The organism is Micromonospora cabrerizensis (assembly GCF_022230955.1).
GTDB classification, from domain to species: Bacteria; Actinomycetota; Actinomycetes; order Mycobacteriales; family Micromonosporaceae; genus Micromonospora; species Micromonospora cabrerizensis.
This window is the reverse complement of the sequence record NZ_JAKKFI010000083.1, coordinates 1-57,671: the sequence shown is the minus strand read 5'-3', so window position 1 is coordinate 57,671 and position 57,671 is coordinate 1. Positions and strand designations below refer to the sequence as shown.

Below are 57,671 nucleotides of genomic sequence, written 5' to 3'. Positions count from 1 at the left end.
TCAGGACCTTCCGGATGGCGCGTTCCCGGGCATTGGTCGACGTCCCTGCGGTGTTGGGCATCACCACTACTGCCCGCCCGCCGGAGTCAAGCGATGCGAGGATGTGCTGTATCCATGCGAAGTTGTCGTTACCCTCCGGCGGCGGGCCGAAGGGCCAGTCCTCCGCACGACGCTGCTTGCTCAACAGCCCGGTGTTGAAGGGCGGGTTGGTGAGAATCAGATCCACTTTCTGCCGGGGCCAGGCCACGGTCGCCCAGGATCCGGGGGTGCCGTGTTGAAGGCGGCCTCGCAGGCCGCGCACGGCTAGGTTCATGCCGGCCAGCCGCAACGAGTCCTGGTCCGCGCTCTGCCCGTAGACCTCCACCTGAGCGTCGGCCTGGTATCGGTCGGCGAATGCGGTGAGCAGCTCACCGCCGCGGGCGTACGGGTCGAGGACGCGTCCCCCGGAGGTCCTGCCAGCCAGTAGCAGATCAGCCATTAGCCGGGCGACACAGTTGGGGGTAAAGGAGGTTTCAGGACCGAGCCGGGCCTGTGCCGCGTACCGGTCCATCAGCGCCCGGAAGGCGGCGGGCCCGAGCTGGCCGCTGGCCCGGATTACGGGACGAAGGTCGTCGGGCGAGCTTGGCTGCAGGCCGCCGAGCCCGAGCCGCACGCCAGGTAGCAGGCCACGTTCACGGAGCTGCCGATCAGCCATCACTCCGAGCTGCACGAGCAGCGTCCGGCCTTCGTTCGGTCCTCCTGACTGCCGCGACAGGTGGCGCAGGTGCTCCCATTCCTCGGGCGCACTGGCGCAAAGGAACGCCAGCGAAGCCAGCAGATGCAAGTACCCGGCCGAGGAGCCTGTGCCGGGAATGCGTCCCTCCAACGTGCTGAGAAGCCCCTCGACCAGTAGCCGCTCTTGCTCGTCCCGATTCAGAGTCTGCGTGACGGGCGGGTTCTCCCGGGTGGATTGGCCTTTCGCGGTACGGGTCCGGCGGACACGGTCGGCGTAGGTGATGCCGGCTCTCTCGCCCTCTCGCAGGGATCGGTCCGGAATCGTGCGCCTCTCCCACCAGCTCATGACCTCCGCGAGTCGGAAATACTCCGCATCGCCTGACCGGACGGGCTTCGGGAAGTCACCGTGTCTCCGCGCCCAGTTGGGGACGTTCTCCCGGCTGACCCCCGCCAGATCGGCGATCTCGGATCGGGTCACAAGCCGGTCATGGGAACCAGCCTCGTCAATCATCGACACCCCCGGTAGGACGTTGGTTACGACGCTCATCATGGCTACATGTCGATCGCCTGTCCAGCGCGCACACTAGTGCGCAGTACGCCACGAAGGCCCTGCGGGAGGTAGAGCCAACTGCATCGTCAGCGCCGAGAGGCTGATCTGAGCTGCCTTTTCAGGTCTAATAGGGAAGATTCAAACCCGCATCGAGCTAGTCGTGAAGGATCCTAGGTGTTAACCCCCTGAACGTGACCGTGATCGAGGCGCGGGCGAGCCAGATGCGCGCGTGGAGTGGACAGGGTGATGAATCAGGAAGTCGCCGGCTCCCGAACAGCGGCTCCGTGCGGCAGCTTGGGGCTTCGTTCAACCACGGTGCTTGTCGGCGAAGCTGCCAAGCACCTCTTCGACGTGGTCAGTGGCCTGATCACCAAGCTCATCGACGTCCTGATCGTCATCAACCTGGCCTCGGCGGTCGGCACGGCGACGAGCGAGACGGGAATCGGGCCAGTCGTCGGCTACGGCGTGGCGGCCTACTACGCCTGGCAGGCGTACGACCTTTACAACGAGATTTCGACCTTCTACGGCAATGCCGAGGCCACCTTCAAGGGCATCGCCGGCACCATTGGCATGATTCAGGCCGGCGCTGCCATCGCCGCTCTTCCCAACCTCGAGACCTATCAGCACCCCGGACAGCAGGGATAGGCCATGACCGACGAGATCCACCGCCAGCCGCTGGCCCGTGCGGTCCTGACGACACTCGCCAGGAGCCGTGCCGGCAACGACCCGCTGGGTTCCCTGGCCCGCACCGTCCTCAGCGGCGAGGCTGACCTGCGTACGGCGGCGACGTTCTCCTGGCACGGCCAGGCGCTGGACGACGCCTTCACGGCATCGCTCAACGACCGTGACGCCCTCACGCGGGACGAGCGCATCGAATGGGAGCGTCAGGCGCAGCAGCTTCGTGAGGCGGGCGCAGAGCTCACCGTCGAGGCGGAGACCCTCGACAGTCCCGCCAGCGAGGGCCGGGAGGAGCAGCGGTGAGCACCAGCATGCGATGGCGGCTGGCCGTCCCGTTGATCGGCCTGAGCCTGCTGTTCGGGGTCCCGACCATTTACGGCACCTGGGTGTTCTGGTCCGATTTCGGAAACACCTACCGGTCGCTCAGCGTCGTCATTTGCCTGGCTCTGCTGGCACAGCTGGCGCTGGCGGTATCGATCGGCGTACGACCGAGCCGGGACGTGCCCTGGCTACGGATCGGACTGATCGCGGTCATGTTTTTGGCGGCCTGTGGTGTTGCGGCAGTGCGAAGGTCGGTCTGACAGCGACCGCACCGAAGCGGTCGCTGCTGATGCCGATCAGACTCCTTGCCGGAGCCTGGCCTGTCGACTCAGCCGAGCGGCTCCGGGATGTCGGACCCGACGCGGTAGTTCACCTTCCCCTCAAACTCCTCGAATCCGAGTCGTCGGTAGAAGGCGCGTGCACCGTCGTTGTCTCGGTCGGTCATCCACTCCACTCGACTGCACCCCGGCGCGGCGGCCGCAATTGCCCGCATCTCCTGCATGAGCCGCGTGCCCGTGCCCAGCCGCCGGCCGTCCGGCCGCACGTACAGCTCCTTGATGAACAGTGAATGCGTCGATCCGGCAGCCGGCCACAAGAAGGAGTACGCCGCCAACCCCAGCACCTCGTCGCCGCTAAGCGCGAGCACGCAGTACGCCAGGGGTGGCGTCCCGAACAGCGCAGCTTCGACCTGTGTCAGTCGTTCGTCGAACGGTTGGATCGACGTGGCGCCGTAGTACCGCTCGATCTCCTCGATCATCGCGGCGACGGTCTTGGCGTCGCTGGGCTCGGCGTGGCGGACGACGAGGTGTTGCACTGTGCTTCTCCTTTAGGCCGGAAGCGTGGCTTGGACGTGCCGGATGAGGTGGGCGAGGTCCTGACAGTAGACCGACGGGTTGCGGTACCCGCGCTCAGCGCTCAGCCGATGCGGCAGATACCCACCGCCGCAGACGGACACCAGGGGGCAGCGCTGGCACTCTTCTGCCAGGGCCGCCACGCCGACCTGCCGTCGCTGGATCGCCGGGTGGTTCGCCACCTCGTCGATGGTGTGGTCGAAGACGTTGAGGCCGAGGCTTGCGGCGCCCGGGGCGGCGGCTTTGAGTGTGTCGATGTTCTCGATTGAGCCGTCGGACTCGACCACGACGATGTCGGCCGGTGCGAGTCCGAGCGATTCGACGGAACCTTTCGCACCGAGGCTGAGGGCGACGATGTCTTCGAGTATGCGCACCGAGTGCGTGTAGGAGTCGGCGCTGGTCCATGCGTCGTAGACGCGGCTCAGCCAGCGGCCGTACTCCGGCTCAGCGGGATGGGTGCGTCCCGGTGGGGCGTCGTGCGTGGCGTGCGGCAGGTTGAAGTCGATGACCGCCGGCCCGAGTGACGCGAGATAGTCGTGAACGTCAGCTGGGTCGTTGTGGAGGTCGACCACGGCCAGGACACCGGCAAACAGGTGGGGCCGATTGCGGAGCAGTTCGATACCGCGGACCGCCGCATCCGACGTCGACCGACCGCGGTGGCTGACCCGGTGGCGGTCATTCGCCGTGGGCCGGCCGTCGATGCTCACGCCGACCCGGACGTCGAACCGATCGAAGAGGTCCAGCCAGTCGTCGTTGAGCAGCATGCCGTTGGTCTGCAACTCGAAGCGGACGGACGGCACTCGGTCGCGAAGTATCTGCAGGATGGCGCCGAGGTGGCGCGGCCCGGCGAGCAGGGGCTCGCCACCATGCAGCACGACGTCTACGTGGTCGAGGTCGTGGGCGGTGGCGTGCTCGGCGATTCGCTGCGCGACGGCGTGGGCCACCTCGACGCTCATCCGTACGGGCAATTCCCGCCAGGCCTGGTCTGGCCCGTTGAAGACATAGCAGTAGTCGCAGTTGATGTTGCAGCGGTTGACCACCTTGAGGATGAAGGTTCGCAGTGGTGGCATGCCCGCGCTCCGAGCGTGCTCAGGATTGCGCGGGAAGCGACGCCGCGTGTGCGGCTCGAACGGCCTCGGGCTTGGCCTGCTCGGCCGCGATCCGGGCGTGGACCCTCTGGACCACCGTCGCCAGCACAGGCTGCACGTTCGACGTCGTCGACTGCTGCATGGTCGCCTCCTTCATGTCTGACGGTGACGATACCGGGACGCAGTGAAGTTACGTAGGTTGATTTCCGAGCCGTTCGTGGAGCATCTGGGCGGCGCTGCGGAGGTCGGCCGCTCGCTCAGGTCGCCCCAGAGCAAGTTCGCAGCGCGCGAGGCCGTCCAGCGCATGCGCCTCCTGCAGCGGCACGCCCAGGTCGCGGGCGAGGGACAGCGCGACCTCGTATCGGTCATTCGCCCGGTCGAGTTCCCCGGCGTCGAGGTGCAACGCGCCAACGTGGTTGTGCACTTCGAGTTGACCAGTACGGTCTCCGAGCTCGGCGTACCACCCGGCAGCGCTGTCCAGTGCACTCCTTGCACCGACGAGGTTGCCTTCGAGACGACGCAGGACGCCCATCTCGGCCGTGGCGGCGGCCAACCCACCCCGACTCTCCAATTCGACGTAGATGGTCACGGCCCGCTCCTGGGCCTCGAACGCCGCTGCCTGGTCCCCTCGGAGCCGGTGCAGCACCCCGAGGTGCCGGATGGCGTTGGCCTCGCCGAATCGGTCACCGAGTTCGGCGTACTTGGCCAGTGCCTGTTCGTGCGATTCGGTCGCACCGTCGAGGTCTCCCTTCAGGCGACGGGCGACGCCCAGCTCGTTGAGCGCGTACGCCTGATGCACCGGGTCGCCGATCCTGGTGTAGATCGCCAGCGCCTCGCGGGCGTGGTGCTCGGCCTCGGCGTAGTCGCCTGTCAGGGAGCGGACCAGTCCGAGGTCGCGGAGCGCGTTGGCTTCGCCAAAACGATCACCGAGCAGTCGGTAGATCTCCAGCGCTTCCGTCGAAGCTTCGGCGGAAGGCGCCAGGTCACCGGTCATGCGCCGCACCATCCCCAGGTCGGCGAGCGCGTTCGCCTGGCCGAGCAGGTCACCGGTCTCCCGGCAGATCTCCAACGCTTCCGTCTGGGCGCGGGCCGCCTCGTCGTACATTGCGGTCAGGTAGTGCACAATGCCGAGCTGGTTGAGCACCGACGCCTGCCCATGCAGATCGCTGAGAGCCCGGTAGATCGCGAGCGACTCGTCCAGGGTCTCCACCGCTGCCCGGTAGCGGGCCATGAGGCGGGACACCATGCCGAGGTTCGCCAACGCGTCGGCTTCTGCCTTCCGGTCCCCCGTGCGGCGTGCCGCCACGACCGCGGTGCGGTGCAGCTCGGCGGCCTGGTCCCACGGACCCGCCTGGCGCAGGTACGGCGCCATCGCGGCGGCGAGTCCCACGACCAGGGCGTGCTGCTCGCGGCGCACGCACTCCTCGACGCAGGCGAGTACGTTCGCGCGCTCGGCGTCAAGCCACGCCGAGGCCGTGGCCGGCGAATCGAAACGGGCTGTGGTGGTCGTGGATCCACGGCTGATGTGGGTATTCGCCGCGCTGATGGTCTCCAGGTAATGTCCCGCAAGGTTCTTGATCGACATCGTCCCGTCCTGCCCGTCTTCCCCGAGGCTGCGTCCATAGTCCCTGACCAGGTCATGGAACCGGTACCGTCCGTGCTCGGTTTCATCCAGCAGGTGATCCCCATAGAGCGCCTCAAGCTCGGACCGCGCCACCTCCCGGGAGACCGAAGCCAGCGCCGCCGCGGCCTCTTCATCGACGTCGAGCCCGGGGAACCGGCTGAGTCGACGGAAAAACCGCTGACGTTCACCCGGCAGATCCTGGTACGACAGGTCGAACGCGGCTGCGACGGCGCGCTCGCCCGCCTGCATCTCCACCAGGCGGTGCTGCGTCGACAACAAGCGATCCTTGAGATCCTCGACGCTCCAGGAGGGGTGGTGCCGCAGCCTCGCCGCAAGCAGGGCAACCGCCAACGGCAGGTAACCGCAGACAGCGACGAGCTCACCAACCGATTCCTTGCGGAGCCGACTACGACCGGCCAGACGCATGAACAACGCGGCGGCGTCCGTCGCCGACAACGCGCTCATCTGCAGACTCGCCGCGTCCGGTGCGGCTAGCCGACGACGGCTGGTGACCAACACGAGGCTGCCGGCCGCGCCCGGCAGTAGCTGCTCCACCTGCGCGTACGTGGCGGCATTGTCGAGGATGAGCAGCATCCGCCGATCAGCCACCCGAGTGCGCCACAATGCGGCGCGGGCCTCGGTCATCGCCCACTGATCGTCGCTGTTCGGGATCTTCTGCGGGGCGACGCCGTCCGCGAGCAGCAGCGACGCGAGTGCCTCGGCCGGTCCGACCGGCTCGCGTCCAGGCGTGTGCCCGTTGAGGTTTAGGAAAAGCTGACCGTCCGGGAACTTCGGTGCAAGCAGATGGCCGACGTGGATGGCGAAGGCGGTCTTGCCGACGCCAGCCATGCCGTCGATGGTTCGGACAGGCATGATCGACTGATCCTTTGACGCGTCCTTCAGGATCTGCTCGATCTCGTCCCGCCGGTTAGTGAAGCCGGCGACATCGCGCGGCAGGGTGCGCAAGACAGCAGCTGACCCCACCCAGGGCGTGGGCTCATCATCGGCCTTCCGCACGCCGACTTGGCCGGGGTCGGTCAGGACCGGCAGCAATGCGGCGAGGACCACGGCAACGACCGCAAGCAACAGGAACGACTGCCACGGGTACCGCTGCACCAGAGACAACCAGCCGGGCCACCGCTGCTGATTCGAGGCGGCGTTAGTCACCAGGCCGATCATCAGCGTCACTGCGGCAACGCCGGCAGCAACCAGTCCCGCAACGGTTACTCGGCGCAACTTCACGATCAGCACCGTAGGGCATATCGACAAGAAGCACTATGGAGAATCCTTCGCCGCGACGGCATTTGTCGCCTCAAACGAACTATCCGAGTCATGCGCGGGGGCGTCCCGAGGTGTCTGTCCCTGGTCGCGCCTGATGACGCGGACCGGGGTGGGTGTTGGCAGCGGCGGCCAGGGTGGTGGTTCGGTGGAGTGCAGCGCGACGATGACCTCGTGGGGGCGGCCGCCGCACCACCCGAGGCCCTCCAGGGTGGGTGCCTCCACGAGGACCACTCGCGGTGCGGTGAGCAGGTGGGTGCGCAACAGGACGCGGTGCGCCGACTCGTCGAGATCCAGCGGAAGACGCTGGTCGGCCTCGACCAGGTGCACCAGGCGGGGCAACTGCCGGCGGGCCCGCCATTCGTCGAAGGCGTCGTCCCAGGCGTACCAGGGTTGGTGTCTGTCGGGTAGCTCGGTGGCCTCCAGACTCCAGGTGGCCGCGGCCAGGATCGCTCGTCCGTACCGCACTCGGGGGAGGAAGGGCAGCTTCGCCCGGGCGGCGGCGCCCCAGTTAAAGGCGGTGACCTGCGCGCATTGGGCGCGTCCGAGCTCGATGAGGAACCGGGCCAGCGCGGGAGTGTGAGTGCGCAGGTTCAGTGCCTGCATGCCGACCGCCTCGATCCGGTGGCCGCGGTCGGGCACCGCGAGGTACATGCGTCGGCCGTCGCACCCCACCGCCAGATCGTCAACGGTGAGCACAGATCGACTCGGCCATCGGTGCTCGGCCAGGCTGATCACCGTTGCCAGCACCCGGACGGCACGCGCGACGTTCGCGGTCGCGGGGTCGAGCGGCGGAAATGACACCTGGGCCGGTGTGGTGGCCCGGTCGCTGGCGGGTAGATCGGCCAAGCTGGCGACGAACCTTCCCGCGTCGCTCGGCCGCAGCACACTGAGGAAGCGTCCGGTGAGTCCGCCGGCTGTCCGGGACACGGAGGTGACCTCGACAGTGAATCTGCCGCGCGTCAGGTCCTTCTCGTCGGCGGCCTGAACGCGCACGCACGCTTCGAGGTGCGGAGGTAGGCGTAGCCGCAGTGGTCCCAGGTCCAACTGCGCGATAAGCGCGTCATCGAGGACGACCTCGGTCGCGCCGTCCAGGGCCGCGCGTTGCGCCACGCTGAGCAACACCTCGTCCCGACGGGACATTGGCGAGCGAGGCTCAGGGGCGGGGCTGCCCAGGTAGCCGTCCGGCAGGCCAATGCCGCTGTCCGGGTCAACCACCTCCCGCACCGGCACAAGCGAGCCGATCCCGTAGCGCTCGCAGAATCGCTGGTAGTAGGTCAGCCACGCGGCGGTGCCGTACGGGTCAGCGCTCAGCCGGGTCAGCACCAGCGCGGCACGCTCCACCTCCCTGGCTACCTGGTCGGGGAGCGTCACCGAGGCGTCCAATCGGCGATCCACGGCGAGCGGCTCCTGCTCGGAGATCGCGAGACTTCGCATTTGCAAGGCCACCAGCCGCCGGGCCGCCGCGGCGTCGTCCGGCTGCGACCTGTTGTGGCGGTGCAGCCCAGCATGGATCTCTCGCGAAGCGCCGACGACGCCAGCGACGGACGTGCCGATTCCAGCGCCAGCCTCGTCGAGCTGGCGCAGCAGGTACCCGAGGGCGTCGGGCTCTGTGCTGGGAGCGTGCAGGCTCGTGATGAGGGCGTGGTGCGCGATCAGCTGGTTGAGCATCGCCATGACGGCCGCCGCCGATGCTTGCGGAAACGCTCCACTGAGCTGCGAGGAGAGGACCTCCACCCGGATCGGGCTGTGGGCTGCCTCGATGGCAGTCCGTACCGGCGCTGAATAGCGCAGGGATACCTCCGCCGATCCCACTTGGCCGTTGAGCCCAGGGCTCGGCCGGTGGGGGAAGATCAGCCGGTCGTCGCGGACCGTCAGCGTGTTGTTCGCGACCACGGGTAGTCGAGAGAGCAACTCCGGGCAGCGTTCGAGATGGGCGATCAAGTCGGTGAGCCAGCCGGCACCTGCCCGGGCGATAGCCTGATGGTTTGTGCCCCAGCGGGTAGGTGCTTTCGAGCCGAATACGGCCGGCGCCACGCCGGCGAGCAGTTCGAACGGCATGGGTCGACCCAGTAGGCGCTGCGCGTACCCGGCGACGGCGTGGACCGTCCGCCGTGTCTCGCGTACCGAAGCCGCCTCACCCGCGCAGAGCTTCCTGACCTTCGCCGTGAGCACCGGGCTCGAGAGGATGACAGCCTCGGCCACAGCGTCGATGGCCCAAGCATGCCGTAGCCAGCCGACCCAGGACGGCACGAGGTCGGGGCGAGATTCGGTCAGGTCTGGCCACGGGGGCAGGTCGACCGCCGGATGCGCGACGGTGCGGACAAGTGCGTTTGTCATTGACCGATAGGCGGGGGACTGAACGGATCGGCTCACATGATCACCTCGGCATGACAGGGGCGCCCGGCCGGCACCGACGGTTGTGGCGGTGCTGGCCGGCCTTGCTGAGCCCGTTGATCAGGCGACGTTGGTGGTGCATGAGGTGCAGGTACTGCCGCAGCCGTCGCCGGCCAGCTCGGCGTCCGTACTACTTGAACGGTCGCCGCTACCGGCGGAGATCGAGAGCGTCACCTCAGGCGCATGACCACCGTGTCGTCGGTGGCCGAGACGGTCGACGCCGGCACGAGCCGGAGGGCTGGGGCGGTCCGGGCGTACGAGGAAAGTCGATCCCGAGGAGGGGTTCCGCCAGCCAGGAGTGCAGGGCCGGGATACGTGGCGATGACTCGAGCCGCCCAGAAGTAGTACTCGCAGGGGAAAGGCTTGAGCTGGTGGAAGTAGACGTAACAGCCGAGACAGAAGCCGTCGTCGTCTCGATGGATGCCCAGGACAACCCTCGCGGTCGCACGGAATTCGCTGTCCGGCGAGGCCTGCACGGCATGGCTCCTGGCAACGCCGGACGTCTTCACGACGGCCTCTCCTTCTCGAAGTTGCCGAGCTCGCCATCGATCCAGACCAGCTCGGCGCCGTGGATGCGCTCGCAGTGGGCGGCTTTGCTGCAGAGCGCGACCGCCTGGCTGTCGAGGCTCAGCGAGATGGCGGAACCGTCGGGCAGTTCGATACCCCACGCGATGACCACTGGGCTGTCATCGCCGTCCGGGTAACGCACCAAGGCGAACCGACGGGGAACCGTGAAGTGCGCGCCGATCATGAACCGCTCCTGTCCGGGGTCGGTGCACGGCCGCGGGTGGGCTGCCGGCCCCTGGAAGTGGCTGTGTGGGGAGTGATCCGTGGTGGCGTGCCGGCGCACGATGGCACCGGCACGCCACCACGGCACCAGTGGTCCGGCGCGGGATCGCACGGGGGACGACGATCCCGAGCAGCACAGACCTCCGATGTACGCGGGCGGGAAAGCTGCCGACGTCTCGGGTCAACGCCTGCGTGCTCTCCTGCCGCGCGCTGGTCCGAGGTGAGCGGGCCGCCTGCACAGCACCCACCCCGAACCCGTCCACGCCAGCCTCGTGACGGCCGTCCTCACCGAACGGAGACTCGTCTGCTCCGGTCGCCCGCCTGTGAGCGGGAACCCGGAGCTGGCGATGGCGTCTGGCTGGCATGGCAACGACCTTGGCCGATGCCCACTGTCACCAGCTAGCCACCGGTGAGCGCCCCACGGTGGGCATCTCACCGTGAGATGGCCAGCTAGGGGACCTGCGGCAGGGCGGACATCTTGCCAGGGGACGACTACTCTGCGCAGTATCCGCAGCCGGAGGAGGTGGCATCCATGCAGCGGGTCGTCAGACCGCAGTGGTGGCACGAGGGCACCTATCGCGGCGTCGCCATGCGCGTACACCTCGCCCGCCACGACATCGGAGCCGTCTTCGGCTTTCTCAAGGAACGGGGCTTCAGCTGGTCCTCGGTCGCGGCCGCGACGGGCTTGGGCGCCAGCCGTGTCTCAGAAATCGCCGCAGGCCGGCGCATCGTCAACGACTACGCCGTACTGGAGCGCATCGCCGAAGGGCTGCTTATCCCGCGCCACTACATGGGGCTCGCCCTCGACGACCACGCTCATCACTACCGGCAGAGAACGTCGATCGAGCCGGTCGGTGTCGTTGCCCCAGTCGACCCTCGCGAGTTGCTCGGCGTCGTCGCGAGCATCGCGGTAGGCGCCATACCCGCCGACGTAGAGCGGTATTTGCCCAGCTCCCACGATGTGGCGGTCCCTGGTGCGGTCGGCCATGACGAGGTCGCCACCGTTCGAGCCGTGACCGCCTTTCACCGCCGGCTCGACGCTGCCGCCGGGGGAGGCCGGTGCCTGCAGTCCGCACGTGGCTACGTGGCATGGGCGACGCAGCTACTGCAGGTGAGGTGCACCGAGGGGGTGGCTGCCGCCCTGCACGACGCACTCGCCGAGCTGCACAACCTCGTCGGCTGGGTGGCGCACGATCTCGACGATCACGACATGGCGCGTCGGCATCTCACCCAAAGCCTCGTGCTGGCCCGACGGACTGACTCGCTGCCACTGCTGGCAAACACGCTGTACCGCCTCGGGCGGGTCAGCCTGCACCAGAAGCAGCCCGCAGAAGCATTGCAACTCTTCGGCCTTGGGCAGCTCGCGGCGCAGCAAGCCGCCTGTCATGCCAGCGTCGCCATGCTGCACGCCAACACCGCATGGGCCTACGCGCTCCTCGGCGCTGACCGCCAGGTCGTCGATAGTCTGGCCCGCGCCCGACGCGAACTTGATCAGACAGACCTGGACACCGCGCCGGCCTGGACTCACTTCGCGCTGACCGAGGCTGACGTCCATGGAATGTCCGCCGTCGTCTACTCCGCCCTGGCCCGTCACCCAGAGCACGTGCGGTACGTCGACCGCGCTGCCGAGCACTCCCACCAGGCAGTGCGGCTGCGCCGCCCGCAAGATCGTCGGTCGTTCATCTTCGACACGATCTCGGTCGCCACGGCGAGTACTCTGGCCGGTGATCTCGCAACCGCTGGCGAGTACGGGATGAAGGCGGTGGGCCTGGTGGCGGATGGGATGCGATCAGCTCGCGTGAACGATCGTCTGAACGCACTGTGGGAGCTTGCCGCGCCGCAGGCCGCGCGGGAACCGGCGCTTGCTGCTCTCGGCAGCCGGATCGCGGAGCTGCAGGCGGACTGATGACCACCGCACTCAGCGATACCGTCGCCGCTGAGCTTCATGGCCGCCTGAGCGATGTCTGTGCTCAGATCGGCGTCGACCCGCATGGTGCCAGGCTCGTCAAGTACACGATGAACGCAGTCTTCGTGGCGCCACCGATCGTGATCCGACTTGCTGCCGGTGCCCATGCTGCGACGCTCGCCCGCCGGGTGGTGTCGGTGGCGGCCTGCCTTGAGAAGGTTGGCATGCCCTCCGTGCGGCTGGCGCCCGGCGTGCTGTCTCGGCCGGTCTTCAGTGGGGAGTGGGTCGCCACGGTCTGGCAGTACGTCCCGACTGTCGATGACGAGCCGAAGCCGGTCGACCTCGCTGCACCGCTGCGTGCGCTCCACGGCCTTGACGGGCTCGACGTGGCGCTGCCGCGCTGGTCGCCGATAGAGAAGTTTCGCCAGCGTCTCAACGCTGCCGCGGCGCTACCACACGAGGAAGCCGCTGAGCTGGAGCAATGGTCGAGGACGGAACTGGCGATTCCGGCCGCCGACCTGCTGCGCGATGTTCACCGGCGATGTGACGAGGTAGAAGAGGATCTCGAAAAAGTCGCGTGGCGGCTGCCGCCGGGGGTCATCCACGGGGACGCGCACACGGGGAACGTACTTCTTCGACCAGCAGGTGATCTTGCGCCTACCAGCTCAGTCCCGTTGCTCTGTGATCTAGACGGCCTGTGCATCGGGCCGCGGGAGTGGGATCTTGTACCGACCGCCCATGGGGCCACTCGGTTCGGCCGCTCACCTGCCGCCTACCAGTGTTTCGTCGATGCCTACGGATTCGATATCACCGCCTGGACGGGCTGGTCGGTCTTGCGTCAGATTCGAGATCTGCAGCTGGTCACCAGCACCATCGACTCTCTCGCCGGGCGGCCGGATGTCGCCCGTGAGCTGGGGCACCGCCTGCGATCACTGCTTGCCAACGATGTGAGCGCTACGTGGACGCGCTATCGCTGACGACAAGAGCTACCTCAGCACACGGCCCCGAGAGGATGCCTGGCAGTCGTTCGCTTTCGAACGCTCCATGAATCTCTTCCGCGCTTCATCGGTCGAATGGTGATCGAGCACGGACCGTGTGGGGCTCGCACGGATGTGTGTAGATCAGGCAGACTAGGCCCTTCAGTGAGCACGCTGTACTGCGGCGGGAAGGGTGCATAGCGATACATGAGTGATGTTCCCGCCCAGATCGGTCGTTACTTGGTCAAGCGCAAGCTGGGTGCGGGCGGTATGGGGGAGGTGTTCCTCGCGTACTCGCCGGCCGGTTCGCCAGTAGCTGTGAAGCTCATCCGTAGTGACCGGCTGGATCCCAGCACCCGTGCTCGCTTTGAGCGGGAGGCCTCGATCGCGAGGACGGTAATCGGTACGAATCGGGTTGCACGGTTCCTGGAGGCAGATCCATACGCCGCACGGCCATGGTTGGCCATGGAGTACGTCCCCGGCTACACCCTGCTCCAGTACGTGGACGAGTACCGAGCACTTCCACTGCCACTGGTGGCGAGCTTGGGTGCGTTGGTGGCTGAAGGACTCGAGGCGGTGCATGACTCTGGTCTGCTGCACCGAGACTTGAAACCGCAGAACGTCATGCTCGGCGCCGACGGTCCAATGATCATCGACTTCGGCTTGGCTGCGCTGCAGGATGCGTCTTCATCCCACGACTCGCTGTCGCACAGCGGCATGATCATCGGTTCGGTGCGCTGCATGCCGCCTGAGCAGGCGGGCGGGAACCCAAGGGTCACGGCAGCGGCCGACGTGTATGCGTTAGGCACAGTGTTGCTCTACGCTGCCGCCGCCCACTACCCGTACGACGGCCGGACTTGGCAGGCGATCGTCACTCAGGTGACCGACCCCCGCGCCGAGCCGGACCTCAGCGACGCGCCGCCACCCCTCCTCCCGCTGCTGCGGTCGATGCTTGCTCACGAGCCAGAGATGCGTCCGTCGGTGATCGAGGTGGCCGAGGCGTGCGCGGCCCTAATGCGCGGTGTGAAGATCACGCCCGCCGACGCACGGTTGGCCCTGATCGCGCGGACGACCGCCGTGCATCCGTCGCTGCGTGGGGACCAGGTGCCGCCGATCTCGATCGAGGAGCGGCTCGCGGAGATGAGCCCCAAGGTCGGAGAGGAGCAGCCAGGTCCGCTTGATGTCCCGCCGATCGCCCCTCCTGAAGCCGAGACCGAGGCGGAATCCCCGGAATCTCTGCCCGAGGCCGCACCTCGACCTGCCCCCGATGCTCCAGAGGCGCGGAGTCCGGCCGGTCGTCCGCCGAGACGGCCTGGTCGGGGTCCCGCCTCCACCCGGGTCGCGCAGGAGCTACGGGCCGAGTACGCGACGCAGCCGACCCTGTAGAAAGGTCACCGAGATAGCGGCAGCCTGGGTGGCCGACTGGACTGGAAGAAGGATCGGAGCGAGGGTGAGCGTCGAGGCCGAGGCCGTAGTCAGCGTGGAGCGCGTGTCGGCTGGCTATCCGCCGGGTTCGCAGGTTCTGGTGCGCGACGAGCAGTGGCTGGTACGCAAGTGCACCTACACCAAGCGCGACAAGTGGATGATCGAGGTCACCGGCGTATCACCGTTTGTGCGCGGCGTCGAGGCCGTCTTCTATCAGCGACTCGACGACATCAGGGTGCTCGACCCGCGGAAGACCGAGCTGGTGGCCGACGACTCCGCCCACCATCGGCGGGCTCGCCTATTCCTGGAGGCCGTGTTCCGCAAGACCGCCCTGCCCCAGACCGAGCACGGGCTGGCGTTGGCGGAAGGCTTCCTGATGAACCGCCAGGTACACCAGCTCCGCCCAGCCGAGCTAGCGCTGTCGATGAAGAACCCTCAACCGCGCATCCTGATCGCCGACGTCGTCGGTCTGGGTAAAACCCTGGAGATCGGCATCCTGCTGGCTGAGCTGATACGGCGTGGCCGGGGCGAGCGGATCCTGGTAGTCACCCCGCAGCACGTACTCGAGCAGTTCCAGCGGGAAGTATGGACGAGGTTCGCCATCCCGCTGGTGCGCCTCGACTCGACCGGGATCCAACGGGTCCAGCGGGAAATTCCCGCTGGACGGAACCCCTTTGCGTACTTCAAGCGCGTGATCATCTCAGTGGACACGTTGAAGAGCGACGTCTACGCCCATCACCTGGAGCGGACGGACTGGGACGCGGTGGTCATCGACGAGTCCCACAACCTCGTCAATCGCGGCACCCAGAACAACCAGCTGGCCCGGTTGCTGGCGCGCCGAACCGACGCATTGGTGCTTGCCTCGGCCACCCCGCACAACGGCAGGGCCGAGTCGTTCGCTGAGCTGATCCGGATGCTTGACGAGGCGGCAATCGCCGATCCTCAGAAGTACGACGTCAGCGACCTCGAACACCTGTACATCCGGCGTACAAAGAACTCTCCGGAGGTTCGAGAAGGACTTGCAGGCGCCTGGGCTGATCGCGGCCCATCATTGCCGATCCACGCACCCGCTAGCGACGCAGAAGCGGCGGTCTTCGCCGAGCTGATCGCCCGGTGGATCCCCGGGAACGGCGGCTCGTCGGTCAGCACTTCGCGCCTCGTGCCGTACCAACTGCTGAAATCGTTCCTCTCTTCGCACCGGGCACTGCTGGCAACCATAAAGACTCGGCTGAATACCCTCGACGTTACGCTTCCTGAACAGTCGGCCGACTCGGCCCGACGCGCCGAGCTGGCCGCCCTGATCACGCTGCGCAAGCTTGCCGAGCGCATCAAAGACGAGGACTCAGCGAAGCTGGATGCTTTGGTGGCACAGCTAGAGGAGTTCGGCATCGGCCCCGGTTCGGACACCCGCGTCGTGATCTTCTCGGAGAGCGTCCCGACCCTGAACTGGCTGGCTGACACTGTGCCGACCGCACTCGGCTTCGCACCTAGTGGGAGTGCCGATGCCCGTAAGCCATGGCTTGCGTTCGGCGGAGTGGCGCAGGTAATGCATCGCGACGTCACGGCCGGCGAGGAGCAGCAGCGAATCGTGGAGCGGTTCGGATTGCGCGGCGATCCGGTACGGCTGCTCTTCACAGGTGATATCGCCTCGGAGGGCGTCAACCTCCACCAGCAGTGCCACCTGCTGATTCACTACGACCTGCCCTGGTCGCTGATCAGGATCGAGCAGCGCAACGGCCGAATCGACCGCTACGGTCAGCAGCACCAGCCGCAGTTCCGGGCGTTGCTGCTCACCTGCGATCTGCCCTGGTCCACCGATCCTGAGACGGGTCAGGACCGGACCTTGGACGATCGGCTGGTCGGCGAAAAGCTGTTGCAGCGGGAGGCCGAGGCGCACAAGATCGACGGGTCGGCCGAGGCAGCCACCGGTCTGTTCCGCCCGGAAGACGAAGAGAAGCGGTTGATCAAGGACCTGGTCGCCGGCCGTACCGTCGAGCAGTCAATCAAAACTTCCCGACAGAGCGGTGCGGCGTTCCTCGCTGGGCTCGTCGGCCAGGTGGGCGCAGTGCCGGAACGCCCGGAGGTGCCGCGTGCGAAGGTGCTCAGCCTCTTCTCCTCCACGGCCGACTACTTCGAGGAAGGTCTCCGGCAAGTCTGCCGGCCCAATCCTGAGGACCAACTGTCCCTGCGGCGCGACAACGACGGCACCATCGCGTTCGAGCCGTCGCCAGACCTGCTCTACCGGCTGCGGTCGTTGCCCAAGGCGTACCTGACCGAGCAGCAGATCCTGCCAACGCCGGACCGCCCCGGACGAATGCGGATCACCTTCTCCAAGCAACTTGCCGAGGCCCGGCTGACGGCGGCTCGGGAAAGCTCCGACTCGCAATGGCCTAGTGTGTCCTACGTCACTGAGGTGCACCCGGTGCTGGACTGGCTGACCGACAAGGTCCTTGTGGAGATCGGCCGGCATGAAGCGCCTGTCCTGGCCGCGGCCGTCTCGGAGCCAGTCTTCCTGGTCCAGGGCATCGCCTCGAATAGGCTGGGACGCCCGACGATCGTAGAATGGATGGCCGTCAGTGGGTTGCCGCATCAGCGAAGCACCAGGCGGCTGACCCCGGAGTTGCTCGGCGACTACGGTCTCGGGCCCCGGATGCCGGCTCGAGCCGTCCCACGTGACTTGCACGGCCTTAAGGAGCTGGTGCCGGCGGCCATCGATGAAGCCTGCCGCTATTTCGAGAGCCTTGAGGGCGACTACCGACGGCAGATCGAGAGCACGTTGCAGCCGTACCGGAAACGGGTTAACCGGTGGCAGCAGGAGGCATTGTTCGCGGGCCCTCGCCCGAACCGGCGAAGTGTCGACTCAACCGCCGAGCGGCTGATGCAGCTCGTCGCATCGCTCGAGTCGGTGGGCACGCCGATGTTCCGCCTGCTCGCCGTCCTGGAACCGCTGACCGACCGCACGGGGGATGCAGCCGCATGAGTGCCGACTACGACTCGTTTACCAACCGCGGCGAGTACCTCTCAGCACACTACGTCGCCGAGGAACTGAGCACCGATCTCAAGAAAGGCATCTTTACCACCTGGGCTGCCCGGGAGAGCGATGAGAATGATCCCCGCAAGAGCCCTCGCGAGCGGGTCAGGGCCCTACGCGCCATCTATCTGGGGGAGGAGGGTCGCCGGTATTTCGCCAGCGCCGCAAACTCCGATGGCGACGGTCCGGTCCGGCTGGCTACCTACGGCAATGCCGAGTGGCAGAAGCGGGTCACCGACTGGCACCAGGATGTGCTGCGTGCGCTCGGTTATGACGCCGCGCCGGCTGAGGTCACCGTGCACCGCTCGGGACGCGTGCACACTCTGACGGTCGCATTCCATGGCCATGGCGTCGTCGCCGTCGACTGCGGTTGGACGGCAGACAACGATGCCGCGCTTGACCACACAGGCGCGGGACGGCTGCTGCACCCTCTGCGAGTGTCCGGTAACGAGCGGTATGAGACCGGCGCGGCCCTCGCCTCCTGGCTGTTCCAGAGTGAGGTGGGCGGCGCCGACGGAACCCGTCCCCGGTTCATTCTGCTCCTGCACGGCGGCGTGATCGTCCTCGCCGACCGAAATTCCTGGGCTGAGGGCCGCTACTTCGCCGTCAACCTCGATGCCGCCCTGGAACGCTACGACCGGTCCCAGACTGGCGAGTTAGCCACCATCGCCGCGTTGCTCAGCCTCGACATGCTGCGCCCCGGCGACAATGACACTGCCCCTGCCCTTGACGAATTGCTGAAGAGGTCAAGCACCAACGCCGTCGGCGTCTCCAAGGAGCTCCGCCAAGGCCTGCAACGCTCAGTCGAGATCATCGCCAACGAGGTCCTGCACCGAATGGCGGAATCGGGCAACAACGTCAGTCCCGCCGACATTGAAAGTCCAAAGATTCCTTTCGCCCGTGAGCTCACCCGTGAGTGCCTGCGCTACCTGTACCGCATCCTCTTCCTACTGTACGCGGAGGCACGCCCCGAGCTGGGCATCCTGCCTGCGGACGACGGCAGCTACGAGTCCGGGTACTCGATGGCGCGGCTCCGCGAGCTGGTCGCCCGGGACGAAGAACTCGTCGAGGAGGAGGCGAAGAACGGCCTTCACCTGTTCCTCTCGCTCGACGTGTTGTTCAACAAGGTGAACTACGGGCATCGGGCATACGGCACAGAGCCAGACGACGACCAGCCCGACGACGACGAGCAAACTCGTGCGGAAAAAGCTGCGCGCCGCAGCGAGGACATAGGCCTCCGGTTCGAGGCCTTGCGCAGTGAACTCTTCGAGCCCAAGGCCATCCGCCTCATCGGTCGCCGGGTGTTTGATCCACGCAGCGACGAGGACGACGACCCTCGCTGGCTCGACCTTCAGCTGCGCAACTCAGCCCTGCATGCGGTGCTGCGCCTGCTCACTATGAAGAAGGGCAAGCGCGGCGAACGAGGTGGCTTCATCTCCTACCGCAACCTCGGCATCAACCAGCTCGGTGCCGTCTACGAGGGGCTGATGTCGTACACCGGCATCATCGCCAACGAGGAACTGTGCGAGGTCGCTCGTGGCGGTGACCCAGAGCAGGGATCGTGGCTAGTCCCGGCCCACCGACAGAGCGACTACCCGGAGGCGACTCTCGTTCGTTACACCGAGGAGGACGCCCGCCGCGGCCTTCGTGGCCCCAAGAAGTACGAGAAGGGGTCCTTCGTCTACCGGCTTGCCGGCCGGGACCGGGAGACCTCGGCCTCCTACTACACGCCCGAGGCGCTAACCAAGGTGACGGTCGAGCTGGCCCTGAAGGAACGCCTCGATCAGGAACGAGGCGCAGATGGCGATGTGATCAAGACGCGGGCAGCGGAGCTGCTCTCGTACAAGATCTGCGAACCGGCGTTGGGCTCGGGGGCCTTCCTCAACGAGGCGATTAATCAGGTCGCCGAGGAGTACCTGCGCCGTCGGCAGAACGAGCTTGGCCAGTCAATTCCGTCGGCTGACGTCTTGACGGAGAAGCAGCGGGTCAAGGCGTACATCGCACTGCACAACGCCTACGGGGTCGACCTCAATGCGACTGGCGTCGAGCTGGCAGAGGTGTCGTTGTGGCTGAACACCATGCACCCCGGCATGCGCGCACCCTGGTTCGGGTTGCACCTCCGGCGTGGTAACTCACTCGTCGGCGCCCGCCGCGCTGTCTTCGCCGGCGAGGACGTCTCATCTCCGGCTAAGGCTTGGCTGAAGGCGAAGGGCGGCCTGTCCCCGACCCCCCTGCCGATGCGCGACGAGGACGCCCGACTGCAGCCCCTGCCACAGGACGCCGTGCACCAGTTCCTACTGCCCGCACCCGGCTGGGCGGCGGTTGCCAACTCTGCCGAAGCCAAGAAACTCGAGTCGACGCAGACGGCGAAGTTGTCGGCTTGGAAGAAGGGCATCCTCCAGCGGCCGAGCCGCAGTACCGCCCACCTCAATGCCGACGGTACGCCGAAGCTGAACCCCCGCACGAAGCAGCCGAAGATGGAAACGGCCTCCCAGTTCACCCGGCTGCGTGACGCTGCTCGACGCGTTGAATTCCTCTGGTCGGTCGTGGTCAAGCGGATGGAGATCTCGGAGCGAGAGATCGCCCGCCGGATCCCAGTCTGGGGCGCAGACCCTGACGATCCCGAGTTTCGCTTTCTCCGGCGACCGGGGCAGGCGGTGCCAAAGGAGAAGGTCCTGCAGGACCTCTTCGAAGCGGTTGACACACCGTACTGGCGGCTCAAAATGGTCATGGACGCCTGGTGCGCGCTCTGGTTCTGGCCCGCCGATCAGGTCGCCCTGATCGATGGCACGGATGCAGAGTACGCGGTGGCGGCTGCGATGGGTCCGGACAGTCTGGCCGAGCTACTCGGCGGCGTAACCCCCAGCGGGGAACCACCAAGCGATTTGCCGTCATCCCAGGAACCGGCAAGCCTGATTGCTGCACCACCAGCAGCGGCAACGCCGTCGGTGGGACCCGCCATCTTCCGGCCGATGATGCTCTTCCCGATGGATGGGGATCAGACGACCTTCGACGAGCTCGGGTGGGGCACGACGAACGATCCGGAACCGTACGTCCCGAAGCCACGGGCCCCACTAACTAAGAAGGCTCCAAAGCCGAAGGCGGTCGCCCGACGCCGCGTCATTCCTCTCAAGGACCTCAACGACTGGCTCGACTTCCTCGAAGCCATGCTTGGGACCACCGACGTTCCGCAAGACACCTTCCTCGACGCGTACGACAGCCTGGACGCGCTCAAGGAGTTCGAGGCGCTCCTGCCCGAATTCATGGGCATGGACACCAGGAATCCGGAGGAGCGTTTTCCGTGGCTTCGGATCGTCCGAGACATCGCAGAACGGCAGGGCTTCCTGCACTGGGAGTTGGAGTTCGCCCTCATCTTCGCCGAGCACGGCGGTTTCGACCTCCAAGTCGGCAACCCCCCATGGGTACGGCCGCGGTGGGACGCCGATGCCGTCCTCGCCGAACACGAACCGTGGTTCGAGTTGGAGGAACGGCCCTCCGAGATCGACAAGGACCGTCGGCGCCGTGAACTTCTCCGGCGTTCCAACGTCAAGCAGTACGTTCTCCGTGAGCTGACCGAGAACAGCGCCCACGTCGCGCTGTTGGGTTCTTCGCAGGTGTACCCGCTGCTTGTCAGCACTCAGCCAGACCTCTATCGCGCCTTCATGTGCCAGGTCTGGACACACACCTCACCGAAGGGGAGCGTCGGGCTTCTGCATCCCGACACCCACTTCACCGGCGAGAAGGAGGGGCCGCTACGAGCGGCCGCCTACCAGAGGCTGCGCATCCACGGTGACTTCGTCAACTCCGGACAGCGGTTCTTTCCTGAGCCTGTGGGCCACACGGCTCATTTCGGAGTACACATCTACGGACCGATCAAGAAGATCCGCTTCGACCACCTGTCATGGCTCGTGTCTGCGGATGCTCTGCGACTGTCACGTCATCACGACGGCTCCGGGGAGACCCCTGGCATCCGTTACCGCCACCGTGAGTTCGACGAACGCCCGCATCGGACTCGCGTCGTCTCTGTCAACGAGACTGTCCTGGCAACGTGGCGCCAACTGCTCGACGAGGAGGACCGGCCGCTCACCCAGGCCCGTCTGCTCTTCCCGGTCAGCACGGCCGAAGCGGCCGCTGTCGAGGCCCTCGCGGCCTACCCATTGCGGCTCGGCGCACTCGGCCCACAAATCTCACGAGGCTTCGACGAATCTGGGGCAAAGAAGACAAGGCTGATTGAATATAACCGGGTTGACCCTGTCACTGGTAAGGAGTATCAGCCAACGGCCTGGGGCGAGGTGATTTTCAAGGGCACCCAGTTGAGTACAGCGACACCGGTTTTCAAGCGGCACGATGCGAACAGCAACGACCCTTATGGGATCGACCTCGTCAGCCTCCCCCCGGACTTCGTGCCTGACACCGAGTATGTGCGGGTTGCCGGTCGGGAGGCGGGCTATCGCGACGCGCCCGACCGGTGGGTCGACCACGCCGAACTCGCCCGCCTCCGGACAGACGAGAGCGCTGTCTCCGACGCCCGTTCCTTCATTGCGGAAGTCGAGGGTATAGCCGAGGCAGATGTCGCGCCGGACAAGGTGGACGCCGTCCTTACAGAAAGGTCTCGCCGCCCCTACCTTAACTTCTTCCGATTCGCGTGGCGTGAGATGGTGGCCCCGAATACAGAGCGCAGCCTTTACTGCGCCATAATTCCCCCGGGGCCGGCGCACACTAACGGTGTTCGCAGCGCCAGGGTGTTGAATGATCGGATGACTGCACTGATAGCAGGCATGTGGGCCTCTATCCCTATCGACTATCTGCTCCGCGCAACGGGCACCGGTCATCTTGACGTTGGCCGGGCCGGCGCTCTGCCCGCACCCTCACTAGATCACCCCCTTGTACCAGCATTGCTGCTGCGCTCACTACGGCTCAACTGTCTCACCTCGGCGTACGCCGATCTCTGGGAAGAACTGTTCGATCCAGTCTGGAGAGACACCGAGTCGTGGGCGTACGACTGGGAGGGGCTGCCACCACTTCAGGATGTTGACTCGGAGTGGCGACCCGAGACGCCGTTGCGCACTGAACGGGCTCGACGGTCCGCGCTCGTCGAGATCGACGCCTTGGTCGCGGTCTGGCTCGGGATGGACGCCGACGCCCTCATCGCCGCCTACCGCGGGCGGTTCCCGGTGCTGCAGAAGTACGAAGCGGTGACATGGTTCGACGCGGAGGGCTGGAAGCTCGCCGGCAATGCCCGGACTATCGGCCAGCGGCAGTCCAAAGCGACGTGGGCGCAGTTCGAGACGTATCAAAATGACAAGACCGTGCCGAGGACGGTGCCGGCGCCGGAGGGCTACACCCCGCCCTTCTACAAGGCAAAGCGCGAGAAGGAGATGCGCGAGGCACATGCGGTGTTCTCGGCCAGGCTGGATACTGCGATCGCTCGGGGTGACTGGGATCCGGTGACTCGGAAGGCGGCGACGGCGTGAGGCCTACCCTCCAGGCACGCGGGTTGAAGGAAAGCCTGCTGCAGTACCTCTCGACGACGTACGCGCTGACTGACGAAGGCGCCCGCGAGGCCCTGCACCGGTTCCTCGGGAACGAGAACTCGGGCATGTTCCGTGGTCCGTTCCTGCGGATCCGTACACCGTTCACGTCGGCTGGCCCGGGGTGGGAGAAACACCTGGACTGGCAGCGAGAGGGCTGGTCGCCCTACGCCCACCAATCAAGAGCCTTCGAGCGCCTCACCTCCGCCAACGGGCACGTGCCGCAGCCGACGCTGGTCACTACCGGCACCGGCTCAGGCAAGACGGAGTCCTTCCTCTATCCCGTGCTGGATCACTGCCGGCGGGAGCGGGCTGCGGGCAAGACCGGTGTCAAGGCCGTTCTCCTTTACCCGATGAACGCACTCGCCACCGATCAGGCAGAGCGGATCAATGACCTTCTCGTCGGCAACCGGACGGAGTTGGGCAACCTCACGGCCGGTCTGTACATCGGTGACAAGGCAGCGATGGCATACGAGCGGGTTTATACCCGCCGGCTAGACATGCAACTGACCCCACCGGACATCCTCCTCACCAACTACAAGATGTTGGACCTGCTGCTCCAGCGAACCGATGACGCGCCGCTCTGGCAGAACGCGGACATCCGCTACGTGGTAGTCGACGAGTTCCATACCTATGACGGGGCGCAGGGCACGGATGTCGCGATGCTGCTCCGCCGGCTCGCGGCCGTCGTCAACGCTAGCGAGGAGGGCAGGCCGCTGGGTAGCATCTGCCCAGTAGCCACCTCGGCGACCCTCGCCTCCGCCACCGACGAGGTCGGCACGGAAGATCTCCTGAAGGTGGCGAGTGCCGTCTTCGGCACCGAGTTCACAGCGGACTCGATCGTCGCAGAGGACCGGCAAACGGTCGACGAATTCATCCCACTGGGCTCGATTGAAAATTTGCCGACGCCAACGCCGGACGAGCTCCTAGCGCTGCCGGACCCAACGACCGGTGAAGACTCACTGCTTCTGCTAGCGAACGCGGTGACAGGGGTTGACGACCTTGATCCGTTCGAGCTTGGTGCTCGACTGAAGCAACATCTCTTCACCAGGGCGATGTTGATAGCCCTCGGCAGTGAAGTGAAGACCGGTGCTGAGGTGCTCAAGCTGATGTGGCGGGCCGGCGCACACGGCTGGTCGGCGACCATCACCAAACAGCCGGAAAAGGCGGCGGAGGCCCTCGCCCGGTTTGTGGCTCTGCTTTCCTACGCCCGTGACCCGGACTCGACGAAGGAAAAGCCGCGCCCGCTCGTCCACGTGGAGGTGCACCAGTGGGCTCGGGCGGTTACCCGGCTGCTGCGGGGCGTACTGCCATGGCCGAAGGCCGAGTTCCGCTGGGACATCGCCGGCACGAGGGATACCAGCATTGGTGTCGGTGCCATTACTGCACCAGTCACTACCGCGACCGCGGGCCAAGCGGCCAACCTGTTCCTACCGGCGGTCTACTGCCGCGACTGCGGCCGTTCCGGCTGGGCGGTCTTTTCGCCAGAAAGCGATGACTTCGACGTTCAGTTCGACAGCTATAAGATCCGTAGGGCGTCAACGGGCCAGGACAAGGTACGGGTCAGGTACCTGATCGCGGCGACGGACCGGGAGGCCGGCGAGGGCGCTGGCAGCAACAAGATGCACGGGGCGGGCAAGCGGGTCGGGAACAACTCTTCGGCGCAGGGCCCCGGTGGGACGCTGATGGTGTTGGACGCCGTCCGGCAGCGGTTGCGGCTACCCGACCCTGCCAGTGACTACGACTCCGCGGGCCGGCCCCTGCTGACTGCTCGGGACTCAGCATTCATTTTGGTGAACGTGGGCTCAACGGCGAACACCGCCGCCGCTGAGGACTGGTGCCCGGCCTGCGGTGAGCGCAACGCCATCCGGTACTTGGGCACCGGTGCGGCCGCGATGGCGGCAGCGTCAATTACTCAGTTGTTCACAGCGGGCGAGCTGGACAAGAAGCTGCACGAAGACAAGACGTTGATGTTCAACGCCTCAGTGCAGGATGCCGCGCACCGAGCAGGTTTCGTCGCAAATCGGTCGTACACCTTCTCGCTGCGGGCGCTGCTCACCGCACACCTCCGGCATGACGCTGGAACCGCCCTGAACGATCTGATCGCTGATGTGGTCGCGGCCACGACAAATCCCGAGACGTTGGCGGCGGTGGTCCCTCCGGATTTGCACGGCCTTCGGGGGGTGGACCGGCTGCTGTCCGGGCAAGGGCGTGGCGGGGACCTGGCAACGTGGCGGTTGATCGGGCAACGGCTGGCGTTCGAGACGCTGATGGAGTTCGGCTTTCGCTCCCGCAACGGGCGAACACTGGAGCTGACGCGCACTGCCGCAGCCCACGTTCGCATCCCTGACCCCGGCGCCACGGTGGCGCTGATCAAGCAACTGCATGCGGAGTGCAACCGCGACGATCTGTCGATTACTCCCAGGGACGATGCCCGCTACCTCGCGTTCGTGCGGGTCCTTTTGGAACGGCTTCGAAGCAGGGGCGCCGTTGCGCACAAGTGGCTGAGTAAGTACGTCGACGAGGCGGGGACGAGCCGCTATTTCATCTGGGGACAGCGCCCAGCGGGAATGCGGGCCTTCCCAACCACGGTCGCGGCACCGAAGTTCTTGCTGGCGCAGCCCAAGAGCGGCAGTGACTTCGACGTCGCAGCGGGGCGCCTCTCCTGGTACGAGCGATGGGCGGGCCGTAGCCTCGGGCTGCCGCGGGAAGTCGCCCCCGAGTTTTGGGGTCGGCTGCTGCCCGAGCTGGCCTCACTCGGCCTGCTGTCGGTGCGTACCCCTAACGACACATCCGCCCGCATCTACGGGCTTCAACCGGGGAACATCGAAGCCCTGCTGCTCAACGACGACCAGGTTTGGCACGGGTTCGTGCGCTGCCCGGTCTGCTTCTGGGAACAGACCGTCCACCCGTCCCTGCTAACGCAGTGGCACGACCAGCCCTGCCCCGCATATCGATGCCAGAGCGGCCGGTTGGTGGCCGGCGACAGACCGGAGGGGTTGGGCCGTCACCAGCGTGACCGCGACTACACCCGGGACTACTATCGGCGGCTCTACCGGCGGGCAGGTACCTACCAGGTGGTGACTGCCGAGCACACCGGAATGCTCACCCGGGCTGAGAGGGAACGGGTCGAGAGGGCCTTCAAGCAGGGCAGGAACGTCGACGTGAAGCCGGGCAAGGAGCCCGACGACAAGCAACGCGCCGGTTACAAGAACCCGAACGTGCTGTCCTGTACGCCAACGCTCGAGATGGGCATCGACATCGGCGACCTCTCAGCGGTCGTGCTCGCCGCGCTGCCGCGGCGCCCGGCGAGCTACGCCCAGCAGACCGGCCGGGCCGGGCGCCGCACCGGCAACGCCTTCCTGCTAACGATTCCGGATCGATCGCGGCGTGACCTCTACTTCTTGGAGCAGCCCAAGGAGCTCATCGCTGGCACCATCATTCCGCCGGGGTGCTATCTCTCCGCAGTTGAGATCCTGCGGCGGCAGTACCTTGCCCACCTCCTGGACCTTGCAGCGGCCGGCCGACTTTACCGCGCCGACGGGACGCTCCTGCGCCCGCTACCTAATCGCGCACCCGCCTTGTTCGGTCCGTCTGGATATCTGATCGACCTTATCGAAGTCGTGATCGGCCAAGGCTCAGCGCTGGTCGAAGGCTTCCTGCGACTGTTCCCCAGCGGGGTCAGCGAGGACGCCAAGAAAGATCTTCAGGCGTACGCGAGCGGTGGGCTGCGTGCCGCACTGGAAGAAGCCGAGAGGGAATGGGGCCGCCGAACTCAAGGTCTGAAGGCCCGGATCCGTGCGATCGCCGAGGCGCACGACGAGTTGCACGACTCTGATCCGGAGCAGGCGGAACAAAAGGCCGAGCTCGACGCCGAACGGCGTGGCATCGGTAAGCGGCTGATGGAGTTGGGCGATACGCCCGCGCAGAACGCGCTTTGCGACTTGGGTCTCCTGCCCAACTATGCGCTGGTGGACACCGTGACCAGGCTGTCTGCCACGCTGTATGGGCCAGACGGGGTTGACCCGAAGACCGGAAAGACTCGGTTCACGTCGACGACAGTTGCCTACGAGCGGCCGCGCCGCTACGCCCTGTCGGAACTCGCGCCGGGGAACACGTTCTACGTCAATGGCTACCGGCACGAGATCACCGGTCTGGAAATCACGACAGGTGGGCGACCGGAGTGGCGCAGTTGGAGGGTCTGTCCCGGATGTGGCTACGTCCGCACGGAGGACGCGACGCACGACCGGTCTGACTGTCCACGGTGCTATACCAGCCACATCGCGGACGACGGATGCCTGTTCCAAGTGGTGGAGCCCGTTACCGTGACCTCTCGTGACCAGCGGGAGGACGCTCGAATCCGGGACGACAAGGACGAACGCGATCGTCGTTTCTACGCCGTCGTTGACGCAGTCGACTTCCCTGAGGACCACATCGCTCCGGGCTCGTGGCGGCATGCGTCGCAGACCTTTGGGGTCGACTACTGCCGACGTGCCATGATCCGTCGGATCAACATCGGGCCCGCCCGATTCGACGCGCCTGCTAGGGACGACTTCGCTGGACACGCCGTACGGGTCAATCCGTTCCACGTCTGCACTGGCTGTGGGGCGGCGAGTGCCGACGGGCGGCCGGTCTTCGACCATGACACCGACGCTCTGACCTCCTCTACGGCCCGGAACCCGGCCTTGAAGCACCATCGCCCGTGGTGCCCGCTACGGCGTGGCAAGCCGGACGGGATACGGCAGGAGCCTGTCCTACTCGCCCACCAGTTGCAGACTGAGGCGCTGAGAATTCTGCTGCCGGCCGCTACCGCGGACGTTGACACCAAGGTGCACTCTTTTCGGGCGGCCTTACGAATGGGCGTCGACCTGCACTTCGGTGGGGATCCTCAGCACTTGGACACAACCATCGCCTCCATGCCGGACATTGAAAGCGGGCAGCGGCGCTGGTTCCTGGTCTTGTTCGACAGCCTCCCTGGCGGCACTGGCTATCTCGATCGGCTGACTGAGCCGGATGACTTCCGCAAGGTTCTTAAGAAGGCGCATGATGCTTTGCGCAACTGCCCGTGCGGCGAGGAGCAACGGCGGGCCTGTCACCGCTGTCTTCACCGCTACACGCCAGAGCAGACACAGGACGTCGTCTCCCGAGCGACGGCGCTCAGGATGATCGAATCTCTGCTCTTCGACGAGCAGGGCTGGCAGACGACTGAGGTCACGAACACCCGGCAGGTCGGTCTGGACCGCCAGGTCGAGTCTGACCTGGAGGCACGCTTCCTCTCGGTGCTGCGCGACTGGGTCACCGTGACAGAGGACGCCTCGTTGGACGAGGACGGCCACGCCAGCGGGCACCTGCGTTTTACCCGCGGCGCCGACGTTGTTCACTGGAGGCTGACCGCCCAGGAGCAGCTCCACAAAACCCGCACTGACTTCACTTTTACGCGCGTCGACGGCCCGCAGCAGAGTGTCAAGGTGTATCTGGAAGGCTTCGAGTTTCACGCCAGCCGAAGACACAACCGCATCGCTGCGGACGCCCGACAGCGCACGATGCTCCGAGCCGACGGGCACGTGGTCTTCCAAGTCACTTGGGCGGACATCGATCTTTTTGAACAACGGCCAACCTCGGCTCGGCCCGCCTGGCCTCCCTACTCCGGCGCCGCACAGGAGCAGGCAAAGAACGCATACGAGCAGTACGGTGGTCAACGCGCTCAATTCGCTGCTGCGGTCTTTTCCAACCCCATCACCGCTCTGATTGGCTACCTTCGGGAGCCAGACAACGAACGCTGGGCCCTCCGCGCAAAGGCCATGGTCACCGGGCTGCTAGCCGCCGCAGGCACTACCCCGGTAGCAGTAACGAGCCAGCGTGATGTCTTCATCAACGCGCTGCGCTCCGAACTTCAGACCTTCGGTGGGCGTCAACGTGCGCCGGCGCCGCAGAGCGCCGGCACGAACAGCCTTGCGCACGTCTACCGCTCCAAGGACCTGACCGGTCTGCCGATCGTCGTCACGCTTGACACGGCCGACCCCGAGCATCTGCGATGGTCTGCGCTGGCCGTTCTGGACGACACCGACGCAGTGCTCGACACCGACGCGCACAAGGACCGATGGCGTTCCTGGCTCTACTGGACAAACCTCACCCAATTCCTTGCCTTCGACGGCGGCGATGGCGTCCAGTTGGCCTACAGCACGGCGGCTGACTACGACGTCGAGATGCTCGCCGTCTGTGGCGGCCTCGGTGAGCTGAACACTCTCAGCGGAGCCCGCGCTGCGTCCGCTCCGAAAGCTGGAGCCGCGCGTTCATCAGCGACAGTCCCTGCTCAGACGCGACGCGACCCAAGTTGGGACGAGGAAATCCTAGAGATCCTGCGCGACGAGCCGGACCAAGGTGGCGAGCTCGGCATCCTCGCGCAGCGTCTGGCCGAGCAGGGCAAACGCGCGCCCGTGTTCGGCTACGAACTTGGCACTAGCCGCTGGATGGCTGACTTTGCATGGGCCGAGTCCAACGTCAAGGTGGCGGTGGTCTACACAGCTCATGAGAGTGACCACGACGCGCGACGCCGCGACGAGGCGTATGTCGACGACGGCTGGACGCTTCTGACGGCGTCCGAGTGGCTGGGACGCTTCGACGAATTGGTTGCACTGATTCCAGATGTGGAGGATCCAGCACTATGACCGCACGCCTCAGCCTCTACCGCAAGGCCGAGGAAGAGCTCTACAAGCTCGACCGGACGGTCAAAGGCCAGTTCTACGACTTCTGCCATCGCTTCAGAAAGAATCCGGACCAGCCCGGGCTCGACCTGAAGAAGCTCAAGGGCGATTCACGCATCCACCGAGCCAAGATTAATCAGTCGTACCGGGCGCTCCTGACCCCGGTCGGCACTGATCAGGACGGCATCCAGCACTGGCTGATTATTGCGGTACGGCACCGTAAGGACATCTACGACGAGCTTCAGGTTGCCGTCAACCGGATCACCGGCGAGATTGAGTTCGTCGACCTCGCCGTGGTGGGGGACAGTTCCCTCCGCCGGGCCGGCATCACCCTCACGCCGGCCGAGCCGGACGCCCCAGACCAACCGCCTGCTAGGGCCTCCGGTCACCCCAGCGCCCCGCCAGTCGAGCTAGTGGAAGCAACACCCCCGGCTCTACTCGCCGCCTACAGCTCAGATCAGCTTCGGGAACTCGGCGTCGCTGAGCAGCTCATCGGTTTGGCGCTGACCGTCACCACCGACGCGGAACTTGACCAACTGCTCGATGGGGCGCCGTTGCTGTCCAAGGACGTCCTCTACGGCCTCGCCGCGGGAATGAGCATCGACTCAGTTCTCGAGGAGGTCACCCGACCCGTCCGCCTGCAGACAGAACCCGACCTCGCCGACTTCGCCACGGCGCTTAGTCGGACCAAGGTCACATCCGTCGATGACGACGTGCAAGCGGCGATCGAGGAGGGCAGTTTTCGGGCCTGGAAGGTTTACCTTCATCCGGCCCAGGAAAAGATTGCTCACCACGACTACAGCGGCCCTGCCCGCGTCTCCGGAGGGCCAGGCACGGGGAAGACCGTAGTCGCATTACATCGGGTCAAGCACCTCGTTCAGCAGCTTCCACCGGGAGCGGACAAGTCGATCCTGCTTACCACCTTCACCGCGAACCTCGCTGCCGATCTCCGGCTTCGGCTGACCTCGCTGATTGATGATCCGAACCTGATCGCGCGGGTCGATGTCACGCACATCGACCAACTCGCCGCCAGGATCATCGGTGAGAACACCGGCCAAGGTCATCGGCGTAGGAGGATCAGTGATCAGGTCGCGTTGATTGAGATGCGGCAGCTACTCACTGAGATGGACGAGCAACGCTGGGACGCCGATTTTGTCGTTGACGAGTGGGAACAGATCATTCTCGGCCAGGCGATACCAACTCGATCCGAGTATTTTAAGGCCCGCCGGGCCGGCCGTGGCCGCGCACTCACTCGCCCCGAGCGCGGTCAGATTTGGAAGCTAATTGAGCAGTTCACCGCGCGTTTGGACAAACTCGGCCTCGAGACCTGGGGACAGGCTGCGGAACGGGCGGCCCGTTACGAGATCGAACGCGCCAGGAAGATCGAGGCGGGGCGTGCCTCCACCGGGCCCGTCGACGACGGGTCAGGGGCGTACCCCACGAGTTACCGCTACCAGCACATTGTCGTAGACGAGGCGCAGGACCTCCGTGCAGCGCACTGGAAGATGCTCCGTGCGATGGTCGCCCCGGGGCAACGCAGCGACCTTTTCATCGCCGGTGACACGCACCAGCGCATCTACGATCACCAAGTGTCTCTCGGCGCCCTCGGCATCAACATTCGGGGCCGATCCACCCGGCTTACGCTCAGCTACCGCACGACCCGCGAAATTCTGGCGCGGGCTGTGCGCATCGCCGACGGTAACCAGGTCCTTTACGACGACCTTAACGACGGAACCGACCACCTCGTTGGCTATCGCTCGGTCCTCCGCGGTCCACGGCCGATCTTTACACCTTACCGAACCTGGGACGAGGAACTCGTCGGATTGGGGAACCTGCTGATCGCTTGGCGGGAGGAACTCTCCACCGATGAACGCGGCGCTCCACGCGATCCGGCCGGTCACATCGCCGTTGGAGTTGCAGACCGCGAATTAATGAGCCAGGTCATGAACTACCTAACTACTAAGGTGGGCCTGACCTGCGCTGAATTGACCAAGGACGGTCCAAGCGGAGACGGCGAGATCCATGTTGGAACGATGCACCGGTTCAAGGGGCTCGAGTACCAACGGCTGGCCCTCGTCGGTGTGGGCGCGGGCGTCATTCCACGCTCTGCCATCGAACGCTACCGGAGGGATGACCCCCAGCGGTACGAACGCGAACAGCGCAAGGCGCGATCGCTGCTCTTTGTGGCATCGACGCGCGCCCGCGATGTCCTAGCCGTTAGTTGGTACGGCCTGCCCAGCCCCCTGCTCGACGGCGCTGCATGATGCGACGTGGCTGCGGGCCGTGGCAGGCCCGTGCCTACCGTGAGGCCACGAGAGCAGAGGAGATCACTTCAGGCTAGGGTTGGCAAATGCGCCTGAGCGGCGGACCTCCTGATCAGGGGGTCCAAATTAACGGATGCCGCCTGGCACCTGATGTGACCGAATGCGAATATGATCACTACCGTGACCTTCGGCACTTCCCCTCAGATGGCTAGGCAGGCGTCGTTCCTTCGCCTACTTGAGTTGGCCTTCGTCAGCCTGGACGGCCGCGAGCCGGTTGTAGTGGCTACTGAAGACAACGGACCAATAGGGCTAAAGCATGCATGGCGCTCGCACTCAACGAGTTCTCCGTCAGATCTCGCCGATAGCGCCACCGGTCTACTTCGGACCGCACCGGTGCTGTTGATTCCGCCGTGGGGGCGAACATCCGGGCGGTCGACGGTGGCTCCAGTGGACAGCGCCTTGCGGACCATTCACGAGATCGTCGTAGCCGCAACGCGGCCGAGTGGCGCCGAAGACTTACTGGCGGCATTGCTTCCGACGAGCGCACTAACTGCTCCCAGCAGCCGGACCTTCCGCGAGATCGTTGATCAGTCTTGGCAGCCATGCCTGATTGTCTTTGCGGCGGGCATCTTCGCAGAGGTTCATGAGCGCGTTGAGGCCGCAGCAATATTTTGGCGGCCACGCTCGTTGGCACCTCCACCCCTCAAGCTATTCCGGTTACCACGCCATGAGAAGGGCGAGGTGGCGGAGACTGATCTCCGACGCCTTCTAAACCGCGTAAGCGGTAGTGAGAAGTTCGGTTACGTCCTGCCCCGCCCTCCGGACTCGGGCGAGAGTCTTTCCATCGAGCTGAACGATCCGGTCCTGACAGCACGATGGTCGGAGTTGCATGTGTGGGGCACGACGACCCGCTTAGGGGACTTGTTTAGCTTTCCGGCACCAGCACTACATCAGGCTGCTGATCGCCGAATGCTGAAAAATCAGCAGCAGGATGGACTCGTGCGGGTCGTGTCGGGGCGGGATCTCAGGCACGACGGCACCGTAGCCGGAAGCGACGACTCCTCCCGGTGGGCGGAGGTCTCCCAGGAGCAACAGCTGCGAGCGGGGGACATCTTGCTCCGGCGAATATTCTCACCACAGTCGCGGAACAATTTGCGTGTTGCGGAGGTGGCCGCGAACGACTTGCCCCTGGCTGCGGACAATACCGTCGTTACATTGCGCGCCGACGCGCATCTGGGAGGTCCCCAACGCCTCGTCGCCGTCTTGTTTCTCCGGTCGCCACTTGTTCGGAGGTATGCAGCAGGACTCTCCATTGCCGATCTCGCCCCTTCTATTCTAAGTGATCTACGCATTCCGCAGCCCGATGCAGCGCTCGCCGCGACTCTGGAAGGGCTTGAATCCGCGAGATCGCAGCTAGAGAACTGGAAGAATGAGTCCGAGGCGATACTTGAGTCCGTCTTCGAAGATGAGAGTGCAGTCATCGCGAGGCGACGCATCCTGGTATCCGGGCGCCGACTACGCATGCGAGTGGAAGCTGCGGCTTTGCTGGACGACTTCAGCCATCAGGTGCGCACTCGCTATCCGCACCCCATCGCCTACCGGTGGAGCGATGTGCAGGTCCTACTCTCCAGAGGTCTTCACGAGGCGGCCTACGAAGCAATTCTCGAGGCCGGCGAGGTCTTGCTATGTTACGCAGCTCTCGTAGTCTTGTCGCTGTCAAGCGACAAGGGGCTTCGTCTCGGAGCCGTAGGCGGTATCCGGAGAAGACTGTCTCGGGGAGGAACCAACGGGCCTGGATTCGGGGACTGGGCTACGATCCTTCAGGAGGCAGCGGAGAGCAGAGCATTCCGCCGTATACCCGATGGTGACCCCCTGACTGACATCAGTCGCGCCTTTGCTGGCCCGGAGGCGACATCCGCTCGGCTGCGACTGGCTCAACGCCGTAACGACAAGGCGCATCTGCGGCGCGTAGACGCGATTGATCTTCCGTCCGCCATCCAGGAAGCACACGCTGACTTGAGGAGCCTGTTAGAACAGGCTTCATTCCTCGCCGACATGCCCTTCGTGCATGTAACAGGCCTCCGTTGGGACGCTCTCAAGAGGATTGCCCAGGTGGAGTACGAAGAGCTAATGGGCGACATCGCCCTGGTGCCGAGTCGTCAGCGACTTTACGCGAGCAACGACCTCGAGGTCGGAAGCTTGTACCTTGGGAATGAGGACGGCAGGCTTCATCTGCTGCGCCCCTACCTGCTTCGCCGCCGCTGTCCGATCTGTCGAAGTTGGGAGACGTTCCACGTTGACAACGCGCCAGATGCCTCGACTGTGGCCGTGAAAAGCCTCGAACGGGGCCATGCCGACGTCGACCCTGCACTCCGGCAGGTGCTGGAGCACGCGGGGCTTCTTGAGAGCTGATGAGGAAGGTTGTTCGGGCCTGCATCGTAAACACGTCAGGTTGGTCCGGCGCTTCCTGGCGGGGCGCGAAGTGGGGGACAGCGGCAGCTGCGTCAGCGGGCGGCATGCCGCGTGGATAGCGACTACTGCGCCTCCGGCGGGGGCGCTCCGGCTCCAGGATGGCCGGAGGCGGTCCGCGGCCGCCGGCTCCGAGGTTGGTGGCGGCAGGCCATCCTGTCTGCCAACGACCCGGGCAAGCCGAGCAGACCGCCGCCCGGCCCGCCAGCGTCCGTACGAGCCGTCGAGGTCCGCGGGTGGTGGCGGGCCGGGCGGCGGCCCGCTCCCCGGCGGGCGGGTCGATGGCAGACAGGATGGCGGATGCTTCGGGAACGGAGTGGCTCGCTGCGGCTGCCCGACGTTGTGCGGTGGTGGATGCCGTGGCCGGCTTGGTTCCGCGGCTTTGGCTAGGGTCGATGGCGTAAGGCCCTGGGATCACGGCACGAATGAGGGTAGAGCGTCACCGCATCGCCCTGGGGAGCCGGGATCCTGCCGTCCGGCGCTACTCATCCTCAAGCAGCCGAATAGTCGCTCGGAGTTTGCGTCGGGCCGTGCTCGTCGCGCGGCAAAAGTTGACGCTCAAGATCGATTCGTGCTTGGCGAGGAGGTGATCGTCGGGGTGATCTTGAGCCCACCATGGTTGGCAGTACCCGCGTGGTGGTGGCAGCTGCCTCGACCCAACGAACAGCCCATCCCGGCCGCTCTCGTGTAGAGCTTGACCGGCCGAATCCACCGGATATTCTTTCGACCTCGGTTCTCTCTGTGCGCCTGAGGTTGGTGTGGAGCAGGCGGTTCGTCAAGCTGGTCGCCCCTCACCGGTCGGCCCAGCCTCACCCGACCTGAGCTTTGCGCCTACGGACCTGACGATCAGCTAGGGGAGTAAGCGGATCATGAACGATAGTGCTGCGATTGTCCCTCCCCGCGACGACGAATTGGTCCGCCGTGTTGGCTGGGAGCTCCTCGAGCAGGGCTTGAATCGAGGCGGATCCCTTTTCACGCCCGGGCGTCCAGTCTGGAGTGCGGAGACAGCGGAAGAGCTGTTCCACCTGTACAACGAACGGGTCGATACCGGCACGGACTCGTTCCTGGTCAAGCTGCACAGGCAACTCGAGCCTGGATCCGACCTCGCGATCCAACTGACAGCGGAGCTGCTGACGCTGCAGGGACTACCGTTGATGAACCTGAGCGCCGGCAAGCTGCGCGAACGGGTAAGCACAGTGCTCGGCTGGATGAAGGAACCAGTTGCCATCCCGGAGCAGGTGCTGGCCGCGTTCGAGCAGGGGACATGGAACGGCGGCATCGGCGGCCACACGATGATTTGGAAGTGGCTGGCGGACGCAGTCGTCCTCCTGTCTGACTGGTGGACCATCTCCCCCGACCGCCGGCAGCGTGCGCTGGCCGACCCCTGGGAGTGGCAGTCCCTGTTGGACGAGGCCAACATCGTTCCATCCCTGCGAGAGTCGCTGCTCTATCTGCGGTTTCCCACGCACTTCCTGCCGATCGTTAACACTGGGCACAAGCGGGCGATCCGCGACGCCTTCAGCGATCCAGGCGATCGCACGCCATCTATCAACCGCGATCTGCTCGGGATCACCGCCAGAATCCAGAGCGAGACCGGCCAGCCAGTGGACTACTACCTGCCGCCATTCGTGAATCAGTGGCGAGTCAAGGAGAGGCCGCCCGGTGAACGGCGAGCCTGGCTGATCCGTCCGGGTCACGGGGGTCCCCGCCTGTTGGCTGACTGGCTGAAAGACTCGTTCGTATCCCTAAGTGCCGCGCATCTTGGGGATGTCGCGTTAGGCGCGTCCCGGGCCGACATCCGGTCGGCCGTGGATACCGGATACCGGCACCTCGACTACGCCCAACGTGTCAGCTACGCCAACGAGTTCCATGCTTTCCTGAGCCAGATGGAAAGCGACGACATCGTGACGACGCTCATCGACGACCGGATGTATCTGGGAATCCTTGCCGGTGGGCCGGAGTTTCGTCCGGCCGCAGCCGGTAGCGAGCTGCGCCGGCCGGCCGAATGGGCCGTCGCGTCGCTCGAGGCTGCCGCGCTTCCCGCACCCCTGCCAGCGGAGCTGGATCAACAGGGAAACGTGGTCGATCTGACCGGTGCACTGCCAGTGCTGATCGAGCTCTTCGAGTCAATCAGCCAGGTAGAGCAGGAAACCGGCACGGCAAGCACGGCGGATGTCGTGGACCGAGCGGTCGGCCCCACCACCCTGAAGCTCAACGCCGCCACCGTGGCGTTGGCTGAGCATGTACACATGAGCACCCACTGGCTCACCGGGCTGGTCGAGCTGTGGCAGGAGCGGTCGCAGATCATTCTGTACGGCCCACCAGGCACCGGCAAGACTTACCTGGCCCGAGCGCTGGCGGGCCACGTGGCCGAGCGGGACGCGATACGCCTTGTGCAGTTCCACCCGTCGTACGCCTACGAGGACTTCTTCGAAGGGTTCCGGCCAGTCGAGAACGTCGAGGGCGGCGCAGTGAGCTTCGTCAAGACACCAGGCCCGCTGCGGGAGATCGCTTCGCAGGCAAGAAACGACCGGCACCGCCCGTACGTGCTGATCATCGATGAAATCAATCGGGCGAACCTGGCCAAGGTCTTCGGTGAGCTGTACTTCTTGCTCGAGTACCGCGAATCCACGGTGCGGCTGCAGTACTCGCCGTCCGAGGCGTTCAACTTGCCACCCAACGTGTTCATCATTGGGACGATGAACACGGCTGATCGGTCGATCGCGATGATCGACGCGGCCATCCGACGCCGCTTCGCGTTCGTCGAACTGCACCCCGACGAGGATCCGGTTCGCGATGTTCTCGGGAGTTGGCTTGCCGCCAACGGCCGCGAGGACGACGAGCGTGCCGGGCTGTTGGTCTCACTCAACACCCTGATCGGTGCCCAAGATCACGACTTCAAGATCGGGCCTTCGTATCTCATGCGGCCCGGCCTCGACGATGAGGCTGCGCTCCAGCGCGTCTGGCGGCACGATCTGCTCCCGCTGCTCGAGGAGCACTACTACGGTCGACTCAGCCGGGCGCAGGTGCACAGCCGATTCGGACTGGCTGCGGTCCGTGCCCAAACCGCTTCCGTCAACGTTGCCGATGATTCGGATGACGTGCAGTAGCAGTGGACAGCGTGGATGCGGTCATCCTGCCCGAACTGGATACCAGTGGTGTGCTGCGGCCCCTCGACGACGCTCAGGTGCGGATACTCCGGGCGTCCGGCCTGGTCAAGCTGACCCCCGAGGGCAGGAGCTGGCGTATTCGACCCGGCGGCAAGGTGGGCGCGGTCCGCGCCGGAGACCTCGACGTCCAGGTGCAGCCGAAGGTCGGCGTGGTGAGGCTGCTGTTCTTTCTCGGGTACGCGAAAGACCCGCGGTTCCGCCCAGAGGACGTAACTGCGGCACCGGCGTCAGGACTGTGGCCGGCAATGGCCGAGTCATTGATCCGGCAGGCCGAGCGGGCCCTCGCTGGTGGTCTCCTGCAGGGGTACACCTCGTTCGAGGAGGCGCTTCCGCTGATCCGTGGGCGAGTTCGATTCGCCGAGCAGTTCGCCCGTCGGCCGGCCATACCGCTGCCGATCGAGGTGCAGTTCGACGACTGGACCGTCGACATCGTCGAGAACCGCCTGCTCCGCACCGCTGTACGCCGAATGTTGGCCGTGCCCCGGCTCCTGCCGTCCGCACGGGAGCGGCTGGAGCGGCTGGACGCACGCCTTGCCGGCGTACCCGTCCTTCCACCCCATGCGCCGGTTCCCCTGTGGAGCCCCAGTCGGATCAACATGAGGTATGTGCCCGCACTCCGGCTGGCCGAGCTGATCCTCGATAACCAGTCCGCTGAGCCCGATGCCGGCGGCATCGCAATCGCTGCCTTCGCCGTCAACATGGCCACAGTCTTCGAGAACTTCGTCGCCGCCGCGATCCGTGAGGCGCTCGGATCCTGTCCGGGAGTGGTGGAGGAGCAGTATCGGACGTATCTGGATGCCGAACAGAGCATCCCGATTCGGCCCGACCTGGTCTATCTGGTCGACGGTCGGCCCGTCGCGGTGTTCGATGCAAAGTACAAGCTTGAGCATCCGACGTCGGGTTTTCCGAACGGAGACACCTACCAGATGCTCGCCTACTGTGCTGCCCTCGATGTGCGAACTGGATGGCTGGTATACGCGAAGGGAACGACTCCGCCGGAGCGCAAGCACATCCGGAATACGACGATAGAGATCATCCATCACCCGCTCGACCTCTTGAGGCAGCCGCACGAGATTCTCCATGACGTTGCGGCGCTGGTGCGGCGGGCAGCCGCGCCAAGCGCCTACTGAGGAAGGCGACGACCTGCAGGCGGCCGATCAACGACAGGGCAACGCGGCGGTCGATCGCTGCGGACTGGTTCATCCTCTCCGACGGCGTCGCCGGCAATAAGCATGAGTCAATGCGGCGATGCGACTCGGTGAACAGGAGCGGTTCGGGGAGCGGTGGGTTCTCGGCTTGGATGCCCGCCCGCGGTGTGTCCTTCCGGACCGGCCCTCCGGCCCTGCCATTGGGGTAGCTCCGCGGCAACCCATCTGACCTGACGCCGTTCTACCGTCCGGCTGGACGGGTACCGCGGCGCCTCCCTCACAGCACCGGTGCACTCGTCGGTGTGCCGAGGACGACGCCGACCAGGCTTCTTTCCTGCGGTCAGAGATCCTGCCCGCCTTCAAAAGAAGCTTGTACGGAGGGCTCATCGATACCATCCTGGCGAGATGAGCGAGGCTGGACCGACCTGGCAGCTAATCGACGAGATGATCGTCCGCAATGGCTTGCCCGACAATGGCGTTGCCGCAGCGCGGTGGGCTGTCGGTCGATTGCGCATGCACCTCGGGGAGAGCTGGCTGGGCCGCCAGTACAAGAAGCAAGGCTGGGTGCCACGCGAACTGCTGCTCGTCGGTACTCACCGCTACGCGCTACCTCAGTTGCTGTCATGGGCGCTGTGGCTGGACGCTGCAGCCGGTGAGCCTACGTTCGCGAAAGTCCGGACCAACATGAGAAAGGGCGTGGACACCGCAACCTGGCGGCACACCTGGCTTCAACTGGAGGTTGCTCGCGCGGCAGCAAGCTCCGGATCGCCATGTAGCTTCGAGCCGCCGATCCCCGGCTCAGTCAAGAACGCGGATCTCCTCATCGACCCTGAGCGAAGGCCGTGGATGGTCGAGACCACCACGGTTCCTCGGGGAGCGGTCGACATGGCGTGGGAAGACTACGAAGACCATGTCCAGGCCGTGATCAGGGGAATCGAGCGTACGCACGATGTGACCTGTGTAGTGGCGCTCGACGATCACATGGACGAAACCGAGACGCGGGAGTGGCTGAGGGCCGTCGGCGTCCTTGCGTCTGTTGCAGCAGAGTCGCACGAGGTGCAGGTGCTCCGAGGGGATGTTGGAGTGGTGGCGATCTACCCGGACTTGTCACCGCCGGGACCCAGCTTCACCGGCGCTCCCCAGAACCGTGACGGCTGGCACCGGCTCGGTCGAACTCTCGCTAAGAAGGCTGCGCAGATCGCCGGCCCGCTGCCTGCCTGGGTACGCGTGGACTGCCTGGACGGGCTCTTTCAGTTCACAGAGTGGACCACGATGGAGCTAGCGGACCGCATCGACGCAATCGCTGCCTTGATCCGCAGCAAGATCACCTGGCCTACGAACGCCCACGGCGTCGTACTGTCGAGTGGGCCCGGGGTGATCTTCGGGGGTAACGATGCCGCCGCCCAAGCGGTTACCGGTCGTTCCGAGTCCGGAGTCTTCCTCCGACGACTCACCCACCCCTACCTCGTGCGCGAGACGTTCATCGTTCCGCTCTCCAGTGAGGCGACCGAACACACCGACTGGTGGGCAGCCGCGTACGGTGACGAGCCCGCCTGGCTAGACATCGATCTCGCGGCAGTCGGGCTCCCCAAGACCGCAGACCTCTTCTTATAGATCTGCGGCCTATGTGGGGTAGCTGCTGCGGCGCGTTGGACTGCCTTCGCTCTACACGCAACTATGTTCGCCGTTGTCACCAAGCTCTGGAACGGCTGGCGTGGCCTGGTTGCGACGGCGCAGCCTCGGTTGCGCTTGGCCCAGCGGCGAATGCGTTACCGTTGCCGCTTTTCGTGGCTCTCACAGGTAGCGGCACGGTAGCCGGACCTCGGCATGGTTTGAGCTGGCGTCGGGAGCACTCCCACTGATCACAGCGGGACGAAGCCACCAGCGACGTCTGGCCGGGGGGTCTGCTGATCACGGGAGGTGATCGCGTGCTGCATGAACAGGGTGAGATAGCCGTATCGGCAAGCAAGGGACCCGAGGATGGTCAGGTGGGAGCCGGTCCCTACGACCACTACAACCTTATCGCCCGCGGCCTGCCGTTGCCGCGCCTCGCGCGGACCCTCAAGCCTCAGGCGGTACATTGCGCAGTCACATCCGTCGACGTAAGCGGCCGTCTAGCCGACCGCAGGCCACTACAAGCCCTCGGGTGGTTCGCCGGTCGTCCCGTCGACCTCGTCGCTAGGGACAACGTGATCACGGTGACCGCGCGGCGCGGCGGGCGGTGGACGATCAACCGGCAAGGTCACCTGGTGCTGCCGTCCTCAGTACGGCGGAGCTGCGGCGTCGAAAGAGGTCATCGTCTCCTGGTGCTGGCGTACCTGGACCGCTCCGTGTTGCTGGTCTACACGATGAGCGCACTGGAGCTCATGGTTTCGCGATACGGCGTACGTGAGGCAGCGTGATGGGGTCGGCCTTCAGCGGGGGCGACGAACTGGAGGCGGCTCGGCTCCTCCTGACTCGGCTAGGGGTAACGCCGGAGCAGCTCCTGGCCGTGCAGAGCACACCTCGTGTGGTCCCCACGTTCGACGAGTACATCGAACGCGTATCTGAGGCGGTAACGGCGGGCACGGGACGGGTTTACGGCACCTACTGGAACAGGGTCCGAGAGGTCTGGGGCAGCCGCCGCCTGAACGAGCCGACGCCGCTGGAGATCAGGCAGCTCGCCGAGCGCATGAAGGACCAGCTCGTAGTGCGAAGAAACTCTCGCGGTGGGCGGACGGCCGCGGAGCACCTCATCTCTTCGCTCAGGTGCCTCTACAGCTATGCCGAGGCCGACGGGCTCATCGCCGAGTTCAACAACCCTGCCAAGCGGGTGCCCAAGCCCCGACGCCTGGCCAGCACGAGGCGCGCACTGTCCGAGCGGCAGCTTGCTTCGATCAACGAAGTCGCTGCTACCACCGGCAACGACCCTGAGCTCGACGCCCTGATCTTGCGACTCCATATCGAGACTGCGTGCAGGAGGGGTGGAGGGCTTGCCCTCCGCCGCGCGGATCTCGATATGGAGCAGTGCATGGTCCAGCTGCACGAGAAGGGCGAGACCGTGCGGTGGCAACCCGTCTCACTTACGCTGGCCACTCAGCTTGCGGGGCATTCTGATGACCGAGGTGGTGGCAAACCGACTGATCGGTTGCTCAGATACCGAAACGGTCGGCCCATCACAAGCCGGCGCCACGACCATCTTTGGCAGCGCCTCGGTAGGCACCTGCCTTGGGTGGCTACCCAGCAGGTCAGCACGCATTGGCTACGCCACACAACCTTGACCTGGGTGGAGCGGAGCTTCGGCTATGCAGTAGCCCGAGCGTTCGCAGGTCACAACGGCAGGTCTGATGCAGGCACTACCAGCACCTATGTGCGAGCCGACGTCTACGAGGTCGCCCGAGCTTTGGCAGCCTTAACAGGTGAGTCGCACCCTCTGCTCTCGGCAGCGGTCGGAGTGCGAGGGGTAAACACCCAAGGTCTTATCGGCCCATCTACCCGAGATGGAACATAGGGAGTCTCTGGTTCTGGCTACCCAGTCCGTAGTCGGGCTGCAGCGTCGTTTATTTCATGCCACCGCCAGGTGGCTTACCTTGCCTTCGTCGATTGTCCACTCGAATCCGGATTCGAACATGCTTCCATGCTCATAAACGAAGTTGTCGATTGTCCACTCTGCTGGCGGCTTCCCGAGCTGGTGCGCCAGAAGGATATAGGCGATGAAGCCGCGCATCTGAACGTTCCCCCAATCGACACTGCTGCCTACAACTATTGGCAGATCGACCCCTTCTTCGTCGCAGTAATTGATCCTTCCTACGCTGTCGCAGTCCTTGGTCGAGGCCCAACACAAGTCCAATTAGTCACCGTAATACGTGCCTCCACCTTTGGATGTGTGAAAGAACTCGACTTGGTCATCGTGCGGAAGTTCAATGCAACTGATTCCTGCCTTCTCTGCCCTAGCTCGAGCGATCGAGGTAAATCCGCTGTTACTGAAAATCCGTCCGCCGTGGGCGTCGGTGTCGTCGATTGCGCCCACAAGGGCATCTACCACTCCCACGCCCACCAGGCGAGTGTGATTCTTGCACTCCACGATTTCGCGAGATTTCGGTAGCCATATGTCGACCTGGCGACGATAGCGCTGACTCCTGTCGGAGATTCTCGCATCGAGTTCGAACGTGACATGCTGATCTTCCTCGGTGAGGTACCGCATGACCTGGCGCTCATAGCTTCTTCCACTCCTGATCGCTACCACCCCCGCTGCGTGATTGGTTACCGCTAGACAGCAGCGTAGTCGTTCCCTCCGACAGTTCTTCAGGCGCGAGAGCGGCCCCACCAGGCGGAGATCGCGGGACAGGGGGTGGCCCGGCGAACGCCGTCGTGATTGGGTGGTGATCGTCCAAGGTTGTGTCGGAATCCTTGGCATCCGCCACCCACCACCATGCCGACAGCCATCAGCCGAGACGCTGGGATCGGCGTCAGCCCGGCTGAGTGGGCTGTGGACTCCTCTTGGCGAACTGCTCGGCGGGTTTGCGAGACCCGTGCTCTGGACTCGGAACTGCCGGTCCGCGCCGCTGGTAGATTGGGCGCATGAGCACCTATCTGGTGCATGGATGCTGGACGTGGGGGTTCAAGTCCCCCCTCGGACACCAATGATTTGCCCACGGTGCGTGCTGAGATCGACTGCAGCACGCACCGTTTGCGTTTCGGTCTGGTAGGTGAGTCGACGCGAGCACCCCCGCCGTGCAGAGCCGTACGTCGATGCCTCGTGACCTTCGTGAATTCCGGCAACAGCCCCGGACACAGCCAGCACCATCCAGACGGCGATGAGCGCGCTCAGCGGACCGGCAGCGCCCTTGTGCCACCGCCCTTGATCGAGCGAGTCACCTTCGGGCCTCCTGACCAGTAGAAGCATCGGATTCCCCGGTCGCCGCGCGCCCACGCCTCCACGGCCGGCACGAGGTACGAGGTGCCCGTGCGGTAGCGCAGCGTGCTGTCAACCGGGACCTTGGCATATCGGGCCACGAGGGTCCGGCACTTCGCGTGCACGCCGTCCTCGTCGCGGTCCGCGTCCGCGTACGAGGTGTCGGGCGCCGTCCATGAGCCGACGTACTCGAAGGTGTGCGGCCCGGCGCAGGTGCTCTGCTCGAATTTGCCGTACCGGTCCTCGTTCAGGCACCCGAAGGCCAGCGGTGACGTGCCCTTCAGTTCGTCCCGCAGGCTGCCGGTGTGCTGCACTGGGTGGTCGTCCGGATGCCGTTGCGCCGAGCCGCCGTCGGCGGTGTCCAGCTCAAAGATGTCGCACCGGAACCAGCGACTGCCACCCTGCCATCCGCCCGGAGACGGGGGCGCGACCTGCACCGTCAGGCGAGCGCCCCGCCAGTCGCCACCGACGAACGCGGTCGCCTTCGCGTCGCATTCGGCAAACGCCGGTCGCAGCATTGCCGAGCCCACCGGCGGCGGGGTTTCCCGTTCGGCTACCGCGCCGGTGAACGTGCCCAGGTAAAAGGTCTCCAGCAGGTGCTGCCGTGTGCAGTCGACCGGGTTGTAGCTGGTCAGGTAACTCGACGGTTCGGGATCCACGTGGCAGTCGCCCGCCTTCGGGGTGAACTGCGCGGCCGCCGCGGCGGGCGGCCAGTCGTCGGTCAGGTCGCCGTCCAGCCCTGCCGGTGCCCGGCACCCCGCCATCGCCGTCACCCCGGCCAGGGCGGCCACCGCCCCCCATACCCGCCACCGTCGCATGTCACCCTCCCCGTCGTGCCGCGGCAGCATATGCCACCCGGAGGCATCGCCAAGGTCCCCGTCCGGCGTGCGACATCCGGCGGGGCCCAGGTGCTGAGAGCGCGGGCGGCAGCCAGGTCAGCATCGTGTCAACGTCGAAACTCGTTGCGCCGATTTCGAGGCGGACCGTGACCGCCTTGCGCAGGCCATCACCATGCAGCATGGCGCACTGCGGCCAAGAAATCTGATGCCGTACGTCTTCGGCAATCCGCCGCGTGATTCGACGCTTGATCGCCCTTCCGAACATGCCGCTGACAAGGCGCGGCGATCGTGAGCGTGCTCCCCGATCGACCGATGCGGCTGTGGGAAGCCAGCACTGGTGTCCACCAAAGTACCTGGCCGGAAGCTCACGATCGGTCGGCGGCCTGGTGCGAGCCCGGTTTTGGGGGGAGCAGGTTGGGAGCAGCGGGGTGCCCTGAACGGCCTTGAACCGCGTCCAACGGCATCGAAGGGTGCTCAACTGCACCCACCCCTGCCTGCGGCTCTAGGTTGCCGCAGGTCAGAGCGGGTGCGGCGTCCTGTTTCACCGCGTAGTGCTCCGCGGTTCTGCGATGTAGTCGACAACGCTCTATGCCGCCTGTTACGGGAGTGTGCGCAGGTCAAGGCGGTAAGGAGCCGTTGGTTGGCCTGGCCTTGCAAGTGGGAGCAGATTGGGTGCAGGTTGGCGAAGCGGTCTCCGCGCCCGAAGTGCTCACCGATTTCGGAGAGAGACGATGGCTGTGACCTGTCGTGATGCGGTGGAGCGGTGCGGCGTGACCTCCCAGTAGATGTCGAAGTGGTCAGGCGTTGCTGCTCCCGGGATGGCTGGTGCCGGCCGACGTCTCGGTTCGCCTAAGGCCACGCCTATAGGTCTGCGTCAAATCGATGTAAAGCGTTGCGGGTGAGCTTGCTGGAGTCCGTTGCAGTTCCGTCATTCGAGACTCCGATCCCCAGAGGCAACGCCCTGACCAGGCGCTTCGGGGTGAAGACCTCTTCGGCGGACCCGAAGGCGGTCAGCGTTGGCACCCCCGCGGAGGCAGTAGGGCGACGTCCGTACATGCCGAGAACAGTGCACCTGGTCGTGGCGATGGGATGCTGCGGTCCACCGTGCGCCCAGACCTTCTAATCCTGGCCTCAGGTTGGTCGGGGACCATGAGCGGCAAAAGCATCGACTGGAAGGGGGTGCGTCGGCGTGCGGATCATGATCGCGGATGATGACGCGGCCATCCGTGAGTCGCTGGAGCGGGTTCTCCAGGTCGAGGGTTACGACACCAGCACCGTCGCCAACGGTCTCGCCGTGCTCGACGGGGTCGGTGGGGCCGGCGGTGACACGCTGGATCTGCTGATCCTCGACGTGATGATGCCCCGCCTCGGCGGGGTGGAGACCTGCCGGCGGTTGCGGGCGGCGGGTCGGGATCTGCCGGTGCTGATGCTGACCGCTCGTGACCAGGTCTCGGACCGGGTCGCAGGGCTGGACGCGGGCGCCGACGACTACCTGCCCAAGCCGTTCGCCACCGAGGAGTTGCTGGCCCGGGTGCGGGCCTTGCTGCGCCGGCGCACGCCGGGCGACGGGGAGTCGCAGGTCCTGTCGTTCGCCGACGTCCGGCTCGATCCCGACAGGTTCGAGGCGTGGCGGGGCCGGCGGCCGCTGCGCCTGACCCGGACCGAGTTCTCCCTCCTGGAGGTCCTCGTGCGTAACGCGACCCGGGTGTTGACCCGCGACACGCTGTTCGAGGCGATCTGGGGCTTCGACATGAGCGCCACCGCCAACAACCTCCAGGTGTATGTGAGCTACCTGCGCCGCAAGATGGAGGCCGAGGGTGAGCCGCGATTGATCTACACGCTGCGCGGCCTGGGATACACGTTGCGGCAGACTCCTCCGTGAGCAGGCCCGCCGGACGGGAACCGCGCCAGCTGACCCGATGGTGGCGCCGGCGGTCCCTGCGGACCAGGCTGACGGTGATCGCGGCGACGGCCATCGCCGTCAGCGTGTTCATGGCCTTCCAGGTGGCCAGCGAGCTAATGGACTGGGAACTGCAGGACACCGCCGAGGATCAGCTGCGCGCCGACTCCCGCGTCCTGGCGACGGACGCGGAGCGCGCCGGTCTGGCGCAGGTCCAGCTACCGCCGTATCCCGGATCCGGTCGACTGGTGCGGGTCATCCTGCCCGACGGCTCGACCCGGACCCCGGTCGGCCAACCCGCGCTGCCCCCGGTCAGCGAGCACGCCGGGCGCGTGGCGCAGGGCGCGTCGGCCGACCTGATGGAGTCGAACGACATCGACGAGGACGGCTACCTCATTTACACGCTGCGGGCGGGCGACGGCGCGGTCCAGGTGGCCCGCGTCGCCAACGACAGCCCGATCAACCGGTTCGGGTTCGGCATGCTGCTGATCGGGCTGCTCTGCGTGGTCGGCGGCGCCCTTGTCGGGCGGACCGTGGCGCGGGCCGGGCTGGCACCGATCGACCGGCTGACCGCCGCCGCGGTACGCGTCGCGCACACCCAGGATCTCGACGCCGACATCCCGGATGAAGGCGGCGGGGAGATCCGGCGGCTGATCCAGTCGATCAACGACATGCTCGCCGCGCTCCGGGACTCCCGGCGGGCCCAGCGGCTACTCGCCGAAGACGCCGCCCACGAACTCAAGACCCCGCTCACCAGCCTGCGCCTCAACGTCGAACTGCTGATCCGGCTCGATCGGCGCGGCGCCCTGGACAGCGCGCTGCCGGCGGAGAGCCGGACCCGGCTGCTCAACGACCTCGGTGCCCAGGTAGCCGAGTTGAGCACCCTCGCCGCCGAACTGACCGACCTGGCGCGCGGTGACGTCACCGACGAGAGCACCGACCTGCTCGACCTCGCCGACGTGGTGGTGGCCGCCGCGACCCGGGCGCGTTCCCGCGTGCCTGACATCGAGGTCGCGCTCGACGTGACCTCCGTGTGGGTGAGCGGGCGTCCCGCTGCGCTCCAACGGGCGGTGCTCAACCTCATCGACAACGCCGGCAAGTGGTCCCCCGCGGACCAGCCGGTCCAGGTCCGGCTCTGTGCCGAGGGCGCGTCGGCGGTGCTCGAGGTCGACGACGCCGGGCCGGGCATCGACGCAGTCGACGTACTGCGGGTGTTCGACCGGTTCTACCGTGCCGACAGCGCCCGGGCGTTGCCAGGATCCGGTCTGGGGCTGTCGATCGTTCAGCGGGTCGTCGACGCCCACGACGGCCGGGCCACCGTCGCCCGCTCCGCACGCGGTGGCGCGCTGCTTCGGGTCGACCTTCCGGCCGCGGCCCCGCCCGGTCGAAACACGCGGCCCACCGCCGGGTCATGAGAAAGATCCGGGACGGGCCTGAGGCTCCGTCCCGGATCTCGCCCGTGCCGCCGCGCTCACCGTTGCAGCGCGGGCTCCTCGTCGTCGGCGAGCGGCTGTCGCCCGTCCGGCGGCTCCACCGGTCGGGCCAGCCGGCTCGGCCACCACATCCGCCGGCCGATCAGCAGGGTGAGGGCGGGCACCAGGACCGATCGCACCAGCAGGGCGTCGAGCAGCACGCCGAAGGCGACCAGGAACCCGACCTCGATCAGCATCACCAGCGGAAGTGAGACGAGGACCGCGAACGTGGCCGCCAGGACTAGGCCTGCCGAGGTGATGACGCCACCGGTGGCGGAGAGGGCTTTGAGCATGCCCTCTCTGGTGCCGAGACGCACGGCCTCCTCCCGGGCGCGGCTGGCCAGGAAGATGTTGTAGTCGACGCCGAGCGCCACCAGGAACAGGAACGCCAGCAGCGGCACCGAATAGTCGATGCCCTTGAACCCGAGGATCGTGTCGAAGACGAACACGCTGCCGCCGAAGGCTGCGGCGAATGAGACGACCACGGTGGCCATCAGGACCAATGGGGCCACGACCGCGCGCAGCAGCAGCCCGAGGACGATCAGGACGACGGCGAGCACCAGCGGGATCACCAGCTTCTCGTCGCGGCTGGTGGTCACCTCGGTGTCGAGGTTCTCCGCACTCGGCCCGCCGACGATCGCCTCCGCCCCGCTCACCGCGTGCACGGCGGTGCGCACCCGCTTGATCGTGTCGTACTCCGCGACGGTGTCCGGCGCGTCCGTCGGGAACACGGAGATGTCGGCCCAGCCACCCTTGGTCTGACCCGGGATGGTCATGGCCACACCGCGGGTGCCCTTGACGATGTCGAGCACCCGCTCCTGGTACGCCGGCCGCGTGAAGATCGTCATCGGCTGGCCGCCGAGCTCCGGGAAGTGCTGGCGGAGAACGGTGAAGCCGGTGACCGACTCCGGCGCGGACAGGAACTGGTCCTGCTCCCGCAGGGCGCCGGTATTGCCCGCCAGCCCGAGAGCGAGCACGCCGAGGACTCCGAGCGAGCCGAGCGTCGCCACCCAGCGGCGGCGGCTGATGGCGGTGCCAAGCCGTCCCCACAGCCCCGGCTTCTGCTCCACGGTCGTGCTGAACCGCGGGATGGCCGGCCAGAAGACCCGCCTGCCGAGCACCACGAGCACCGCGGGGAACAGCGTCAGCATGGCCACCAGCGCGCACAAAATGCCGGCCGCACCGATCGGGCCCAACCCGCTGGTGCTGTTCAGGTCCGCGACGAGCAGGCAGAGCAGGCCGGCGACCACGGTGGCCGCGGACGCGACGATCGCCGGCGCCGCGCCGCGCAACGCGTGAACCATCGCAACCCGGACGTTCTCGTGGTGGTGCAGTGCCTCCCGATATCGAGCGATGAGCAACAGCGCGTAGTCCGTGCCGACGCCGAATACCAGGATCGTAAGCAGCGCCGAGTTCTGGTCGTTGACCACGATGCCGAAGCCTTTGACGAGCAGGTAGACGGTCGCCATCGCGGTCAGTGCGGCCGCGCTTACGACCACCAGCGGGATGAACCACAACACCGGGCTGCGGTAGGTGAGGATGAGTAGGAGCGTTACGACGACGACGGTGGTGAGGAAGACCTGCAGGTCGATACCGTCGAAGACGGCGTCCATGTCGCCGTCGATCGCGGCCGGGCCGGTCACGTCGAGTTCCAGGCCGGCGGGGCGGTCCTTCGCGGCGTCACGCAACGGCCCGACGATGGCCTCCGGTGCGCCGTAGGTCGTGCTCACGTCGAGGGTGAACATCATCGCCTTGCCGTCGGTGGAGAGTCTCGTCGGTGGGCCCTCGTCGTCCTCGCCGGCCAGGGCCGTCACCTTCGGCGGGTACCGCTTGGCAAGGGTGTTGTAGTGGCGCTCGGCCGTCGCGCGGTCGGCGTCGGTCATGCCGTCGGCGCGGTGGTACACGAACACGAACGTGTTGTCCTCACCGCCGGGGAGACTGTCCTCCAGCACCGCCACCTTGGTGGACTCGGCACCGGCCGGCAGGGTGTCCACGGCTCTGTCGGTAGTGACCGAGCTCAGCTTTCCGCTCAACGGCACCATGACCGCCGCCAGCGCCACCCACAGGCCAATCACCAACCACGGCACCCACCGGCCTGCCAACCGACCGGCTGGTGCTTCCCCGGACGGCGCTGCGTTGACTGCCATCACTAGCCTCCTACAGACGGGTCACATCGCTTATCTGATGCCGACTTCATACCGAGCGAATCTGAGACGACTGTTAAAACGGCGCTCAGGCCGGTTGGCTGAACCAGGTGCCCAGCGCACGCACCACCGTGCTGGCGTCGAGGTCCTGCCCGGTAGGCAAGGCCCAGGCGACACAGCCGTCGGGCCCGGATGAGCAACGCGTCGACGTCCACCGGGTCCGTGCGGGCAGCGACGGTGTTGACCCGTCCGGTCCACGCGGCCGCGGCGGTGTCGATCCAGCGGGTCCGGAACGACATCGTGGTGATCGTGACGTCGGTGCCGCTCACCCGCCGGATGCTGTCCTGCAGTCCCTCGACGGTGAGCGGCTCCACCTGCCGCGGCGGCCGTCAGACTCTACTGTGCACAGTTGACTCACCCCGAACCCGGACCTGTCCAGCGTTCGGCTTCCTGACGGGCGACCCGCTGGGCAGCGCCTCGCCGCCCGACTACGCGCCGCCGAGTTCTCCTACGACTCCCGTCGCCGACCGGATCGGCTGCACCGGCCGCCGCGACGTCCGCCTCCCGTCTGGCTACCTCGGCGCCGGCGATCGCGCTGGTGCCAACTACACCGGACAACCCGTCGTGCATTCCTACTACGCCGATGACCACTGACTGCATCAACAGCGTCCGCACCTGCCGCAAGGCGGGGTGAACTTCTCGTGCGGCTGTGGGTCAGAATTGCGCCATGGGCGCTTCTGACGTTGTAGCGGTCGATCTCACTGCAGACGAGCGGTTCCTGTTGAGCCGTGGGCTGGGTGAGTGGGGCGGACCCGCGGACCCAACGGAGGATTTCGCCCGGGCCATGGGGTTCGACAGCAAGGAGGACTTGTGGCGGGGCGAGGGGCGCAGACTGCGAGAGGCGCTGGATTCCGGGGGGTCGCTGACGAGGTCGCAGTGGCGAAAGGCGTTGCTGGCCCTTGAGATCGTCTTCGCAAGCGACGTGATGGGTTCTGGCTGCGACTGGTCAATCACCACTGGCATTTCTGATGAGGAGACGATCAAGCTCCTGCGCGTGGTGCAGCGGAAGTTGGGCCGCGTGATTTGGATGGCTTAGCCACGAGGCGGTCACCTTGCCGTGGTGTGTGCTCAACCCAGGCGATGTCGGCCGTACTCCGGCGGGAGGTCGCCGAACCCGAGCCCGTTCTCGTCCAAAGCGTTGTAAACGGTCAGCCAGCCGTCCGCGAATTTCAGGCCCACGGTCACGGTACCGGCCGCCAGGTCGTCGCCGGCCCACTCGAGAAGCTCTACCGCCTCAAGCCGCTGCCCGCACCGGGCCGCCAACACGGCGGGGACATCATCGCGCCACCGCAGTTGGAAGCCGTCCGATGTCGGCCACTGCGGCCTCCGGGTCACGTCGATCGAATTCCACGTGATCGACAGATCGTCGAACTTCTGGTGGTTGACTTCCAGGCGTTCTCCTGCGAAGTCGAGCACTACCGGGCAGTCAGCGAACCACTCGTCGTGGCCGTCATCCCACACCAGCCAAGTAGAGGTCAGCCGGCGACAGGCAAGGCTCTGCAGTCGGTGACCGTGACGGTCGGCGATCTCGTCGACTCCGTTGAGCCAATCCGGCTGGTAACCAGCGATACCAAAGTCGAACTCCACCGGGGGATTGTGCCCGAGCAGGCTACGGGCGGGCAGGGCGCCCAGAACGCCCTTGAACTGCGCCCAAGGGCAACGAACGGCGCTCAACTGCAACCACCCCTGCCTGCGGCTCCACGTTTCCCCAGGTCAGCATGGCTGCGGCATCCTGTCTCACCGCAGAGCGCTCTGGGGTTCTGTGCAGCGGTCGACGACTCTGGGCGCAGCCATTGCCGGCGTTTGATCGTGAAGTAGGCCGTGCTGAGTCATTGCTGCCCGCCGTGGGCTGCAGCACGCCAGCGACGACGGGGATGACGAGTTCGTCAGCCGCTGCGACCTGCGCTACGTCGCTGCGGCCGTGGCGCTTTGTCGACAATGGTTGCGACTGGTCCAACTCGCGACGACCGACGCGGGGGAGTGGTTGGTTGTCGAGGAAGAGGCCCCACAGGCGGTTCGCCACGAGAACGCTGCCGTGTGCGGACGCGGATCAGCCTCCATGGCGATCATCGACATCTGTCGCTACGATCCGATACCGATGCATTACTGAGCGTTGATGTGTGCTGATCGTAAGCCTGGACGCTGGCAGTCCGGCGCCTCTACGACATGGTGCCGGCCTGAGGATCACGCCGTCTCAACGAAGGGAATCCGGATGACGGAGAGCGCGCAGACCACCGGGAGTCGAACCGTTCCGCCCGCGCGGCCGTACCCGTTCAGTTTGCCCGACCGCCTCGCCGTCGATCCGACCTATGGCGAGCTGCGCGAGAACGAGCCGATGACCCGGGTGAAGCTCCCCTACGGTGAGGAGGCGTGGCTCGCCACCCGGTACGAGGACGTCCGTACGGTCCTCGGCGACGTGCGGTTCGGCCGCGCCCCGGCCGTCCACCGCGACGAGCCCAGGCTCACCCCGCGCCAGCAGTACAGTGGCATGCTGACCATGGACCCGCCCGATCACACTCGGCTTCGCCGGTTGGTGGCGAAGGCGTTCACGGCACGTCGGGTAGAGGCGCTGCGACCCCGAACCCAGGAGATCGCCGAAGCATTGGTCGACGACATGGTCCGGCTCGGCCCTCCGGCCGACCTGGTGGAGCACGTCGCCACGCCACTGCCAATCCAGGTGATCTGCGAGCTGCTCGGGGTCCCGTACGCCGACCGCGACCGCTTCCACATCTGGTCCGAGGCGATCGTCTCGACCACCTCCCTGCCCATGGAAACGATCCAGGAGTACCTGAACAATCTCTGGGGCTACATCGGTGCTCTGGTCGCCGAGCGCCGACGCGAGGAGGGAATCGACGATCTGCTCGGCGCCTTAGTCCGGGCCCGCGACGAGAATCAGGATCGGCTCACCGAGACCGAGTTGGTGGAGCTGGCCGGAGGGCTGCTCGCGGCCGGCCACGAGACCACGGTCACCCAGATCCCCAACTTCGTCTACGTCCTGCTGCACAATCCGGACCAGCTCGCTCGGCTGCGGGCCGACCCGTCGCTGGTGCCGGCCGCGGTCGAGGAACTGTTGCGGTACGTGCCGCTCGGCGTCGGTTCCTCCTTCGCCCGGTACGCCAAGGAGGACGTCGAGGTCGGCGGGATACTGGTCCGGGCCGGTGAGCCGGTTCTCGGCTCACTCTCGTCGGCGAATCGGGACGGTACCGTCTTTGCCGACCCGGACCGGCTGGATTTCGACCGCGAGCAGAACCCGCACCTGGGCTTCGGGCACGGCGTACACCACTGCGTCGGCGCGCAGCTGGCCCGCATGGAGTTGCAGGTCGCCGTCGCCACCCTCGTGACTCGCCTGCCCGGACTGCGGCTCGCCGTACCGGAGGCCGAGCTGGAGTGGAAGCGCGGAATGTTGGTGCGGGGCCTGCTCGGAATGCCGGTGGCCTGGTGAGTACCGTCTGGCGGATCGGGGTGGACTTGCGCCGCTGCATCGGCACGAGCATCTGCACCGGTACCGCTCCCGAGCACTTCCGCCTGGTGGATGGCCTTTCCGCGCCGCTGGCCGACGTCGTCGCCCCGGCCGAGGTCGTCCTCGACGCCGCCGACTCGTGCCCGGTGGAGGCGATCACGGTCCGCGACGCCACCGACGACCGGCTGATCGCACCGCAGGAGTGACCCGAGATCGAGCCCGGCCGTCTGCGCCCACGAGCTGGGCAGCTGCGGAAGTTCGGCAGATCAGCGACGAGGCTGAAGTGACGAGCGATGAACCACGCCTCTCAAGTGCAGTTCTACGTCAACGGTACGGAGATGACCTCTGCCGGAGCAGGTCTCGGGATGGACCCGTACGACGTCCTCGTTCCCACCAATCGTCTCGTGGCCGACTCTGAGCTGCGCACCGTTGCGATCGCTCGTTGTGTGTGCGGTGTGTACGCCGCGAATCCACAGACGTCACCATCGCGCGGGGTGGCGATCTGGTGCACTGGGACTGGTCGCTGGAGGTGCCCACGAGACGCCCGAGCGTGTGGCCGGACGACGGGTTCTGACGGACGTGGACCGCGAGCGGCTGCTCACCTACACCTCCGACCGAGTTGTGTCGCCAACGATTACCGCGATCAGGAGCTGTTCCGGGTCGCTCTTCCCGCCCGCTCCAGGACCTCCATGACCGGCCAGATCGTGTCATCCCCGCCGAGGTCATGGTCCAGCCACAGTTCATCCAAGCGCCGGTCCCGGTACCGATCGAGGAGTTCAACTCCGGCGTCGCTGGTGCGGACCACCTCGCCGATACGGCCGTTCACAAGCGAACGCAGGTCATCCACCATGACGATCGTTCGGCGGGCGCTCACACGATGATGATGCCTGCTGGGAGACCCTTTCGGTGGATCCGAAGATGTTAGTCATGGCGCTCCCAGTCATCAGCCGGGCGACGTCCGCTCATGACGATGAGCGGGTGTAAGACCCGAGGTAGTCGACCGTCTGCCTTCAGGTGTTCAAGAGTGGCCCGTCTGCCGCGTGTCCGAGGCTCAGCGGGTGGATGGGAATAGCGCACTGAGCCGCGGGAGGCGCCGGCTCATCTCGGTCTCGTCGTCGAAGGCCCACCGGTTCCCGGTGGGCGCCGGGTCTTCCGGATAGTCGTGGTGGACTGCCCGCAACGCGTCGATGATGCCCTCGCTCTCACCGGTCGCTGTGTCATACGCCTGACGGCTGACATAGTTGAGCGCCTCCCACTCCGGCCAGTCATCGTCGGTCCACTGGTCCGCCCTCAAAGTGGCCAGCCGGCGCACCTGCGGGACCTCGGCGAGCGCGTCGGGGTCGGCGCTGAGGCGGTCGAAGCTGTCTCGGCCGAGACCGACAAGCCACGGTAGGAAATACCAGAAGCCGTCGCCGGAGCACAGTCCGGACGTGATCCGATATGCGGCGGCCCACATCGTCCACGTCTCGGCCCGGCGACGCGCCGCGGTGAAGGCGACGTCGAACTCCACAATCTCCGCCGGCGTCCGGGCCGCAAGCTGAGACTCGATCCACCCTGCCCGGTCCGCGTGCCCCGCAGAATCCTCGATCAAGGACCAGAAGTCAGTCACGCCGGGACGATAGCTGTGGCCAAGAGGCAGCACCCCGATGGGCTCAGCGAGCCTTGAAACCATCCCCAACGGTGCGGGCCGCCCAGAGGTGGCCCGCACCGTCGTCCCGGCGTCGTTGAGGGCGCGCGCCATGCTGGCGAGACTCTGGCCATCCAGGCGTTGAGCGAACATCCACCGCACGGTACGGCCGTGGCCGGGTCCGGTTCGAGGCGTTGAAGCCGGCGACCCCATCGCGCGTGCGCAGCGTTCGGATGAGGGCCGGCGTCCACGAGTCGGTAGCCGTAGGGCGGCCGGCCCCCGAGATATTGTCCCTGCTCCCGCGCTTGGGCCCGCATCGCCGTGACGACCCGGAACCGGGTGCGCTGCACCTCACGTTCGACTGGGCGCCCAGCATCATGATTAACGCTTGATGAGTCGGGTCATGATGATCGACGGGGCCATCCATCTCGGGCAGCCATAACCGCACGGCGTGCTGTTCGAGTACGGGCGTCAGGTGCTGCAGCTGATTGGCGGAGAACGCCCGCTCGTACTCGCCGACCACGATCGCGTCGAACCCGCGATCTGGATCGTCGAGCGCAGCCAGCAGCGCGGCGGCCTGCGGGCGATGCCGCCAATTGCGGCGTCGAGAGCAGCCGACATCCAAGTATTCGGCCACGATCACCCCGTGAGCGGCGACGAGTTCAGTGGCGCAGTCCCGTTGCCAGTGCCGGGAGGTCACCCGGTCCTGGTGCTCGACGGGCGACATCCGACCGTAGAACGCAAACCGCAGACCACGCCGTTGGGTAGGCAGTTGCGGGTCGGGAGTATTAGCGAGGACTCCAGCCCGGTACCGGCATCGTGATATGCCCTCCCCACCGGCTCGGGACAAATTTCCGGGCAGCTTCGGGCTTACCCTGTCGATGCACATTCTTCAGAGCAGGGGGAGCTACTCACTAATGGCAAAGCCTTCTTCACGGCTGACTACGGTCCTTAGCACGCTCCTGATCGCCTGCGGCCTAGTCGTCGCGCCGCAGGCGACGCCCGTGCCCGCCGCCGCAGCGGCTACGCCCACCACCTTCACCAACCAGGACGTCGGATTCGCCGAGTCCAGCCTGATGCCGCAAGTGGACAGCGACCAGGAGGTCGCCCGGCACCTCGACAAGTTGGCTGAGTTCGTGCCCGGGCGGTCGCCAATCGTGCGGGTCTGGTTCGACTGGTGGTATGTCGAGGGGGCTCAGGGTGACCCACCGCGGTGGGACCGCGTCGAGCGGCAGGTGGCGCTGGCGCGGGCCCGAGGGATGCGGGTGATGCTCATGTTCGGCCTGTCCGCGCCCTGGGCCAACGGCCACCGCAACGACGAGCAGCAGCCAGAGCTGTGGTTCCCGCTCCGCGACGAGGACTGGCGGAGCATCATCGACCGGACGATGGCGCACTTCACCGCGCCGGATGGTTCGTCGCTGATCGACGCGTTCGAGGTATGGAACGAGCCGAACCTGACTGGCTTTGGCAAGTGGGACGGCAACGGCGACGGCAGGTTCGACAGCGCCGATTACGACGCCACGCGGTTGCGCTATTGGCAGTTGGTCGATGTCGCTTACCGGACCGTGCACGCCCGGTGTCCGGGCTGCGTCGTGCTGGCCGGCGGCTCCGGTGGACTCCAGGAGATGACGGGCCACCCGGACCGGACATCGTCAGCCTGGCTCGACTGGGCATACGCCAACGGGTTCGGCAACTCGTTTGACGCCGTGGCCCACCACCCTTACTCGGACTTTCACCCGGCCGACGAACCGAACTGCACGCAGCCGTGGCTGAACGCATTCGGCCCGCCATACCCCGACGCGCAAGGCCGACTCTGCGGCGAACTTGCCCGGCTTCACGACGTCATGGTCCGGCATGGTGATACGACACGGAAGATTTGGGCTACCGAGTGGGGCTACAACATCGGCCGACGAGGCGATCTCAACCAGCCCGCCCCACTGCTTCAGCGCTGGATGGTCGACGGGATCAAACTGTGGCGCTCACTGCCGTACACCGGACCGCTATTCCTGTTCACGTACAGTGATGTGTCGGGGTGCCCCGGGGAACCGGCCTGCGAGTACGGCATTGTCGACGAGGAATACGTTCCAAAGAACCAAGAACTTTACGACGCTGTGTCCGACACATTGACCTACCCGGACTGGCGGCCCTCGTTCATTTCGCAGGGCTCAGGCATCGGGGGTTTCAACCTCACAGAGCGGCAGGACCGGATCGTCGCCTTCGATTTCCAGCACCGGGGGAAACTCGATCATCTGCTGATCTACCGGCCGGGCACCGGCATCGTGCGGATCGTTGAACACAAACCTGACGACACCTTCGAGACCGTCTTCACCTCCACGAACGGAATCGGTGGCTTCGACCTC

Annotated in this window: 38 protein-coding genes and 1 pseudogene (1 of these 39 running past the window's edge); 24 read left to right on the top strand and 15 right to left on the bottom strand. The window is 66.0% G+C overall.

What is annotated here, in order from left to right; genetic code table 11:
- Window positions 1–1,225 carry the 5' portion of an N-6 DNA methylase gene (locus LADH09A_RS22095; RefSeq protein WP_238647376.1) on the bottom strand. 1,151 nt of this gene lie to the left of the window's left edge, so only the first 1,225 of its 2,376 coding nucleotides appear in the window; the start codon lies at window positions 1,223–1,225; the stop codon falls past the left edge of the window.
- Window positions 1,226–1,510: 285 nt separating this feature from the next.
- Here LADH09A_RS22095 and LADH09A_RS22090 point away from each other — a divergent pair, with 285 nt between their 5' ends.
- The 3 genes from LADH09A_RS22090 to LADH09A_RS22080 are packed head-to-tail and all read left to right on the top strand — an operon-like array spanning window position 1,511 to window position 2,523.
- On the top strand, window positions 1,511–1,909 hold the full coding sequence (locus LADH09A_RS22090) for a hypothetical protein (RefSeq protein WP_238647375.1): 399 nt from the start codon (window positions 1,511–1,513) through the stop codon (window positions 1,907–1,909).
- Window positions 1,910–1,912: 3 nt separating this feature from the next.
- Window positions 1,913–2,245, top strand: coding sequence for a hypothetical protein (locus LADH09A_RS22085; RefSeq protein WP_238647374.1), 333 nt, complete (start codon window positions 1,913–1,915; stop codon window positions 2,243–2,245).
- On the top strand, window positions 2,242–2,523 hold the full coding sequence (locus LADH09A_RS22080; protein WP_238647373.1) for a hypothetical protein: 282 nt from the start codon (window positions 2,242–2,244) through the stop codon (window positions 2,521–2,523). Before LADH09A_RS22085 ends, LADH09A_RS22080 begins: the two co-directional genes overlap by 4 nt.
- 68 nt (window positions 2,524–2,591) lie before the next feature.
- Here the strand turns inward: LADH09A_RS22080 and LADH09A_RS22075 are convergent, their stop codons facing one another.
- The 7 genes from LADH09A_RS22075 to LADH09A_RS22045 all read right to left on the bottom strand — a co-directional run bounded on the left by LADH09A_RS22075 (window position 2,592) and on the right by LADH09A_RS22045 (window position 10,252).
- Window positions 2,592–3,077, bottom strand: a complete 486-nt coding sequence (locus LADH09A_RS22075) for a GNAT family N-acetyltransferase (protein ID WP_238647372.1) — start codon at window positions 3,075–3,077, stop codon at window positions 2,592–2,594.
- 12 nt (window positions 3,078–3,089) lie between these two features.
- Window positions 3,090–4,184, bottom strand: coding sequence for an FxsB family cyclophane-forming radical SAM/SPASM peptide maturase (locus LADH09A_RS22070; RefSeq protein ID WP_274529946.1), 1,095 nt, complete (start codon window positions 4,182–4,184; stop codon window positions 3,090–3,092).
- A gap of 19 nt (window positions 4,185–4,203) precedes the next feature.
- Complete coding sequence (locus LADH09A_RS22065; protein ID WP_238647370.1) at window positions 4,204–4,344, bottom strand: hypothetical protein; 141 nt, start codon at window positions 4,342–4,344, stop codon at window positions 4,204–4,206.
- Between the two features lie 48 nt (window positions 4,345–4,392).
- On the bottom strand, window positions 4,393–7,068 hold the full coding sequence (gene haaT / locus LADH09A_RS22060) for a cyclophane-containing RiPP biosynthesis TPR protein HaaT (protein ID WP_238647369.1): 2,676 nt from the start codon (window positions 7,066–7,068) through the stop codon (window positions 4,393–4,395).
- A 33-nt stretch (window positions 7,069–7,101) separates the two neighbouring features.
- The gene (locus LADH09A_RS22055) at window positions 7,102–9,444 is read right to left on the bottom strand and encodes a lantibiotic dehydratase family protein (protein ID WP_238647368.1); all 2,343 of its coding nucleotides are present in this window, start codon (window positions 9,442–9,444) and stop codon (window positions 7,102–7,104) included.
- A gap of 227 nt (window positions 9,445–9,671) precedes the next feature.
- Complete coding sequence (locus tag LADH09A_RS22050; RefSeq protein ID WP_238647367.1) at window positions 9,672–10,010, bottom strand: hypothetical protein; 339 nt, start codon at window positions 10,008–10,010, stop codon at window positions 9,672–9,674.
- Complete coding sequence (locus tag LADH09A_RS22045) at window positions 10,007–10,252, bottom strand: hypothetical protein (RefSeq protein WP_238647366.1); 246 nt, start codon at window positions 10,250–10,252, stop codon at window positions 10,007–10,009. The genes LADH09A_RS22050 and LADH09A_RS22045 overlap by 4 nt, the downstream gene beginning before the upstream one ends.
- 570 nt (window positions 10,253–10,822) lie before the next feature.
- Here LADH09A_RS22045 and LADH09A_RS22040 point away from each other — a divergent pair.
- The 13 genes from LADH09A_RS22040 (at window position 10,823) to LADH09A_RS21980 (ending at window position 42,405) form a co-directional block, all read left to right on the top strand.
- Entirely contained in the window at window positions 10,823–12,196 is a 1,374-nt protein-coding gene (locus LADH09A_RS22040; protein ID WP_238647365.1) for an NsdA family TPR-like regulatory protein, read from the top strand.
- Window positions 12,196–13,173, top strand: a complete 978-nt coding sequence (locus LADH09A_RS22035) for a phosphotransferase (RefSeq protein WP_238647364.1) — start codon at window positions 12,196–12,198, stop codon at window positions 13,171–13,173. Before LADH09A_RS22040 ends, LADH09A_RS22035 begins: the two co-directional genes overlap by 1 nt.
- Before the next feature lie 207 nt (window positions 13,174–13,380).
- Window positions 13,381–14,559: a serine/threonine-protein kinase gene (locus LADH09A_RS22030; RefSeq protein WP_238647363.1), complete on the top strand. Its 1,179-nt coding sequence runs from the start codon at window positions 13,381–13,383 to the stop codon at window positions 14,557–14,559.
- A gap of 64 nt (window positions 14,560–14,623) precedes the next feature.
- Window positions 14,624–17,578 carry a DEAD/DEAH box helicase gene (locus tag LADH09A_RS22025; RefSeq protein ID WP_238647362.1) on the top strand — a complete coding sequence of 985 codons (2,955 nt, stop codon included), beginning with the start codon at window positions 14,624–14,626 and terminating at the stop codon, window positions 17,576–17,578.
- A complete protein-coding gene (locus tag LADH09A_RS22020; protein WP_238647361.1) occupies window positions 17,575–23,103 on the top strand; it encodes a class I SAM-dependent DNA methyltransferase in 5,529 nt (1,842 codons plus the stop codon). Before LADH09A_RS22025 ends, LADH09A_RS22020 begins: the two co-directional genes overlap by 4 nt.
- A 23-nt stretch (window positions 23,104–23,126) precedes the next feature.
- On the top strand, window positions 23,127–29,828 hold the full coding sequence (locus LADH09A_RS22015) for a DEAD/DEAH box helicase family protein (protein WP_238647360.1): 6,702 nt from the start codon (window positions 23,127–23,129) through the stop codon (window positions 29,826–29,828).
- A complete protein-coding gene (locus tag LADH09A_RS22010; RefSeq protein WP_238647359.1) occupies window positions 29,825–32,128 on the top strand; it encodes a UvrD-helicase domain-containing protein in 2,304 nt (767 codons plus the stop codon). The genes LADH09A_RS22015 and LADH09A_RS22010 overlap by 4 nt, the downstream gene beginning before the upstream one ends.
- A 999-nt stretch (window positions 32,129–33,127) precedes the next feature.
- A complete protein-coding gene (locus LADH09A_RS22005) occupies window positions 33,128–34,540 on the top strand; it encodes a hypothetical protein (protein ID WP_238647358.1) in 1,413 nt (470 codons plus the stop codon).
- Window positions 34,541–35,466: 926 nt separating this feature from the next.
- Window positions 35,467–37,707 (top strand): AAA family ATPase, encoded by a 2,241-nt coding sequence (locus LADH09A_RS22000; RefSeq protein ID WP_238647357.1) that lies wholly within the window; start codon window positions 35,467–35,469, stop codon window positions 37,705–37,707.
- Between the two features lie 2 nt (window positions 37,708–37,709).
- Complete coding sequence (locus LADH09A_RS21995) at window positions 37,710–38,897, top strand: McrC family protein (protein WP_238647356.1); 1,188 nt, start codon at window positions 37,710–37,712, stop codon at window positions 38,895–38,897.
- Window positions 38,898–39,320: 423 nt separating this feature from the next.
- Window positions 39,321–40,529, top strand: a complete 1,209-nt coding sequence (locus LADH09A_RS21990) for a hypothetical protein (RefSeq protein ID WP_238647355.1) — start codon at window positions 39,321–39,323, stop codon at window positions 40,527–40,529.
- 314 nt (window positions 40,530–40,843) lie between these two features.
- Complete coding sequence (locus tag LADH09A_RS21985) at window positions 40,844–41,317, top strand: hypothetical protein (RefSeq protein WP_238647354.1); 474 nt, start codon at window positions 40,844–40,846, stop codon at window positions 41,315–41,317.
- Complete coding sequence (locus LADH09A_RS21980) at window positions 41,317–42,405, top strand: site-specific integrase (protein ID WP_308194656.1); 1,089 nt, start codon at window positions 41,317–41,319, stop codon at window positions 42,403–42,405. The genes LADH09A_RS21985 and LADH09A_RS21980 overlap by 1 nt, the downstream gene beginning before the upstream one ends.
- A 54-nt stretch (window positions 42,406–42,459) precedes the next feature.
- On the opposite strand, the gene LADH09A_RS21975 is transcribed toward LADH09A_RS21980, so the two are convergent.
- The 3 genes from LADH09A_RS21975 to LADH09A_RS21970 all read right to left on the bottom strand — a co-directional run bounded on the left by LADH09A_RS21975 (window position 42,460) and on the right by LADH09A_RS21970 (window position 44,627).
- Window positions 42,460–42,621: a hypothetical protein gene (locus LADH09A_RS21975; RefSeq protein ID WP_238647353.1), complete on the bottom strand. Its 162-nt coding sequence runs from the start codon at window positions 42,619–42,621 to the stop codon at window positions 42,460–42,462.
- 123 nt (window positions 42,622–42,744) lie between these two features.
- Window positions 42,745–43,098, bottom strand: coding sequence for a restriction endonuclease (locus LADH09A_RS32110; protein ID WP_372492329.1), 354 nt, complete (start codon window positions 43,096–43,098; stop codon window positions 42,745–42,747).
- Window positions 43,099–43,721: 623 nt separating this feature from the next.
- Window positions 43,722–44,627 (bottom strand): septum formation family protein, encoded by a 906-nt coding sequence (locus tag LADH09A_RS21970; protein ID WP_238647352.1) that lies wholly within the window; start codon window positions 44,625–44,627, stop codon window positions 43,722–43,724.
- 1,219 nt (window positions 44,628–45,846) lie between these two features.
- Here LADH09A_RS21970 and LADH09A_RS21965 point away from each other — a divergent pair.
- On the top strand, window positions 45,847–46,530 hold the full coding sequence (locus tag LADH09A_RS21965) for a response regulator transcription factor (protein ID WP_238647351.1): 684 nt from the start codon (window positions 45,847–45,849) through the stop codon (window positions 46,528–46,530).
- A gap of 74 nt (window positions 46,531–46,604) precedes the next feature.
- Window positions 46,605–47,963: a HAMP domain-containing sensor histidine kinase gene (locus tag LADH09A_RS21960; RefSeq protein ID WP_238647350.1), complete on the top strand. Its 1,359-nt coding sequence runs from the start codon at window positions 46,605–46,607 to the stop codon at window positions 47,961–47,963.
- 56 nt (window positions 47,964–48,019) lie between these two features.
- Here LADH09A_RS21960 and LADH09A_RS21955 read toward each other — a convergent pair whose 3' ends face one another.
- The gene (locus tag LADH09A_RS21955) at window positions 48,020–50,095 is read right to left on the bottom strand and encodes an MMPL family transporter (RefSeq protein ID WP_238647411.1); all 2,076 of its coding nucleotides are present in this window, start codon (window positions 50,093–50,095) and stop codon (window positions 48,020–48,022) included.
- Window positions 50,096–50,356: 261 nt separating this feature from the next.
- Between LADH09A_RS21955 and LADH09A_RS21950 the strand changes: the two genes are divergently transcribed.
- Together LADH09A_RS21950 and LADH09A_RS21945 are read left to right on the top strand one after the other, a co-directional pair.
- Complete coding sequence (locus LADH09A_RS21950) at window positions 50,357–50,818, top strand: hypothetical protein (protein WP_238647349.1); 462 nt, start codon at window positions 50,357–50,359, stop codon at window positions 50,816–50,818.
- A 73-nt stretch (window positions 50,819–50,891) separates the two neighbouring features.
- Window positions 50,892–51,260 (top strand): hypothetical protein, encoded by a 369-nt coding sequence (locus tag LADH09A_RS21945; protein WP_238647348.1) that lies wholly within the window; start codon window positions 50,892–50,894, stop codon window positions 51,258–51,260.
- Window positions 51,261–51,292: 32 nt separating this feature from the next.
- Here the strand turns inward: LADH09A_RS21945 and LADH09A_RS21940 are convergent, their stop codons facing one another.
- Window positions 51,293–51,811, bottom strand: coding sequence for a hypothetical protein (locus LADH09A_RS21940; protein WP_238647347.1), 519 nt, complete (start codon window positions 51,809–51,811; stop codon window positions 51,293–51,295).
- Between the two features lie 625 nt (window positions 51,812–52,436).
- Between LADH09A_RS21940 and LADH09A_RS21935 the strand changes: the two genes are divergently transcribed.
- Window positions 52,437–53,666 (top strand): cytochrome P450, encoded by a 1,230-nt coding sequence (locus LADH09A_RS21935; RefSeq protein WP_238647346.1) that lies wholly within the window; start codon window positions 52,437–52,439, stop codon window positions 53,664–53,666.
- The gene (locus LADH09A_RS21930; protein WP_238647345.1) at window positions 53,663–53,890 is read left to right on the top strand and encodes a ferredoxin; all 228 of its coding nucleotides are present in this window, start codon (window positions 53,663–53,665) and stop codon (window positions 53,888–53,890) included. Before LADH09A_RS21935 ends, LADH09A_RS21930 begins: the two co-directional genes overlap by 4 nt.
- Before the next feature lie 449 nt (window positions 53,891–54,339).
- Here LADH09A_RS21930 and LADH09A_RS21925 read toward each other — a convergent pair.
- Together LADH09A_RS21925 and LADH09A_RS21920 are read right to left on the bottom strand one after the other, a co-directional pair.
- Window positions 54,340–54,558 (bottom strand): annotated as a pseudogene (locus LADH09A_RS21925) (cyclic-phosphate processing receiver domain-containing protein); the annotation flags it as partial.
- Between the two features lie 177 nt (window positions 54,559–54,735).
- On the bottom strand, window positions 54,736–55,464 hold the full coding sequence (locus tag LADH09A_RS21920) for a DUF4240 domain-containing protein (RefSeq protein WP_238647344.1): 729 nt from the start codon (window positions 55,462–55,464) through the stop codon (window positions 54,736–54,738).
- Window positions 55,465–55,762: 298 nt separating this feature from the next.
- Between LADH09A_RS21920 and LADH09A_RS32225 the strand changes: the two genes are divergently transcribed.
- Both LADH09A_RS32225 and LADH09A_RS21910 read left to right on the top strand, forming a co-directional pair.
- Window positions 55,763–56,134, top strand: a complete 372-nt coding sequence (locus LADH09A_RS32225) for a hypothetical protein (RefSeq protein WP_238647343.1) — start codon at window positions 55,763–55,765, stop codon at window positions 56,132–56,134.
- 94 nt (window positions 56,135–56,228) lie between these two features.
- Window positions 56,229–57,671 (top strand): hypothetical protein (locus LADH09A_RS21910; RefSeq protein WP_238647342.1); only part of this gene is annotated, 1,443 nt, incomplete at its 3' end.

Excerpts from the sequence above, each read along its gene's own strand:
- LADH09A_RS22090 (WP_238647375.1), top strand. The coding sequence starts at position 1,511 with ATGAATCAGGAAGTCGCCGGCTCCCGAACAGCGGCTCCGTGCGGCAGC.
- LADH09A_RS22085 (WP_238647374.1), top strand. The coding sequence starts at position 1,913 with ATGACCGACGAGATCCACCGCCAGCCGCTGGCCCGTGCGGTCCTGACG.
- LADH09A_RS22070 (WP_274529946.1), bottom strand. The coding sequence starts at position 4,184 with ATGCCACCACTGCGAACCTTCATCCTCAAGGTGGTCAACCGCTGCAAC.
- LADH09A_RS22065 (WP_238647370.1), bottom strand. The coding sequence starts at position 4,344 with ATGCAGCAGTCGACGACGTCGAACGTGCAGCCTGTGCTGGCGACGGTG.
- LADH09A_RS22055 (WP_238647368.1), bottom strand. The coding sequence starts at position 9,444 with ATGACAAACGCACTTGTCCGCACCGTCGCGCATCCGGCGGTCGACCTG.
- LADH09A_RS22045 (WP_238647366.1), bottom strand. The coding sequence starts at position 10,252 with ATGATCGGCGCGCACTTCACGGTTCCCCGTCGGTTCGCCTTGGTGCGT.
- LADH09A_RS22040 (WP_238647365.1), top strand. The coding sequence starts at position 10,823 with ATGCAGCGGGTCGTCAGACCGCAGTGGTGGCACGAGGGCACCTATCGC.
- LADH09A_RS22035 (WP_238647364.1), top strand. The coding sequence starts at position 12,196 with ATGACCACCGCACTCAGCGATACCGTCGCCGCTGAGCTTCATGGCCGC.
- LADH09A_RS22030 (WP_238647363.1), top strand. The coding sequence starts at position 13,381 with ATGAGTGATGTTCCCGCCCAGATCGGTCGTTACTTGGTCAAGCGCAAG.
- LADH09A_RS22020 (WP_238647361.1), top strand. The coding sequence starts at position 17,575 with ATGAGTGCCGACTACGACTCGTTTACCAACCGCGGCGAGTACCTCTCA.
- LADH09A_RS22010 (WP_238647359.1), top strand. The coding sequence starts at position 29,825 with ATGACCGCACGCCTCAGCCTCTACCGCAAGGCCGAGGAAGAGCTCTAC.
- LADH09A_RS22000 (WP_238647357.1), top strand. The coding sequence starts at position 35,467 with ATGAACGATAGTGCTGCGATTGTCCCTCCCCGCGACGACGAATTGGTC.
- LADH09A_RS21990 (WP_238647355.1), top strand. The coding sequence starts at position 39,321 with ATGAGCGAGGCTGGACCGACCTGGCAGCTAATCGACGAGATGATCGTC.
- LADH09A_RS21980 (WP_308194656.1), top strand. The coding sequence starts at position 41,317 with ATGGGGTCGGCCTTCAGCGGGGGCGACGAACTGGAGGCGGCTCGGCTC.
- LADH09A_RS21975 (WP_238647353.1), bottom strand. The coding sequence starts at position 42,621 with ATGCGCGGCTTCATCGCCTATATCCTTCTGGCGCACCAGCTCGGGAAG.
- LADH09A_RS32110 (WP_372492329.1), bottom strand. The coding sequence starts at position 43,098 with ATGCGGTACCTCACCGAGGAAGATCAGCATGTCACGTTCGAACTCGAT.
- LADH09A_RS21970 (WP_238647352.1), bottom strand. The coding sequence starts at position 44,627 with ATGCGACGGTGGCGGGTATGGGGGGCGGTGGCCGCCCTGGCCGGGGTG.
- LADH09A_RS21965 (WP_238647351.1), top strand. The coding sequence starts at position 45,847 with ATGATCGCGGATGATGACGCGGCCATCCGTGAGTCGCTGGAGCGGGTT.
- LADH09A_RS21950 (WP_238647349.1), top strand. The coding sequence starts at position 50,357 with ATGAGCAACGCGTCGACGTCCACCGGGTCCGTGCGGGCAGCGACGGTG.
- LADH09A_RS21945 (WP_238647348.1), top strand. The coding sequence starts at position 50,892 with ATGGGCGCTTCTGACGTTGTAGCGGTCGATCTCACTGCAGACGAGCGG.
- LADH09A_RS21935 (WP_238647346.1), top strand. The coding sequence starts at position 52,437 with ATGACGGAGAGCGCGCAGACCACCGGGAGTCGAACCGTTCCGCCCGCG.
- LADH09A_RS21920 (WP_238647344.1), bottom strand. The coding sequence starts at position 55,464 with ATGTTCGCTCAACGCCTGGATGGCCAGAGTCTCGCCAGCATGGCGCGC.